Source organism: Deltaproteobacteria bacterium HGW-Deltaproteobacteria-2 (assembly GCA_002840505.1).
Taxonomy (GTDB): Bacteria; Desulfobacterota; Syntrophia; order Syntrophales; family Smithellaceae; genus Smithella.
In genome coordinates this window covers 153,083-199,739 of record PHBC01000003.1, presented here as the reverse complement: position 1 = coordinate 199,739, position 46,657 = coordinate 153,083, and the positions used below count along the sequence as shown (strand labels likewise).

The 46,657-nt window shown below is 41.7% G+C and carries 58 protein-coding genes and 1 tRNA gene (1 of these 59 only partly in view); 57 read left to right on the top strand and 2 right to left on the bottom strand.

Features of this window, described 5'->3' with window-relative positions; translation table 11 throughout:
- Nucleotides 1–2: 2 nt before the first annotated feature.
- The 52 genes from CVU62_07885 to CVU62_07630 all read left to right on the top strand — a co-directional run bounded on the left by CVU62_07885 (nt 3) and on the right by CVU62_07630 (nt 39,615).
- Nucleotides 3–79, top strand: a tRNA-Trp gene (locus tag CVU62_07885).
- Nucleotides 80–106: 27 nt separating this feature from the next.
- Entirely contained in the window at nt 107–322 is a 216-nt protein-coding gene (locus CVU62_07880) for a preprotein translocase subunit SecE (protein ID PKN37641.1), read from the top strand.
- Nucleotides 323–325: 3 nt separating this feature from the next.
- Entirely contained in the window at nt 326–856 is a 531-nt protein-coding gene (locus CVU62_07875; GenBank protein PKN37640.1) for a transcription termination/antitermination protein NusG, read from the top strand.
- A gap of 57 nt (nt 857–913) precedes the next feature.
- The gene (rplK, locus tag CVU62_07870; GenBank protein PKN37639.1) at nt 914–1,339 is read left to right on the top strand and encodes a 50S ribosomal protein L11; all 426 of its coding nucleotides are present in this window, start codon (nt 914–916) and stop codon (nt 1,337–1,339) included.
- Between the two features lie 19 nt (nt 1,340–1,358).
- Nucleotides 1,359–2,060, top strand: a complete 702-nt coding sequence (locus CVU62_07865; GenBank protein PKN37638.1) for a 50S ribosomal protein L1 — start codon at nt 1,359–1,361, stop codon at nt 2,058–2,060.
- Between the two features lie 238 nt (nt 2,061–2,298).
- Nucleotides 2,299–2,823 (top strand): 50S ribosomal protein L10, encoded by a 525-nt coding sequence (rplJ, locus tag CVU62_07860; GenBank protein ID PKN37637.1) that lies wholly within the window; start codon nt 2,299–2,301, stop codon nt 2,821–2,823.
- Between the two features lie 28 nt (nt 2,824–2,851).
- Nucleotides 2,852–3,235: a 50S ribosomal protein L7/L12 gene (locus CVU62_07855; GenBank protein ID PKN37636.1), complete on the top strand. Its 384-nt coding sequence runs from the start codon at nt 2,852–2,854 to the stop codon at nt 3,233–3,235.
- Between the two features lie 36 nt (nt 3,236–3,271).
- On the top strand, nt 3,272–7,399 hold the full coding sequence (gene rpoB, locus CVU62_07850) for a DNA-directed RNA polymerase subunit beta (GenBank protein PKN37635.1): 4,128 nt from the start codon (nt 3,272–3,274) through the stop codon (nt 7,397–7,399).
- 77 nt (nt 7,400–7,476) lie between these two features.
- The gene (rpoC, locus tag CVU62_07845; GenBank protein PKN37634.1) at nt 7,477–11,571 is read left to right on the top strand and encodes a DNA-directed RNA polymerase subunit beta'; all 4,095 of its coding nucleotides are present in this window, start codon (nt 7,477–7,479) and stop codon (nt 11,569–11,571) included.
- A gap of 107 nt (nt 11,572–11,678) precedes the next feature.
- Nucleotides 11,679–12,050, top strand: coding sequence for a 30S ribosomal protein S12 (locus CVU62_07840; protein ID PKN37633.1), 372 nt, complete (start codon nt 11,679–11,681; stop codon nt 12,048–12,050).
- 14 nt (nt 12,051–12,064) lie between these two features.
- Nucleotides 12,065–12,535: a 30S ribosomal protein S7 gene (locus CVU62_07835; protein PKN37632.1), complete on the top strand. Its 471-nt coding sequence runs from the start codon at nt 12,065–12,067 to the stop codon at nt 12,533–12,535.
- A 63-nt stretch (nt 12,536–12,598) separates the two neighbouring features.
- A complete protein-coding gene (gene tuf / locus CVU62_07830; GenBank protein PKN37631.1) occupies nt 12,599–13,792 on the top strand; it encodes an elongation factor Tu in 1,194 nt (397 codons plus the stop codon).
- A gap of 25 nt (nt 13,793–13,817) precedes the next feature.
- Nucleotides 13,818–14,126 carry a 30S ribosomal protein S10 gene (locus tag CVU62_07825; protein ID PKN37630.1) on the top strand — a complete coding sequence of 103 codons (309 nt, stop codon included), beginning with the start codon at nt 13,818–13,820 and terminating at the stop codon, nt 14,124–14,126.
- A 96-nt stretch (nt 14,127–14,222) separates the two neighbouring features.
- A complete protein-coding gene (locus CVU62_07820; GenBank protein ID PKN37629.1) occupies nt 14,223–14,855 on the top strand; it encodes a 50S ribosomal protein L3 in 633 nt (210 codons plus the stop codon).
- Nucleotides 14,856–14,876: 21 nt separating this feature from the next.
- Entirely contained in the window at nt 14,877–15,500 is a 624-nt protein-coding gene (locus CVU62_07815; protein ID PKN37628.1) for a 50S ribosomal protein L4, read from the top strand.
- A complete protein-coding gene (locus tag CVU62_07810) occupies nt 15,500–15,787 on the top strand; it encodes a 50S ribosomal protein L23 (GenBank protein ID PKN37627.1) in 288 nt (95 codons plus the stop codon). The genes CVU62_07815 and CVU62_07810 overlap by 1 nt, the downstream gene beginning before the upstream one ends.
- 23 nt (nt 15,788–15,810) lie before the next feature.
- Nucleotides 15,811–16,632, top strand: a complete 822-nt coding sequence (locus tag CVU62_07805) for a 50S ribosomal protein L2 (protein ID PKN37626.1) — start codon at nt 15,811–15,813, stop codon at nt 16,630–16,632.
- A 5-nt stretch (nt 16,633–16,637) separates the two neighbouring features.
- Nucleotides 16,638–16,919, top strand: a complete 282-nt coding sequence (locus tag CVU62_07800; GenBank protein PKN37625.1) for a 30S ribosomal protein S19 — start codon at nt 16,638–16,640, stop codon at nt 16,917–16,919.
- Between the two features lie 35 nt (nt 16,920–16,954).
- Nucleotides 16,955–17,287, top strand: a complete 333-nt coding sequence (locus tag CVU62_07795; protein ID PKN37624.1) for a 50S ribosomal protein L22 — start codon at nt 16,955–16,957, stop codon at nt 17,285–17,287.
- 11 nt (nt 17,288–17,298) lie between these two features.
- On the top strand, nt 17,299–17,940 hold the full coding sequence (locus CVU62_07790) for a 30S ribosomal protein S3 (protein ID PKN37623.1): 642 nt from the start codon (nt 17,299–17,301) through the stop codon (nt 17,938–17,940).
- Nucleotides 17,941–18,000: 60 nt separating this feature from the next.
- On the top strand, nt 18,001–18,423 hold the full coding sequence (locus CVU62_07785; protein PKN37622.1) for a 50S ribosomal protein L16: 423 nt from the start codon (nt 18,001–18,003) through the stop codon (nt 18,421–18,423).
- Nucleotides 18,413–18,607, top strand: a complete 195-nt coding sequence (locus CVU62_07780; protein ID PKN37621.1) for a 50S ribosomal protein L29 — start codon at nt 18,413–18,415, stop codon at nt 18,605–18,607. Before CVU62_07785 ends, CVU62_07780 begins: the two co-directional genes overlap by 11 nt.
- Before the next feature lie 2 nt (nt 18,608–18,609).
- Nucleotides 18,610–18,867: a 30S ribosomal protein S17 gene (rpsQ, locus tag CVU62_07775; GenBank protein ID PKN37620.1), complete on the top strand. Its 258-nt coding sequence runs from the start codon at nt 18,610–18,612 to the stop codon at nt 18,865–18,867.
- Between the two features lie 44 nt (nt 18,868–18,911).
- Entirely contained in the window at nt 18,912–19,280 is a 369-nt protein-coding gene (locus CVU62_07770) for a 50S ribosomal protein L14 (protein ID PKN37619.1), read from the top strand.
- A gap of 22 nt (nt 19,281–19,302) precedes the next feature.
- A complete protein-coding gene (locus CVU62_07765; GenBank protein PKN37618.1) occupies nt 19,303–19,626 on the top strand; it encodes a 50S ribosomal protein L24 in 324 nt (107 codons plus the stop codon).
- 6 nt (nt 19,627–19,632) lie between these two features.
- The gene (locus tag CVU62_07760) at nt 19,633–20,172 is read left to right on the top strand and encodes a 50S ribosomal protein L5 (GenBank protein PKN37617.1); all 540 of its coding nucleotides are present in this window, start codon (nt 19,633–19,635) and stop codon (nt 20,170–20,172) included.
- A 26-nt stretch (nt 20,173–20,198) separates the two neighbouring features.
- A complete protein-coding gene (locus tag CVU62_07755; protein ID PKN37616.1) occupies nt 20,199–20,384 on the top strand; it encodes a type Z 30S ribosomal protein S14 in 186 nt (61 codons plus the stop codon).
- A 22-nt stretch (nt 20,385–20,406) separates the two neighbouring features.
- The gene (locus CVU62_07750; GenBank protein PKN37615.1) at nt 20,407–20,808 is read left to right on the top strand and encodes a 30S ribosomal protein S8; all 402 of its coding nucleotides are present in this window, start codon (nt 20,407–20,409) and stop codon (nt 20,806–20,808) included.
- Between the two features lie 28 nt (nt 20,809–20,836).
- Nucleotides 20,837–21,379 (top strand): 50S ribosomal protein L6, encoded by a 543-nt coding sequence (locus CVU62_07745; GenBank protein PKN37614.1) that lies wholly within the window; start codon nt 20,837–20,839, stop codon nt 21,377–21,379.
- Between the two features lie 38 nt (nt 21,380–21,417).
- Nucleotides 21,418–21,783 carry a 50S ribosomal protein L18 gene (locus CVU62_07740; GenBank protein ID PKN37613.1) on the top strand — a complete coding sequence of 122 codons (366 nt, stop codon included), beginning with the start codon at nt 21,418–21,420 and terminating at the stop codon, nt 21,781–21,783.
- A gap of 52 nt (nt 21,784–21,835) precedes the next feature.
- Nucleotides 21,836–22,300: a 30S ribosomal protein S5 gene (locus tag CVU62_07735; protein ID PKN38051.1), complete on the top strand. Its 465-nt coding sequence runs from the start codon at nt 21,836–21,838 to the stop codon at nt 22,298–22,300.
- A 32-nt stretch (nt 22,301–22,332) separates the two neighbouring features.
- Nucleotides 22,333–22,521 (top strand): 50S ribosomal protein L30, encoded by a 189-nt coding sequence (locus CVU62_07730; protein PKN37612.1) that lies wholly within the window; start codon nt 22,333–22,335, stop codon nt 22,519–22,521.
- A gap of 3 nt (nt 22,522–22,524) precedes the next feature.
- Nucleotides 22,525–22,971: a 50S ribosomal protein L15 gene (locus CVU62_07725; GenBank protein ID PKN37611.1), complete on the top strand. Its 447-nt coding sequence runs from the start codon at nt 22,525–22,527 to the stop codon at nt 22,969–22,971.
- A 1-nt stretch (nt 22,972) separates the two neighbouring features.
- Nucleotides 22,973–24,280, top strand: a complete 1,308-nt coding sequence (locus tag CVU62_07720; GenBank protein ID PKN37610.1) for a preprotein translocase subunit SecY — start codon at nt 22,973–22,975, stop codon at nt 24,278–24,280.
- A 12-nt stretch (nt 24,281–24,292) separates the two neighbouring features.
- Nucleotides 24,293–25,036 carry a type I methionyl aminopeptidase gene (gene map / locus CVU62_07715; protein ID PKN37609.1) on the top strand — a complete coding sequence of 248 codons (744 nt, stop codon included), beginning with the start codon at nt 24,293–24,295 and terminating at the stop codon, nt 25,034–25,036.
- Nucleotides 25,037–25,100: 64 nt separating this feature from the next.
- The gene (locus CVU62_07710; protein PKN37608.1) at nt 25,101–25,319 is read left to right on the top strand and encodes a translation initiation factor IF-1; all 219 of its coding nucleotides are present in this window, start codon (nt 25,101–25,103) and stop codon (nt 25,317–25,319) included.
- Nucleotides 25,320–25,352: 33 nt separating this feature from the next.
- Nucleotides 25,353–25,466: a 50S ribosomal protein L36 gene (rpmJ, locus tag CVU62_07705; protein ID PKN37607.1), complete on the top strand. Its 114-nt coding sequence runs from the start codon at nt 25,353–25,355 to the stop codon at nt 25,464–25,466.
- Nucleotides 25,467–25,490: 24 nt separating this feature from the next.
- Nucleotides 25,491–25,859, top strand: coding sequence for a 30S ribosomal protein S13 (locus CVU62_07700; protein ID PKN37606.1), 369 nt, complete (start codon nt 25,491–25,493; stop codon nt 25,857–25,859).
- Between the two features lie 26 nt (nt 25,860–25,885).
- Nucleotides 25,886–26,278: a 30S ribosomal protein S11 gene (locus CVU62_07695; GenBank protein ID PKN37605.1), complete on the top strand. Its 393-nt coding sequence runs from the start codon at nt 25,886–25,888 to the stop codon at nt 26,276–26,278.
- A 53-nt stretch (nt 26,279–26,331) separates the two neighbouring features.
- Nucleotides 26,332–26,961 carry a 30S ribosomal protein S4 gene (locus CVU62_07690; GenBank protein PKN37604.1) on the top strand — a complete coding sequence of 210 codons (630 nt, stop codon included), beginning with the start codon at nt 26,332–26,334 and terminating at the stop codon, nt 26,959–26,961.
- Between the two features lie 44 nt (nt 26,962–27,005).
- On the top strand, nt 27,006–27,974 hold the full coding sequence (locus CVU62_07685) for a DNA-directed RNA polymerase subunit alpha (protein ID PKN37603.1): 969 nt from the start codon (nt 27,006–27,008) through the stop codon (nt 27,972–27,974).
- Between the two features lie 75 nt (nt 27,975–28,049).
- A complete protein-coding gene (locus tag CVU62_07680) occupies nt 28,050–28,466 on the top strand; it encodes a 50S ribosomal protein L17 (GenBank protein PKN37602.1) in 417 nt (138 codons plus the stop codon).
- 56 nt (nt 28,467–28,522) lie between these two features.
- A complete protein-coding gene (locus tag CVU62_07675; GenBank protein PKN37601.1) occupies nt 28,523–28,735 on the top strand; it encodes a hypothetical protein in 213 nt (70 codons plus the stop codon).
- Between the two features lie 143 nt (nt 28,736–28,878).
- Nucleotides 28,879–29,139: a translation elongation factor-like protein gene (locus tag CVU62_07670; GenBank protein ID PKN37600.1), complete on the top strand. Its 261-nt coding sequence runs from the start codon at nt 28,879–28,881 to the stop codon at nt 29,137–29,139.
- Between the two features lie 141 nt (nt 29,140–29,280).
- A complete protein-coding gene (locus tag CVU62_07665) occupies nt 29,281–30,105 on the top strand; it encodes a hypothetical protein (protein PKN37599.1) in 825 nt (274 codons plus the stop codon).
- Nucleotides 30,106–30,240: 135 nt separating this feature from the next.
- Nucleotides 30,241–31,008, top strand: a complete 768-nt coding sequence (locus CVU62_07660) for an MBL fold metallo-hydrolase (GenBank protein ID PKN37598.1) — start codon at nt 30,241–30,243, stop codon at nt 31,006–31,008.
- Between the two features lie 15 nt (nt 31,009–31,023).
- Nucleotides 31,024–32,307, top strand: coding sequence for a bifunctional folylpolyglutamate synthase/dihydrofolate synthase (locus CVU62_07655; GenBank protein ID PKN37597.1), 1,284 nt, complete (start codon nt 31,024–31,026; stop codon nt 32,305–32,307).
- A complete protein-coding gene (locus tag CVU62_07650) occupies nt 32,288–34,822 on the top strand; it encodes a hypothetical protein (GenBank protein PKN37596.1) in 2,535 nt (844 codons plus the stop codon). Before CVU62_07655 ends, CVU62_07650 begins: the two co-directional genes overlap by 20 nt.
- A gap of 235 nt (nt 34,823–35,057) precedes the next feature.
- Entirely contained in the window at nt 35,058–36,584 is a 1,527-nt protein-coding gene (locus tag CVU62_07645) for a hypothetical protein (protein ID PKN37595.1), read from the top strand.
- A 46-nt stretch (nt 36,585–36,630) separates the two neighbouring features.
- Entirely contained in the window at nt 36,631–37,995 is a 1,365-nt protein-coding gene (locus CVU62_07640) for a DNA-binding response regulator (protein ID PKN37594.1), read from the top strand.
- 191 nt (nt 37,996–38,186) lie between these two features.
- Nucleotides 38,187–38,414, top strand: coding sequence for a DUF1049 domain-containing protein (locus tag CVU62_07635; protein ID PKN37593.1), 228 nt, complete (start codon nt 38,187–38,189; stop codon nt 38,412–38,414).
- 139 nt (nt 38,415–38,553) lie between these two features.
- Complete coding sequence (locus CVU62_07630) at nt 38,554–39,615, top strand: hydrolase (GenBank protein ID PKN37592.1); 1,062 nt, start codon at nt 38,554–38,556, stop codon at nt 39,613–39,615.
- A gap of 11 nt (nt 39,616–39,626) precedes the next feature.
- On the opposite strand, the gene CVU62_07625 is transcribed toward CVU62_07630, so the two are convergent.
- Complete coding sequence (locus CVU62_07625) at nt 39,627–40,514, bottom strand: hypothetical protein (protein ID PKN37591.1); 888 nt, start codon at nt 40,512–40,514, stop codon at nt 39,627–39,629.
- A gap of 152 nt (nt 40,515–40,666) precedes the next feature.
- On the opposite strand from CVU62_07625, the gene CVU62_07620 reads away from it, so the two are divergent.
- A complete protein-coding gene (locus CVU62_07620) occupies nt 40,667–41,800 on the top strand; it encodes an epoxyqueuosine reductase (protein PKN38050.1) in 1,134 nt (377 codons plus the stop codon).
- A 2-nt stretch (nt 41,801–41,802) separates the two neighbouring features.
- Here the strand turns inward: CVU62_07620 and CVU62_07615 are convergent, their stop codons facing one another.
- Nucleotides 41,803–42,276, bottom strand: coding sequence for a transcription elongation factor GreA (locus CVU62_07615; GenBank protein PKN37590.1), 474 nt, complete (start codon nt 42,274–42,276; stop codon nt 41,803–41,805).
- A 315-nt stretch (nt 42,277–42,591) separates the two neighbouring features.
- Between CVU62_07615 and moaA the strand changes: the two genes are divergently transcribed.
- The 4 genes from moaA to CVU62_07595 form a co-directional block, all read left to right on the top strand.
- Entirely contained in the window at nt 42,592–43,581 is a 990-nt protein-coding gene (gene moaA, locus CVU62_07610; GenBank protein PKN37589.1) for a GTP 3',8-cyclase MoaA, read from the top strand.
- A gap of 84 nt (nt 43,582–43,665) precedes the next feature.
- The gene (locus tag CVU62_07605) at nt 43,666–44,451 is read left to right on the top strand and encodes a hypothetical protein (protein PKN37588.1); all 786 of its coding nucleotides are present in this window, start codon (nt 43,666–43,668) and stop codon (nt 44,449–44,451) included.
- A gap of 3 nt (nt 44,452–44,454) precedes the next feature.
- Complete coding sequence (amrS, locus tag CVU62_07600; protein PKN38049.1) at nt 44,455–45,489, top strand: AmmeMemoRadiSam system radical SAM enzyme; 1,035 nt, start codon at nt 44,455–44,457, stop codon at nt 45,487–45,489.
- A gap of 482 nt (nt 45,490–45,971) precedes the next feature.
- On the top strand, nt 45,972–46,657 hold the beginning of the coding sequence (locus CVU62_07595; GenBank protein ID PKN37587.1) for a histidine kinase. 691 nt of this gene lie beyond the right edge of the window; the window shows 686 of its 1,377 coding nt (coding positions 1–686); the start codon lies at nt 45,972–45,974; its stop codon lies beyond the right edge, outside the window.

Below are 46,657 nucleotides of genomic sequence, written 5' to 3'. Positions count from 1 at the left end.
ATAGGCCAGTAGCTCTAATGGATAGAGCGCCGGACTCCAAATCCGGATGCTGGGGGTTCAAGTCCCTCCTGGCCTGCCACTTTTCTTGATACTAAGGATTTTCAGTATGGAAGAAATAAAAGAAAAAGTAAAAGTAACAATAGAAAAAGTAACACAATTTCTAAAAGAAGCTAAGGTGGAACTTAAAAAGGTTACTTGGCCTACCCCTAAGCAGGCTATGGCGTCTACAGCAGTCGTAATAATTTTAGTTTTTATAGTTGCGATTATTTTGGGCATAATTGATTTTGCGCTCGCTAAAACAGTTAAATTTATATTAGGTTAAAAAATGGCTTTTAAATGGTATGTTGTTCATACCTATTCCGGGTATGAGAACAAGGTAAAGATGAGTCTTCAAGAAAGAATTGAACTGTCTGGAACCCAGGCTTTCTTTTCCGATATTCTTATTCCTGAAGAAGATGTTGTAGAATTGATTTCAGGGGAAAAGAAAAATTCCAAACGTAAGTTTTTTCCGGGATATATTCTTGTCCGCATGGAAATGACGGATGATACCTGGCATATTGTTAAAGATACTCCTAAAGTTACCGGTTTTATTGGCACTAAAGATAAGCCTTCACCTATACCGGACAAAGATGTGGAAAACCTGAAGTTCAGGATTGATGAAGGAACGCTAAAGCCAAAGCCCAAATTCAAATTCGATGTTGGTGATCATGTGAAAATTATTGATGGTCCGTTTACCAATTTTGATGGGGTTATTGATGAATTGAAACCTGAAAAAAGCAAGCTAAGAGTTATCGTGAGTATTTTTGGTCGACCTACACCGGTGGAATTGGATTTCATTCAGGTAACTCAGGGATAATATTTTAATAAAAAAGCAAAATAAGTATAAAAAATATTCAGATCAGGGTGATTTAAAATGGCAAAAAAAATTATTGCAAATATAAAATTGCAAATCAAGGCGGGCAAAGCGACTCCTTCACCTCCTATCGGTCCGGCATTGGGACAGCACGGCGTTAATATTATGGAATTTTGCAAAGCCTATAATGCTATGACGCAGAGTCAGGAAGGTATGATTATTCCTGTCGTGATTACCGTTTATGCGGACAGGTCTTTTACATTTATAACAAAGACACCTCCGGTATCCGTGCTGCTTAAACAGGCGGCAAAAATTGCCAAAGGAGCCAGCGATCCGAAGAGGGAAAAAGTTGGCACGGTTACGGCAGGACAAGTGAAAGAAATTGCCGAATTAAAGTTTAAAGATTTAAATGCCGTGAATATTGAAGGTGCTATAAAGACAATTTCAGGCACTGCAAGGTCAATGGGAATTGAAATTACAGGTTAATAAATTACGAGGTTTTATTATGTTAAAAAGAGGCAAACGTATATTGGCAGCAAAAGCGAAAGTTGAACCGGGCAAACGATACTCGCTTCAAGAAGCTACAGAAATAGTTGTATCAGCGGCTGGCACCAAATTTGATGAAACTGTGGATGCTGCCGTTCGTTTAGGTGTTAATCCTGCTCATGCCGATCAGATGGTGCGGGGAAGTGTGGTTCTGCCTAATGGCTTGGGAAAAACAGTAAGAGTTTTGGTCTTTGCCAAAGGAGAAAAGGAGAAAGAAGCTCTGGACGCTGGCGCGGATTTAGTCGGTAATGATGATATTCTTGAAAAGATTAAAGGCGGCTGGATGGAATTTGATCGTGTTATCGCGACTCCGGATATGATGGGTTCCGTGGGAAAGATCGGTAAAATTTTAGGTCCGCGCGGATTAATGCCCAATCCAAAGGTGGGAACCGTGACTTTTGAAGTGGCTAATGCGGTGAAGGAATTGAAGGCCGGGAAGGTGGAATTCCGCGTGGAAAAAGCGGGGATAGTTCACTCTCCAGTTGGGAAAGTATCTTTTGGTGCCGAAAAATTAAGAGAAAATGTCAGCGCTTTGCTGGAAACCATTATTAAATTGAAACCGGCGTCAAGCAAAGGAACCTATATTAAAAGCATTTCTATTTCCAGTACAATGGGTGTGGGCGTGAAAATTGATCCTCTCGATATAAAAGCTGCGGTTTAATGGAGAAAAATTAAGTTTGTTATAATAATTAAGGTCGAAGACAGCAGGTACAGAAGTTTAAACGAAAAAAGGCCTGCCGAGACTCGTATGATGAAAATAGTTGCTTTATTTTTCAAGGTAAACAATTTTTGGAAAACGGGAATCGGAATTTGGGCAAGGTTACCGTTTTTTCGTTCTGTATGTGGCTAGATTCTCCGGCCTCAAGAAAATAAAATAATTTTGAAAGGAGGCGGATAGATTGGATCGGGGAACGAAAGAGCAAATTGTATCTGAATTACATAAGAAACTCAAAGAAGCCAAATTAGGCGTTCTGACCAGCTTTAGCGGAATGAATGTCGAGAAAATGGAAGCTCTAAGAAATGCGTTGCGCAAGTCCGATGCTGAATGGAAGGTTGTGAAAAACACTCTTTTGAGGATTGCTTCAAAAGAAACCGATTTCAGTATACTTGACGATCATTTCAAATGGCCTGTTGCAGTTGTTTTGGGCTATAAAGACCCGGTGGGACCGACTAAAATTCTGATTGATTTTGCGAAGAAAAATCCGGAATTGGAAATCAAAGTTGGACTGCTGGATAGAAAGTCTTTAACTAAGAGCGATCTTACTGTTTTGGCTGAATTACCCAGTAAAGAGGTTCTCTTGGGTAAATTAGTTTCGGTAATGGCAGCGGTACCGACATCGTTCGTGACCGTTTTAAGTGGCGTTCCGAGAAGCTTTGTGCAAGTGCTCAATGCCTATTGTGATAAGAAAAAAACTTTAAATTAATTAAAACATACAGAGAGGAATAGAAAAAATGTCAGAAATTACTAAAGACGATGTAGTCAAATTTATTGAAGGAATGACAGTATTGGAGCTTTCTGCTCTGGTAAAAGAATTGGAAGAAAAATTCGGCGTTTCCGCAGCCGCTCCGATGATGGCTGTTGCTGCTGCTGGTGGCGCCGCTCCTGCCGCTGCTGCTGAAGAGCAGACTGAATTCAACGCCATTCTGACCGGATTTGGCGCGGAAAAGATTCAAGTAATCAAAGTTGTTCGTGCTATCACCAACTTGGGATTGAAAGAAGCAAAAGATTTGGTGGAAGGTGTGCCAAAAGCCATTAAAGAAGGCGTTTCCAAAGACGAAGCCGCAGACATTAAGAAGAAAATTGAAGAAGTCGGCGGGACCGTGGAGATTAAGTAACATAATCTCTAATATATTATTTTATTTAAGGATGCTATGGGTGACTTTAGAAAATATTTTGGTCAGGCAAAGAAAATACTGGATATACCGAATCTAATTGAAATCCAGACACAATCTTATGAAAAATTCCTCCAAAAGGAAATAGCGCCGGTAAAAAGGGGCAACTTTGGTTTGCAGGGTGCTTTTAAGAGCGTTTTTCCCTTTTCGGACTTTAGTGGGAAGTGTTCTCTGGAGTTTGTCAGTTATAGACTCGGTGATGTCCGGTATGATGTGAAGGAGTGTATCCAGAAAGGCATGACCTATGCCGCTCCTTTGAAAATTGTGGTTAGGCTGGTTGTTTTTGATGTAGATCGCCCTGCTGAAGGAAAAAGCGGCAAGGAAACATCTGAAACAAAGCAGATCCGTGACATTAAAGAGCAGGAAATTTACTTTGGTGAAATTCCGCTGATGACTGAAAATGGCACTTTTATCATTAACGGAACGGAACGGGTTATTGTTAGCCAACTTCACCGTTCGCCCGGCATCTTTTTTGATCATGACAAGGGTAAAACTGTTGCCAGCGGCAAGCTGATTTATTCGGCAAGGGTAATTCCAATTCGTGGTTCCTGGCTGGATTTGGAATTTGATTCTAAAGACATCCTCTATGTCAGAATAGACCGCCGCAGAAAAATGCCTGTCACAATATTATTGAAAGCGCTGGGTAATTCGTCGGAATTTATTTTAAATTATTTCTACAGCATTGATAAAATTATCGTTGAAGATAAAAAGATTTATTTTGCTGTTGACGATTCTCTTTTTGGTCAGAAAGCTCCTGAAGATATCAAAGATCCCAAGAGCGCTGAAATAATCGTCAAAAAGGGGCGTAAGCTAAATAAGCCTCTTTTAAAAAGAATAATGGATGCAGGCATTAAACGTGTTGCAGTTAGTGAAACGGAGCTTGCCGGGAAGATCCCTTCGTCGGACATCCGTGATCCTAAAACAGGAGACATCGTTTTCCGCTGCAACGAGGAATTGCCCTTAAACTGGTTGGAATTAGCCCGGGAGAAGGGTGTTAAAGAGTTAAATCTTATCCATCTTGATGAAGATATGGATAACGCGTCCATCAGGGATACTTTATTGATGGATCGCATTGATAGTAATGAAGACGCGATAATGGAAATATATCGCCGGTTGCGTCCCAGCAATCCTCCAACTCCGGAAACGGCGGAAAAATTTTTCCAAAGCCTTTTCTTTGAAACGGAAACTTATGACTTGTCCAATGTCGGTCGCGCCAAGATGAATTACAAATTACGTATGAATGTGCCGACGGATGTTACCACGTTGCGTAATGAGGACATTCTGTCAGCGGTAAAATATTTGATTGATTTGAAAAATTCTGTTGGGGATTGTAGTGTCGATGATATTGACCATTTAGGAAACCGTCGGGTACGATCTGTTGGTGAGCTTATTGAAAACCAGTACCGTATTGGTTTGGTGCGCATGGAACGGGCAATAAAAGAAAAAATGAGTTTGCAGGATATCGAAACAATGATGCCGCACGACCTGATTAACGCTAAACCCGTTTCGGCCGTTGTTAACGAATTTTTTAATTCCAGCCAGCTTTCACAGTTCATGGATCAGACCAATCCTCTTTCTGAAATTACGCACAAAAGACGATTGTCTGCACTCGGTCCAGGCGGCTTGACCAGGGAGCGGGCCGGATTTGAAGTTCGAGACGTCCATCCCACTCATTACGGGCGTATTTGCCCGATAGAAACACCGGAAGGACCTAATATCGGGTTGATTGTATCTCTTAGCACTTATGCGAGAGTTAATGAATTTGGTTTTATTGAAACACCCTATAGGATGGTGGAAAATGGCCGTGTATCAGATGACGTTCGTTTTATAACAGCAATTGAAGAAGAAAATCAAATTGTTGCTTCGGCGGACCGTCCTGTGGATAAACATGACAAATTTGTAGAAGAGCTGATATCCGTTAGAAAAGGTGGCGATTTTATTTCGGTTATGCCGGAACAAATTAAGATGATGGACGTTTCGCCTACCCAGCTGGTCAGTGTCGCGGCGGCGTTAATTCCGTTTCTGGAACACGATGACGCCAATCGCGCACTCATGGGGTCAAATATGCAGAGACAATCTGTCCCTTTGATGAGCCCCGAAGTTCCGGTGGTAGGTACAGGCATAGAATCGGTTGTTGCCCGTGATTCCGGAGCTGTTGTTGTTGCCAGACGGCCTGGTGTTGTGGAAAATGTTGATGCATCGAGGATTATTGTCCGGGCTGACCGTCCTGAAGAAGACGGCATTGACAGCGGTGTTGATATCTATAATTTAGCTAAATACCAGCGCTCCAATCAAGACACTTGTTTTAACCAGAAACCTATAGTCAATGTGGGTGATCGCCTGCATAAAAAAGATATATTGGCTGACGGACCTGCAATTGATAACGGAGAATTGGCGCTGGGACGGAATGTTATGGTTGCTTTCATGTCCTGGGGCGGTTACAACTATGAAGATTCTATTCTGGTCAGTGAACGAATAGTTAAAGAAGATATTTTTACATCCATTCACATTGAAGAATTTGAAACCATGTCCCGTGATACCAAGCTGGGCAAGGAAGAAATTACGCGTGACATTCCCAATGTCGGCGAAGAAGTTCTGAAAAATCTGGATGAAAGCGGTATAGTCTGTATTGGCGTTTCCGTGAAGCCGGGCGATATTCTTGTCGGCAAAATCACTCCCAAGGGAGAGACTCAATTATCTGCTGAAGAAAAACTTCTGCGGGCTATTTTTGGCGAAAAAGCCAGTGATGTGAGAGACACGTCTTTACGTGTGCCCCCAGGTGTTGAAGGGACAGTCATTGACGCCAAGATATTTACAAGAAAAGGCGCAGAAAGTGACTCGCGTTCGCAAGCGATCGAAGCAGATGCTATTGAGCAAATAACCAAAGACAGGGATGATGAAATCCGTATTCTGACAGAAGCAGTTAAGAAGGATATTACAAAACTTGTTATCGGAAAAACAGCGGCAACGAAAATAACCGATACTAAAAAGAAAGTAATTTTAAAGAAAGGCGACAAAATCACGAAAGAGATTTGGGCGGATTTACCTTTCTCCAGCTGGAAAGAAATCACCATTGCTGAAAACGATGGTTCGGAAGAAAAGATAACTAATATGATTGCTTCTCTGGAGAGAAAAATCGATTTTGTCCATGCTCATTTTGCGGAAAAAATGGAGAAGATTAAAGCCAGTGATGAACTTCCTACCGGTGTTATTAAAATGGTCAAAGTTTATGTTGCCATTAAGCGAAAACTTTCCGTAGGTGACAAGATGGCAGGAAGGCACGGCAACAAAGGTGTTCTGTCGAGAATTTTGCCGGAAGAAGATATGCCTTATTTTGCTGACGGAACTCCTGTGGACATTGTTTTGAATCCCCTGGGTGTTCCCTCGCGAATGAATGTTGGACAGATTCTGGAAACTCATCTTGGATGGGCGGCAAAATCGATAGGCGAGAGTTTGAATGAACTGTGGAAGAAGAATTCCAATTTAAACAATATTAAAAACGAATTGAAAAAAGTTTATTCTTCTCCTGATTTTGACAAATTTATTGATCAGGCTTCTGTCGAAGAAATCAAAAGATTTGCGGGACGTTTGAAAAAAGGAATGCTTGTGGCCACTCCTGTTTTCGACGGATGTTCCGAAGAACAAATAAGGGAAATGTTAAGAAAAGCCGATCTGCCGGAAACCGGCCAATCCATTCTTTTTGACGGAAGAACCGGTGAACCGTTTGATCAGGAAGTAACAGTGGGAATTATTTACATGATGAAGCTGCACCATCTGGTTGATAATAAAATTCATGCGCGTTCCATCGGTCCCTATTCACTGGTAACCCAGCAGCCGTTGGGCGGTAAAGCTCAATTCGGTGGTCAGAGATTGGGCGAAATGGAAGTGTGGGCAATGGAGGCATACGGTGCTGCTTACGCGTTGCAGGAATTTCTAACGGTAAAATCCGATGATGTGGCAGGACGAACAAGAATTTACGAATCTATTGTAAAAGGTGAGCATACATTTGAGTCTGGTCTGCCGGAATCCTTTAATGTGCTTGTTAAAGAACTCCAGGGCCTTGGATTAGACGTGGAATTAGTTGAAGAAGCCGACGAACTGAGCTGATAAAGCCAGCTAATTGAAGTTGACCGAATAAAAAAAATTAATTTCAAATGACTATTTAATAGTACAGGAGAAAATCAGTGGAAGACGTTTTCAGTTATTTTGAAAAACCAAAAAATCAAATCAAATTCAATGCGATGAAAATTTCCATCGCTTCGCCGGACAAAATACTTTCCTGGTCACGTGGCGAAGTAAAAAAACCGGAAACAATTAACTACCGGACATTTAAACCGGAAAAAGACGGGCTTTTTTGCGCAAAGATTTTTGGGCCGGTGAAAGATTACGAATGCCTTTGCGGGCGTTATAAGCGAATGAAACATCGTGGAGTAGTGTGTGAAAAGTGCGGCGTAGAAGTCATTCAATCCAAGGTTCGCCGCGAACGTATGGGTCACATTACCCTGGCAACTCCGGTGGCTCATATTTGGTTTTTAAAGAGTCTTCCGAGTCGCATCGGCAATGCGGTTGATTTGCTTTTGAGGGATCTGGAAAAGGTTCTTTATTTTGAATCCTGGATCGTTCTTGATCCCAAAGACACACCTTTGAAGAAAAAAGAGTTACTGACGGATGAAGAATACGATGAAGCCAGAGAACAATATGGTCAAAATGGTTTTGTTGCCGGAATTGGCGCCGAAGCGATAAGACAATTGCTGGAAGAGATTGATTTAGAGAAGCTCTACGAAGAACTGCGCACGGAAATTGTTACTTCCTTTTCCGATACAAAGAAGAAAAAACTGATTAAAAGATTGAAGGTTGTGGAAGCCTTGCGTAAGTCCGGAAATAAGCCGGAATGGATGATATTAACAATTCTGCCGGTTATCCCGCCTGATTTACGGCCCCTGGTTCCTCTGGATGGCGGCCGCTTTGCCACATCTGACCTTAATGATTTATATCGGCGGGTTATTAACAGGAATAACCGCTTGAAACGTCTACAGGAATTAAACGCACCGGAAATAATTATCCGTAATGAAAAACGGATGCTTCAGGAAGCGGTAGATGTTTTGTTTGATAACGGCCGACGGGGAAGAGCTATCACAGGTACCAACAAAAGACCCCTGCGCTCTTTATCGGATATGTTGAAGGGTAAGCAGGGTCGTTTCCGCCAGAACCTGCTGGGCAAACGTGTTGATTATTCGGGGCGTTCCGTTGTCACGGTTGGGCCTGATTTACGGCTTCATCAGTGCGGTTTGCCCAAGAAAATGGCCATCGAACTGTTTAAACCTTTTATCTATAATCGTCTGCTGGAAAAGGGATATGTCACCACGGTCAAGAGCGCCAAGAAGATGGTGGAAAAGGAAACGTCTGAAGTCTGGGATGCACTCGATGAAGTGGTACGCGAATACCCGGTCATTCTGAACCGCGCTCCGACGCTGCATCGTTTGGGTATGCAAGCTTTTGAGCCGGTGTTGATTGAAGGCAAGGCCATTCAACTTCATCCGCTGGTTTGCACAGCGTTCAATGCGGACTTTGACGGTGATCAAATGGCGGTCCATGTTCCACTTTCTATTGAAGCTCAAACAGAAGCCCGTGTGCTCATGATGTCTACTAATAATATTCTTTCTCCGGCCAACGGTAGTCCGATTATCATCCCCAGCCAGGATATCGTTTTGGGTATTTATTATCTTACGAGAGCCAAAACCGGAGTAAAAGGTGAGGGGATGGTTTTTGCCGGTCCAGATGAAGTTCGCTCAGCCATTGATTCCATTGCGATTGATTTGCATGCGCGCATTAAGGTGCGCATTAATTCAGAGCTGAAGGAAACCACAGCGGGAAGAATAATACTTTCGGAAATAGTTCCTCCGGAAATTGATTTCGATATGGTCAACAAGTTAATGAATAAAAAGGAACTGACCAACCTGATTGATTATTGTTATCGTTTATGCGGCGATAAGACAACGATTCTTTTGTGCGATAGGCTCAAGGATTTGGGCTTTAAATATGCCACTATTTCCGGACTTTCATTTGCCGTAGGCAACATGATTATTCCGGAACAAAAGAAAAAAATTGTTCTGCAGGCCGACAAAGATGTTTTTAAGATACAAAGACAATATATGGACGGCTTGATTACTGACGGTGAACGTTACAATAAGGTTGTGGATATCTGGGCGCAGGCTACAGAAAAAATAGCATCTGAAATGCTCAAAGGTATCAGCACCGAAGAAGTCGCTGCCGCTGATGGAAAGAAACGTAAAATTGAAAGTTTTAATCCTATTTACATGATGGCCGATTCCGGCGCTCGCGGTTCAGGACAACAGCTCCGGCAGTTGGCCGGTATGCGCGGACTGATGGCTAAACCGTCCGGTGAAATTATTGAAACGCCTATTACAGCTAATTTCCGCGAAGGCTTAACAGTTCTTCAGTACTTTATTTCTACACATGGCGCCCGTAAAGGTTTGGCTGATACCGCATTAAAGACTGCCAATTCCGGTTATCTGACCAGAAGGCTGGTTGATGTTGCTCAAGACTGCATTATTACAGAGCATGATTGCGAAACAGTTGATGGCGTCTATGTTTCCGCGCTGATGGAGGGCGGTGAAATTATTGAAACTGCCGGCGAGCGCGTTTTGGGAAGAGTAGCCCTGCAGGAAATCAAAGATCCTTTTACCGGTGAAGTGATAGTGAAGGCCAATGAGGAAATTGACGAGACTCTCGCTGAAAAGGTAGACAATGCGGGTATTGAAAAGATAAATATAAGATCGGTTTTGACCTGTCGTTCCAAACACGGAGTTTGCGCGATGTGTTACGGACGTGATCTGGCTCACGGCCACTTGGTCAACATTGGTGAAGCGGTTGGTATTGTTGCCGCTCAATCCATTGGTGAACCGGGAACACAGCTGACCATGAGAACCTTCCACATCGGTGGTACTGCTAAATTTGATGAGCATTCCACACTGGAAGCGCGTCATGATGGTGTAATTAAGTTTGTTAATTTAAATACAGTGAAGACCAGAGAAAATGATTTCGTTGTAATGAGACGTCATGGTGAAGTCCATGTTTTGGATGAGCAAAATCGTAGTCGTGGGAAATACATCTTGCCGTATGGAGCGCATTTGAAGGTGAGTGAAAATAGCCCTGTTAAAAAAGGGCAATTAATTGCCGAATGGGATCCTTTCTCTATACCTATTTTGGCTGAAGTGGATGGAACAATTAAATATGGGGACATTACCGAAGGAAAAACGATGCAGGAACAGGTTGATGAAGTTACCGGTTTGTCTCGTAAAATTATTATCGAATTTAAAGGCGGAGATTTAAGGCCGCGAGTTTCCATCAAGGATAATAAAGGGAAGACAGTCAAGCTTGCCGATACGAATTCTGAAGCCCGTTATCTCCTGGCGGTAGGAGTTAACCTGGTTGTTTCTGACGGTGATCAAGTTCGTGCCGGGGATATCATCGCGAAAATCCCGCGTGAAACAACCAAAACCAAGGATATCACAGGTGGTTTGCCTCGTGTCGCCGAACTCTTTGAAGCCCGGAAGCCTAAGGATTTTGCTGTTATCAGCGAGATTAAAGGTGTTGTCTCTTATGGTAAAGATGCCAAGGGTAAGCGCAAAATAATTGTAACTCCGGAAATTGGAGAGGAAAAGGAATACCTTATTCCCAAGGGTAAGCATATAAGTGTTCAGGAAGGCGAACACGTTATACCGGGTGATGCTTTGATGTCCGGCGTAAACAATCCCCATGACCTTTTAGCGATCAAGGGAGAAAAGGAACTGGCCAGATATCTGGTTGATGAAGTGCAGGAAGTTTACCGTCTGCAAGGTGTTAAAATTAACGATAAACACATGGAAGTAATTGTTCGTCAAATGCTTCGCAGGGTTAAAGTGAGTGAGCCTGGCGACACTACCTTTATCGCCGATGAAAAAGTTGAACGTTACCGCTTCCAGAAAGAAAACGAGAGGGTTGTTGCTCAGGGTGGACGTCCTGCCATAGGAGAACCGATGCTTCTCGGTATTACTAAAGCATCGCTCAGTACTCAGAGTTTTATTTCTGCTGCTTCATTCCAGGAAACTACCAAAGTACTTACGGAAGCCTCGCTGTCAGGTAAAATCGATTATTTAAGAGGGCTTAAAGAAAATGTTATTATGGGCAGATTAATAACGGCAGGTACCGGTTTAGTGATGTACAGAAAGCTGGGTATTAAGGTTGTGAATGATAATCCTGAAGTGGCGGTAGAATAAATTCAATAAAATTCAGAAAAGGCTTGACATATATAATCTTAGTTGATAGACAGCGCTGATTTGCTGCTATTAGCAAAATGACTGCGGAGATTTAGTTTAGGAGGAAAATGCCGACGATAAGTCAGTTGATTCGAAAAGGCCGAATCAAAGTACAAAAGAAAACAAATACACCGGCTCTGGCGGGTTCGCCTCAGAGGCGCGGTGTTTGCGTCAGAGTATATACTACGACACCCAAAAAGCCGAATTCAGCTTTGCGGAAAGTGGCCAGGATTCGTCTTACAAGCGGTTATGAAGTTACTTCTTACATTCCGGGTATCGGTCACAATCTTCAGGAGCATTCTGTTGTCCTGGTGCGCGGAGGCAGAGTTAAAGATTTGCCAGGTGTCAGATATCATGTAATCAGAGGCACGCTTGATACAGTGGGAGTGCAGGATCGCAAACAGGGTAGATCAAAGTACGGTGCGAAAAAGCCAAGTTAAACGGAGATAATTAAATGCCGAGAAGACGGGAAATAGAAAAAAGAGACATTTTGCCCGATCCCAAGTTTAATAACAAACTTGTAGCAAGATTTGTTAATTCTTTATTGAAAAGAGGCAAAAAGAGCGTTGCGGAAAGTATTCTTTACGGATCTTTCGATATTATCGAAAAGAGATTAAAGGAACAACCTGTTGAGCTTTTCGAAAAGGCTCTCAATAACGTGAAGCCGGTAATTGAAGTGAAATCAAGACGTGTCGGCGGTTCCACTTATCAGGTGCCGACGGAAGTTGTACCGGCCAGACGTACCGCGTTGGCGATTCGCTGGTTGATATCCAACGCTCAGGAACGCACGGAAAAAACCATGCGTGAGAAACTGGCCGCTGAATTGATAGATGCCGCTAATAATCGTGGCGGAGCGATCAAGAAAAAAGAAGCTGTGCATAAGATGGCTGAAGCGAATAAAGCTTTTGCCCATTATAAATTTTAATCAAGGAATAATACTTACTCGATAATGAGGATTAACCATTCAAAGTTAAGGAGGTAAATTGACATGGCAAAGAAAAAATTTGAAAGGACTAAGCCGCATTTAAATATTGGAACAATCGGTCACGTGGATCATGGAAAAACCACATTAACGGCCGCCATTACCAAATATCTGGCGAAAAAAGGTTTTGCGGAATTCCGAGCCTTTGATTCTATTGATAACGCACCGGAAGAAAAAGAACGCGGCGTTACCATCAATATCTCCCATGTGGAATATGAAACAGAGAAAAGACATTACGCTCACGTTGACTGTCCGGGCCACGCCGACTATATTAAAAACATGATTTCCGGCGCCGCTCATATGGACGGAACGATTCTGGTTGTGGCCGCCTCTGATGGTCCAATGCCTCAGACACGAGAGCATATCCTCCTTGCCCGTCAGGTGCAGGTTCCTTACGTTGTCGTTTTTCTCAATAAAGTAGATCTGGTTGATGATCCCGAACTTTTGGATTTGGTCGAACTGGAATTAAGAGAACTTTTGACTGCATATGAATTCCCCGGTGATGATATTCCCATCATTCGTGGTTCAGCCCTCAAAGCGCTGGAAGCCGAAGATATCAATTCTCCCGATGTGAAATGCATCTCCGAACTGATGGACGCCGTGGATAATTATATTCCCGAACCGAAACGCGATACCGATAAACCTTTCCTGATGCCGGTTGGTGACGTTTTCACGATTTCCGGTCGTGGTACCGTTGTTACGGGTAGAGTGGACAGAGGTATTGTCAAGGTTGGTGAAGAAGTTGAAATAATCGGAATCAGACCAACCATCAAGACAGTTGTTACGGGTGTGGAAATGTTCCGTAAAACCCTTGATGAAGGCCGTGCCGGCGATGATGTCGGTTTATTGATTCGCGGTATCAAACGTGAAGAAGTGGAAAGAGGCCAGGTTGTGGCAAAACCCGGTTCCATTACTCCTCATACAAAATTTGAAGCTGCCGTTTACGTTTTAACCAAGGAAGAAGGTGGCAGACACACACCATTCTTTACAGGCTATCGCCCACAGTTTTACTTCCGTACGACGGACGTAACCGGTGTGGCAAATCTTCCTGAAGGTATAGAAATGGTCATGCCCGGTGATAATGTCAAAATGAGCATTGAATTAATTATGCCCATTGCAATGGAAGAGCAACTGAGATTCGCTATTCGCGAGGGTGGGAGAACTGTAGGCGCTGGAGTCGTAAGCAAGGTTATTGAATAGAAACAAGGAATAGGTTATTTGATCAATGAAAGAACAAAAGATTAGAATTCGTCTCAAAGCTTACGATTATAAACTTTTAGATCGTTCTGTAGAAGAAATAGTGGAAACGGCAAAAAGAACCGGTGCGCGTGTTGCAGGTCCTATCCCTATTCCTACCGAAATCAATAAGTATTGCGTAAATCGTTCCCCGCATGTGGACAAGAAATCTCGCGAACAGTTTGAAATCAGAACACATAAAAGATTAATAGATATAGTCGGACCTACTCAAGCCACAGTTGACGCTTTGATGAAACTGGATCTATCGGCCGGAGTTGACGTAGAAATAAAAGCGTAGGCGAATTTTCCAGTGTGGGAAGATGGTATCGAATCATTGCCATTCTTCAAAATGAAGATAATGGGATTAATATTTATTCAAAAGTTGGAAAGTTAGATGAGCAAGGGAATAATTGGAAAAAAATTAGGAATGACCCAAGTGTTTGCAGAAGACGGATCAACAGTCGGTGTAACTGCGATTGAGGTGGAGCCATCTGTTGTTGTGCAGATAAAAACAAAAGATAAAGATGGATATGATGCCATTCAACTTGGTTACGGCAGGATCAAACAGAAAAACGTGACTAAACCATTGCAGGGTCATTTTAATAAAGCTAATAAAGGGTTTTTCCGTAATTTGAAGGAATTTCAAGCGACATCGGAAAAATATGAAGCGGGACAGGAGATTACGGCGGACATTTTTCAAACCGGTGATTTTGTCGATGTTGTCGGAACATCAAAAGGAAAAGGATTTCAGGGCGTTGTTAAAAGACACGGCTTTGGCGGTGGTAGGGCCACGCATGGTTCCATGCATCATCGGGCGCCGGGTTCCATTGGCGCCAGTGCCGATCCATCGCGCGTATTTAAGGGTACAAAAATGGGTGGCCAAATGGGTAATGTCCGTAAGACCATCCAGAATATACAAGTATGGCAGGTTCGTCCCGATAGAAATTTGCTTTTACTAAAAGGATCAATTCCCGGCAGTAAAAACGGACTAATATTAATTAAAAAAGCAAAGAAAAAAAGTGCTTAAGTGACAACTGGAGTTATGAACATGGCAGTTGCGGATGTTTTTGATATTGAGAATAAAAAAGTTGCTCAGGTTGATTTGAATGACGCTGTGTTTGGCGCCGAAGTCAATGAGGCTATTATATACGATGTGGTTAAAATGCAGTTGGCATCACGCCGTTCCGGTACTGCTTCCACTAAAACCAGGAGTGATGTAAGCGGCGGCGGGAAAAAACCTTGGCGACAGAAAGGAACGGGTAGGGCAAGAGCTGGAAGTTCCAGATCGCCTATTTGGAGAAGCGGTGGAACGGTTTTCGGTCCGCATCCCCGGGATTATTCTTATAGTGTGCCCAAGAAAGTGCGTAAGAAGGCCTTGATATCTGCTTTGAGTCTGAAATTTAAAGAGAACAAGATGTTAATACTGAAAGACTTTCCCATGGAAAAAATCAGTACACGCGTATTTAAAAACGTAGTTGATCTCTTTAGTCTCAAAAAAGCTCTTTTTGTTCTGGCTGATAATAATGAGGTTTTGCTGAAATCATCGCGAAATATAAAAAACATTAAGATGATCAGATCGGAGGGTATTAATGTTTATGATATTCTTAATCATGAGCATTTGATCCTTCTTGAACCCTCTGTAAAAAAAATTGAGGGAGCATTGTTAGCATAATGGAAGTACATCAAGTTATAAAAAAAATAGTAATTACAGAAAAAAGCACTACGGCGCGGGAAGAATCGAATAAATATTTTTTCGAAGTCGATCGCAAAGCAAATAAAGTTGAAATCAGCAAAGCAGTGGAGAAACTATTTAAAGTCAAAGTTGCTGATGTCCGTGTTATAAACGTTTTAGGAAAAAAGAAGAGAATGGGCCGGATTGTGGGGCAAAAGAGTTCCTGGAAAAAAGCGATTGTAACCCTCGCCGCCGGCAATCGTATTGAAATTGCCGAAGGCGTATAAGAAATAGTTTAAGGATTAAGCTAATGGGAATTATCAAGTATAAACCAACATCACCGGGCAGAAGATTTCAGAGTGTTTCTGATTTTGCAGAGATTACTTCTTCTGAACCGGTAAAAAGCCTGTTGAAACCGTTGAAGAGGACAGGTGGTCGCAATTGCCATGGTAGAATTACATCCCGGTTTATTGGCGGTGGTCATAAACGTAAATATCGAGTGATAGATTTTTGCCGTAACAAAGCCGATATACCGGCCAAGGTTGCTGCAATCGAATATGACCCCAACAGATCTGCAAGAATCGCTTTGCTCAATTACCGTGATGGTGAAAAAAGATACATTGTCGCTCCAGCGCAGATCAATGTGGGAGATGTTCTGGTCAGCGGTGATAAAGCTGATATTAAACCGGGTAATGCCGTTCCGTTGAAATATATTCCTTTGGGATCGTTGATTCATAATGTTGAATTAAAGGTTGGTCGCGGCGGACAATTGATCAGATCAGCCGGAGCGTATGGTCAGCTAATGGCCAAAGAAGGAAGTTATGCTCAAGTACGGCTTCCGTCGGGAGAAGTGCGCAAAGTATTTATTGAGTGCATGGCAACAATTGGACAAGTGGGAAACAACGAACATGAAAACATTAGTCTCGGTAAAGCCGGACGAAAGCGGTGGTTAGGGAAAAAGCCGCATAATCGCGGTGTCGTAATGAACCCGGTTGATCATCCGATGGGCGGTGGAGAAGGTAAGTCGTCAGGTGGCCGACATCCATGCACACCATGGGGTGTTCCGACAAAGGGTCATAAAACACGAAAAAATAAGAATACTGATAAATACATTGTTAAGAGAAGGGGTTAAAAAGCGTGGCACGTTCGATCAAAAAAGGTCCATATATTGAAGAAAGGTTGTTGACCAGGATCAGGAAAATGGAAGCAGAGGGCAACAAAAATGTAATTAAGACCTGGTCACGTCGTTCAACTATAACTCCGGAACTAATTGGCTATACCTTTGCAGTGCATAACGGGAAAAAATTCATTCCGGTCTATGTGACAGAGAATATGGTGGGACATAAATTAGGTGAGTTTGCGCCGACAAGAATCTTTTATTCGCATTCGGGTGATCGGAAGACTAAAGTCCGCGCTTAAGTGCTTAAATGCGGATAAGTTTGGGGTTGAGAGAAATGGAAGTCAAAGCAGTTGTAAAATATGTAAGAATGTCGCCGCAGAAAGTAAGGCTTGTGGCTGATGTGATAAGAGGGAAAAAGGTGCAGGAAGCACGTAATATTCTTCTTTATACAAGAAAATACGCGGCGGGCATAATTGCCAACGTTTTAAAATCAGCTGTTGCCAATGCGGCCCAGAATCCTAACATTGACGAAAATATTCTTTACATAAAGGAAATTTTCGTGGATCAAGGACCGGCATTAAAGCGTTGGCGGGCTGCTGCGCAAGGAAAGGCGTCGCCAATTAAAAAGAAAAGTTCACATATTACAGTTATTTTGGACGAAATGTAAGGAGGATTACATTGGGTCAGAAAGTTAACCCTGTAGGATTACGATTAGGCTACATTAAAAAGTGGCAATCAGTATGGTTCGCCAATAAAAAATATAGCGAAATGTTGCATGAAGATTTGCAGATTAGAAAGTATCTTAAGAAAAAGCTTTATCATGCAGGGATTTCTAAAATTGAGATTGAACGGGCAGCTAATAAAGCCAAGGTAAATATTTATTCCGCCAGGCCTGGTGTAATCATCGGGAAAAAAGGTTCAGAAATCGAAAAGCTGAAAGCTGAAATCGAGAAGTTTTCGCAGGCAGAAATTATCATTAATATTCTAGAAGTACGTAAGCCGGAAGTGGATGCCCAACTTGTTGCGGAAAATGTTGCCATGCAGTTAGAAAAAAGAGTCGCGTTTCGTCGCGCGATGAAAAAATGTGTCGGTTATGCTTTAAAATTTGGTGCCAAGGGAATAAAAATAGCCTGCTCCGGAAGATTAGGCGGTGCGGAAATGTCACGGTCGGAATGGTATCGTGAAGGCCGTGTGCCATTGCATACTTTGCGCGCGGATATTGATTATGGATTTACCGAAGCACATACTGCTTACGGATTGATAGGTGTTAAGGTTTTTATTTTCCATGGAGAAATTTTACCGACGAAGAATGAAAAATAATATTCTTCTTGCCTGCGGAAGACAGAATCACGTAGTGGGGAACAACGGGAGTTTTAGCTTATGTTAATGCCGAAAAGGGTAAAATATAGAAAGTTGCAAAAGGGCCGAATGGGCGGAAAAGCAACAAGAGGAAGCTCTATAGCTTTTGGTGAATATGGATTGCAGGCGGCAGAATGCGGTTGGATTACTGCCAGACAGATTGAAGCCGCACGTATTGCAATGACTCGTCATGTTAAACGTGGCGGTAAAATCTGGATCAGAGTATTTCCTCATAAATCAGTGACGAAAAAACCAGCTGAAACCCGTATGGGTAAGGGGAAAGGTGCTCCTGAAGGATGGGTAGCAGTGGTTAAACCCGGTTCAGTTCTTTATGAAATGGAAGGTGTAACCAGAGAAGTGGCCAAAGAAGCATTCCGCCTAGCGGCGCATAAATTATCTATTGCTACCAAGTTTTTATCAAGGGAGATATCTGATGAAAATTAAAGAAATCAGAGCTCTTGATATCAACGAGCTCAAACAAAAGACTGCTGAATTAAAGGAAGAGCTTTTTCGCTTGAATATTAGACATGCATCCGGACAGTTGGAATCAACTGCGGTGTTGGGGCGCTTCCGTAAAGACATTGCCCGCATTAAGACGGTACTGAAGGAAAAGGAGGGGGGCAATTAAACATGGCTGAGAGAGGGAATAAACGTACTATTAAGGGCGTGGTTGTAAGTGGTAAAATGGATAAAACAATTGTGGTTAAAACGGAACATTTAGTGAAACATCCTGTTTTCCATAAATACGTGCGTAAACATGTTAAATACAAGGCCCATGATGAGCAAAACCAGTGTAAAGTGGGAGATATCGTTATGATTATTGAAACGCGACCACTGAGCAAAGAAAAACGCTGGCGGATGCTGGAAATTTTGGAAAAAGCGAAATAGATAAATTAACTTGTCTTAAACAAGTAGTTTGATGGGGTTTTTTTATGATTCAGATGCAGACAGTACTAAATGTTGCGGATAATTCCGGTGCCAAGAAAGTTGCTTGCATTAAAGTGCTTGGTGGATCGAAACGGCGTTATGCAAGCTTGGGTGATGTTATCGTGGTTTCGGTAAAAGAAGCAATTCCGAATTCCAAGGTTAAAAAAGGCGATGTGATGAAGGCGGTTATTGTACGTACTGTCAAAGAAGTAAAAAGGCCAGATGGTTCTTATTTGAAGTTTGATGACAATTCGGCGGTTTTAATTTCCAACCAGTTGGAACCCATTGGAACAAGAATTTTTGGACCTGTTGCTCGTGAATTGAGAGCCAAACAGTTTATGAAAATTATATCTCTGGCTCCGGAAGTTTTGTAAAAATGTTTTGCAGAGGAATAAAATGAGCTTAAGCAAATTTAGAAAAGGGGATACTGTTAAAATTCTTGCCGGTAAAGATAAAGGCAAGACAGGTAAAGTATTGACGATTATTCCCGAGAAGAACAGAATAGTAATAGAGAAAGTTAATTTGATTAAAAAGCATAAGAGACCTGATCAAAAAGGTAAGGGTGGTATTGTAGAAAAAGAGGGATCGGTTCATTTATCCAAAGTTGGTTTGTTGTGCAACAAATGCAATACAACTGTCAGGATAAAAAGTAAGGTCCTTGAAGATGGTAAAAAGGTACGTTTGTGCAGCAAATGCAATGATGTAATAAATGTGGGTTAAAGGAAAATGGCAAGATTAAAGGATTATTATTCAAAAACAGTAGTTCCTGCTCTGATTAAAAAGTTTAATTACAAAAATCCGATGCAAGTGCCTAAGATGGAAAAAATAGTCATCAATATGGGGCTTGGCGAAGCCATTCAAAACATAAAGATTATTGATGGTGCTGTGCAGGAGTTGGCAGCTATTACCGGGCAAAAACCGGTAGTAAATAAGGCAAAGAAATCCATAGCGACGTTTAAGTTAAGGCAGGGCATGCCCATAGGTTGTTCAGTTACCTTGAGAAAAAACAATATGTATGAGTTTTTTGATCGCCTGGTTAATGCCGCTCTGCCCAAGGTAAGAGATTTTCGCGGTATATCACCCAATGCTTTTGACGGCCGGGGTAATTTTTCCATTGGTTTGCAGGAGCAAACTATTTTCCCTGAGATTGAATATGATAAAGTGGAAAAAGTTAAAGGAATGAACATCACCATCGTGACTACGGCAAGAACAGATGCCGAAGCCAGGATTTTACTAGAGCTGATGGGTGTACCTTTTAAGCGTTAAATAAGGAAGTTCCGGAGGAATTTAGTGTGGCAAAAAATTCATTAATTGCAAAGTCAAAAAGAAAAATGAAATTTTCGGTTAGAGAATACAACCGCTGCCCGCTTTGCGGACGGCCGCGAGCATATTACAGAAAATTTGACATGTGCCGAATCTGTTTGCGTAAACTTTCCCTGCAGGGAGAACTTCCCGGGGTAATAAAATCGAGCTGGTAACTTTAGTTTAAGGAGAAACAACATGGGGATGACCGATCCTATTGCCGATATGTTAACTAGAATTAGAAACGCAAATAAAGCTCGTTTTAAAACAGTTAATGTTAATATGTCCCAGATGAACATTAATATTGCCAAAGTATTAAAGAAGTCGGGATACATCAATAATTACGACAAGGTAAAAAATGAAAAGGGACAGCAGATGCTGGAAATAGTTCTTAAATATCCTGATGCCAAGCGTACTGTGATTACAAATATCAAAAGAGTTAGTAAGCCGGGGCGGAGGGTTTATGTTGCTTCTGACAGCATCCCTAAAGTTTTAAATGGTTTTGGAATTTCTATTCTCTCAACTTCAAACGGTGTTATTACTGACGCGGAAGCCAGAGAATTGAGGGTTGGTGGAGAAGTTCTTTGTAACGTTTGGTAATAATGGCATTAATCAGGAGCATTTTTTCATGTCGAGAATAGGTAAGAAACCGATAACATTTCCCAAAAATGTTAAAATCAGCCAAAGTGCTGATATAGTTAAAGTGGAAGGACCCAAAGGAACTCTTTCTTCTAAATTGCCGGAAGGAATTACTGTGGCAATAGGCGAAGGAAATATTGTGGTGGAAAGAAAATCGGAAGAAATAAGTGCACGGGCATATCATGGTTTAGCCAGAACCTTAATCGGAAACATGGTTCAGGGCGTCAGCGCCGGTTTTGAAAAAAAACTGGAAATATCAGGAGTCGGGTATCGTGCTGAACTTAGTGGAAACAGCTTGAAATTTATTTTAGGTTTTTCTTCTCCGGTAGAATACGATATTCCCAAGGGAATAGAAATTAAGTTGGACAAACAGGTTAATATAGTCGTCTCCGGGATTGATAAACAATTGGTGGGTCGGGTTGCAGCGGAAATAAGGTCATTGAAAAAACCGGAGCCTTACAAGGGTAAAGGCATTAAGTATGCTGACGAGTATATTAAACGTAAAGCTGGTAAATCGGCTGAGCGTGCTTAATTAAGTAAAAAATTATATTGCCATAAAGAGGTGGAACATTGGCTTCCAAAAAGACATTAAAAGTTAGGAAAAAGAGAGAAAAAAGAATAAGAGGCAAAATTACCGGAACACAGGAAAAGCCTCGTCTTTCCGTATTTCGGAGTGAAAAGCATATTTATGCCCAAGCCATTAACGACACACAGGCAAGTACCCTGGCAACGGCATCTACTTTGTGCAAAGAATTAGCCTCAAAGATTAAAGGCAAGAAAAAAGTAGATGTAGCAAAAGAAGTGGGCAAGTTGATCGCGGAGAGATTAAAAGCTCTGGGTGTTGAAAAAGTGATTTTTGATAGGGGAAGATTTCTTTATCATGGCCGTGTGAAGGCGTTAGCCGACGCTGCCCGGGAAAATGGTCTTAAATTTTAAATTTTATTAAATAAAAAAGATAATAAAGGAAAAATCTTTGGATAAGAAAGAAATGAAAGAAGTGGAACTCCTGGACAGAGTTGTTGCCATTAACAGGACGGCAAAAGTAGTCAAAGGTGGCAGAAGGTTCCGTTTTAGTGCCATCGTGGTTGTCGGCGATGGCAATGGAATGATCGGAACAGGATTAGGTAAAGCTCATGAGGTGCCGGAAGCTATTCGCAAGGGAATGGATATGGCTAAAAAAAATATGGTGAAAGTTGCCGTTTTAGCAAAGACGATTCCTTATGAAGTGATAGGTCGCTCCGGTGCTGGAAAAGTTTTATTAAAACCGGCATCCGCGGGTACTGGTTTGATTGCTGGAGGTGCTGTAAGAGCGGTATTGGAAGTTGCCGGTGTCCATAATATTTTGACGAAATGTCTTGGATCTCATAATCCTCATAATTTGGTCAAAGCAACTCTTGATGGCCTTTGCCAGTTAAGAGATCCAGCGGAAATTGCTACGCAAAGAGGCAAATAGTCGTATCAATATATTCGATGAGGTAACTTAAAGTGGCTAAAATGTTAAAAATTAAAAAAATAAGAAGTGTGATCGGCCGTCCTGAAAAACAAAGAAAGATTTTAAAGGGAATGGGTCTGAACAAATTAAATAGCACTGTAACTTTAGTTGATACCCCGCAGGTTCGCGGCATGGTAAATAAGGTTATACATTTAGTTTCTATGGAAGAGTCAGAGGAATAGTATATGGATTTGAGTACGCTTAGGGCTCCGGCCGGTGCAACGAAAAAGAGAAAACGGGTGGGGCGTGGTGATGCATCCGGGCAGGGTGGAACATCCGGAAAAGGCGATAAGGGACAAAAAGCCCGTTCCGGTGGAAAGGTAAGAGCCGGATTTGAAGGCGGGCAAATGCCGATGGCTCGTAGATTACCGAAGCGTGGTTTCCGTAATCCTTTCCGTGAAAGATTCGTCGCAGTAAATCTTACTGATTTGTGTCGAAAGTTTAGCAAAGGCGCAGTTATTGATGAAACAGCTCTTTTGAACAGCGGTATTGTAAAGAAAAAAGGCGATAAAATAAAAATCCTGGCTAAAGGCGAAATTGATTTTCCTGTAACTATAAAAATAGCCAAAATTAGTAAAGCCGCGAAAGATAAAATTACCGTCGCCGGCGGTTCAATAGAAGAGGTAATATAATTTGTTAGAAGGGCTGGGCAGCGTATCCAAGGTTCCTGAACTGCAGAGAAGAGTTTTGTTTACAATTCTTCTTCTTGCTGTTTATCGTATTGGTGTATATATTCCGACACCGGGAATTGATAATGTCGCTTTATTAGCTTATTTTGAACATGCCAAGGGTTCATTATTTGGCTTGATGGACATGTTTGCCGGTGGTGCTTTTAGTAATTTTTCTATTTTTGCTTTGGGCATTATGCCCTATATTAGCGCTTCAATTATTTTGCAGTTGCTAACTATTGCTGTCCCTCATTTGGAAAGGCTTTCTAAAGAAGGAGAAAGCGGACGGCGCAAAATTACACAATATACCCGTTACGGAACAGTTCTTTTAAGTATGATCCAGGGGCTTGGGATTGCTTACGGTTTACAACAAATGGCTGGTCCCTCAGGAGCTCCAATTGTTTTGCAGTCGGGTTGGTCTTTTATAATTATGACAGTTATCACCTTAACTTCAGGTACAGCTTTCATCATGTGGCTTGGTGAAACGATTACGGAAAAAGGAATTGGTAACGGTATATCTTTGATAATTTTTGCCGGTATTGTTTGTCGCATGCCTGCGGCAATCGGCAACACCTTCAGGTTGGCAACTGCCGGTGAGCTGGGTGTGCTGGTTATATTATTGATTACAGTGCTGATGATAGCCGTTGTCGGCGGTATTGTTTTTGTTGAGGCTGGACAACGCCGTATTCCGGTGCAATATGCAAAAAGAATAGTTGGCCGTAAAATGTACGGTGGTCAGACCACTCATTTACCTTTGAAGGTCAATACGTCGGGAGTTATTCCTCCGATTTTTGCTTCTTCGGTGATAATGTTTCCGGCAACCATTGCTAATTTTGCTCAGGAAGGCTGGATAAAAAATATTGCTGGGTATCTGGTCCCGGGCAGACTTGGTTATGAAGTTCTTTATGTAGCGTTTATATTTTTCTTCTGCTTTTTTTATACGGCCGTAACTTTTAAACCGGATGATGTTGCTGAGAATATGAAAAAATTTGGCGGTTATGTCCCTGGAATAAGACCAGGTAAAAAAACTGCTGAATACATCGAAAATGTATTGGAGAAACTTACTTTTAGCGGGGCTATTTACGTTTCCATCGTTTGCGTTTTGCCCAGCGTTTTAATTACTCAGTTAAATGTTCCTTTTTATTTTGGCGGTACGGCGCTTTTGATTGTTGTCGGTGTCGCTATGGATACGGCGAGTCAGATTGAGTCGCATCTGCTTACAAGGCAATATGAAGGATTCATGAAAAAAGGACATATTGCTCGCAGGAGATAGCGGAAGATTATCATGGTAATTCTGAAGCTTCCGGATGAAATTGAAAAAGCGAGAACAAGTAATCGTATTGTTGCCGAGGTTTTAAACAGGCTTAGAGAAAAAGTAAAACCGGGTGTAAGGACAAGGGAGCTGGATAAACTTGCCGCGGAAATTGCGGATAAAAGAGGCGCAAAACCAGCTTTTAAAGGTTACAATGGTTATCCTTACGCTCTTTGTGTGTCGGTAAATGAAGTTGTCGTGCATGGCATGCCGTCAGAGAGGATCCTTGAAGAAGGCGACATTGTAGGACTTGATTTCGGGGTTTGCTATCAGGGTTTCTTCGGTGATGCCGCCATAACGTTGCCTTTAGGCAGGGTGACACAGAAAGCTTCAAGGCTTATGCAGGTCACCGAACAGAGTTTATACGCGGGTATAGAGCAAGCTAAGGCTGGCAACAGATTGGGAGACATATCCGCCGCGGTGCAGGATTTAGTGGAGGCGGCAGGTTATTCAGTAGTGCGGGATTTTGTCGGCCATGGAATAGGTAAAAGTCTGCATGAAGAACCGCAAATTCCCAATTTTGGCAAAAAAGGGCGCGGGATTGAACTGAAAAGCGGAATGATTTTGGCTATTGAGCCGATGGTCAACGAAGGAAACTATAAGGTAGAAATATTACCTGACGGTTGGACGGTAGTTACAAAAGATGGAAGTTTATCGGCTCATTTTGAACACTCGATAGCAATTACTGATAACGGACCGGAGATTTTAAGTAAATAGAATTAAATTTAAGCTTAATTGAAACTGGTTGTAAGTTTTTATATAGGAATGTAGATAATAAAATATGGCCAAAGAGGAAGCAATTGAAGTTGAAGGTCGGGTTCTTGAACCGCTACCCAATGCCATGTTCCGTGTGGAGCTTGAAAATGGGCATAAGGTTTTAGCTCATATTTCGGGTAAAATGCGTATGCATTTTATCAAAATACTTCCGGGGGACAAAGTTACGGTAGAACTTTCACCTTATGATTTAACCCGGGGCCGGATTACTTACAGGACGAAATAAAATTTTTTTTACTGAGAATAAGGAGTTGAAATCGTGAAAGTAAGGTCGTCTGTAAAAAAAATATGCGATAAGTGTAAGATTGTCAAACGAAAAGGCGTTTTGCGGGTAATTTGTGAAAATCCCAAGCATAAACAACGTCAAGGCTAGATTTTAATATTCAGGAGGTTATAGGTGGCACGAATTTCAGGTGTTGATTTACCGAAAAACAAAAGAATGGAAGTTGCTTTAACTTATATTTACGGCATTGGGCCGACTAAATCAAGGCAAATCCTGAGCAATGCGGGAGTCAGTCCGGATACTAAAACGGACGATCTGGCCGATTCGGAAATATCTGCCATTAGAAATATAATTGATAAGGATCATAGAGTTGAAGGTGACCTGCGCAGGGAGGTGTCCATGTCTGTCAAGCGATTGATGGATATTGGCGCTTACCGTGGTTTGCGACATCGTAAGGGGCTTCCGGTAAGGGGACAGAGAACTCATACGAATGGCCGCACGAGAAAAGGTCCGCGACGGTCTATCGCAGGCAAGAAAAAGTAATTGGTTATCCTTAAACTGGAGGGAAAATGGTTAAGGCAGTCAGAAAAACTGGCAAGAAAAAAGAAAAGAAAAACATTACTGAAGGGATTGCACATATTCAATCCACTTTTAACAATACAATTGTAACAATAACTGATTTAAGCGGCAATGTAATTGCCTGGTCATCATCCGGCCTGCAGGGTTTTAAGGGCTCGCGCAAAAGTACCCCTTTTGCCGCGCAAATGGCTGCGGAAGATGTTGTGCGTAAAGCCAAGGAGCAGGGGATGCGCAAGGTGCAGGTATACATCAAAGGTCCTGGCGCCGGCAGAGAGTCGGCATTGCGATCGTTGCAGCTTGCCGGGCTTGTTATCACCATGATTCGTGATGTAACGCCTGTTCCGCATAATGGTTGCAGACCACCAAAGCGTCGCAGAGTTTAGTAATACCAGAATAATCGATTATGAATAACAAATAGAGAACAAGGGAGGCTTTTTTGGCAAGATATACGGATTCCTCATGTAGGTTGTGTCGCCGTGAAGGGTTAAAACTCTTTTTAAAAGGTGACAGGTGCTATTCGGAAAAATGCTCCTTCGAAAGAAGGGATTACGTTCCGGGAGATCATGGTCAGTTGCATAAAAAGCAACGTTCTGACTATGGCGTCCAATTGCGGGAGAAACAAAAGCTGAAAAGAATGTACGGGCTTTTAGAAAAGCAGTTCAGAGGCTATTTTGAAAAGGCCGATCAGCAAAAGGGCATTACAGGAGAAAATCTGCTTATACTTCTGGAAAGAAGAATGGACAATATGGTATTCCGCATGGGATTTGCTAATTCCAGAGTGGAGGCAAGGCAATTAATTAGTCATAGTCATTTTTTAGTTAATGGCAAACCGGTTAATATACCGTCATATTTGCTTAAAGCAGGGGATGGAGTTTGTGTTAAGGAAGGCAGCCGCAAAGTTACTAAGATACTGGGAGCAATTGAAACTGTAGCAAGACGTGGTGTGCCTCATTGGCTGGAATTGGATAAAGATAACTTCAAGGCCTCCATTAAAATACTGCCGGTGCGGGAAGATTTGACAATGCCGGTACAGGAACAGCTTGTCGTTGAGCTTTATTCGAAATAAATAAATTATTTTCATAAACCGGCTAATAAAGGATGGTTTTAATTATGCAGAGGAACTGGTCACGTTTGATTCGTCCCAAGCGTATTGAAGTTGATGACGCTACGCATACGCGTAACTATGGAGAGTTTGTAATCCAGCCATTGGAACGTGGTTTTGGTATAACATTGGGCAACGCTTTGAGAAGAATATTGCTTTCTTCTATTCAAGGCGCGGCTATTGTTTCAACGAAGATTGAAGGCGTATTGCATGAATTTTCAACTCTACCTGGAATTAAAGAAGACATAACAGATATTATTTTAAACTTAAAAGGTGTACGCTTTAAATTAGCAGGACCCACGGACACAAAAGAAGTAAACATCAATGTCGCTCGTATCGGGGCCGTTACAGCCGCAGATATTATTACCGACGGAACAATCGAGGTTTTAAACCCCGATCATCACATTGCCACAATAGCCAGTGGCTCTTTTAAGGCAAAATTGATAGTGAAAGTAGGCAAGGGATACCTGCCGGCGAAAAAGGAACTTGACCCGGAACAACCTAAAGGGACAATTAATATTGACGCTATTTTTTCACCGATTAAAAAAGTGAACTATATTGTTTCTCATGCGCGAGTCGGTCAAGTTGCCGATTACGACAAGCTTACGCTGGAAGTCTGGACTGACGGCAGTGTAAAACCTGAAGACGCTATTGCCTATTCGGCGAAAATATTGAAACAGCAATTAGACGTGTTTATTAATTTTGAGGAAATCGAGGAAGAAATTCTACCGGAGAAGGAAGACGAGCAAGAGGGTGTAAATAAAGTATTGTTACGTTCAGTAGAAGACTTGGAACTTTCTGTTCGGTCGGCTAACTGTTTGAAGAATGCCGGAATTAACACTATTGGAGAATTGGTGAAGAAGACGGAAGCAGAAATGCTCAAGACAAAGAATTTCGGACGTAAATCATTGAGCGAAATCAAAGATATTCTGAATGAATATGGTCTTAGTTTCGGGATGGATATTGAATCCGCATAGTGAAAAAGTCGGGAAAAAATAGCGGTAAAAGTTTTGTTTCAGAAATTAATAAATTAGGAAAGGAAGATATTAGCGATGCATCATGGTAAGACGGGTAGTAAGCTAGGTAGGTCTTCTAGCCATAAGGAAGCCATGCTTCGTAATATGGTAACTTCCGTTATAAAATATGAACGGATCCGTACAACAGACACGAAAGCAAAAGAATTGAAAAAAGTGGCGGAAAAGATGATCACTTTAGGTAAAAAAGGCAGTCTCCACGCGCGGCGTCAGGCTCTGGCGGTTGTGCGCGATAAAGATATGGTCGGCAAGCTTTTCGGTGAACTTACCGAACGCTATCGTAATCGTCCTGGTGGATACACGAGAATTGTTAAAGCCGGGTATCGGTTTGGTGACAACGCGCCTGTTTCCATCTTGGAATTTATTCCTGATGAAAAAAAGAAGGAAAAAGTAAAACCAAAAACCAAAGGAAAAGCAAAAGAAAAAGCAGCCTGATCATTCGGGCAATAGATAAAATAAAAGGCAGGGTTTTTACCCTGCCTTTTTTATTATTGTCTTTTTACACCAAAAAAATTACAATAACAATGTTAGTCCCGAGTTTCAGAAGCGAAGCGATCGGGATTTTGCCGGTTATATTTTACGCTATTGGAGATATTATTACTTCGGCAATTAAACATGTTAATAGTCCCATTTTACGTTTGCGTGTCGCCCGCTGGCGGGGGATTAAGGGGGTGGATATTTTTAAAGCAGTTATATATTCATAAGTTAAATCGACACTGCTTTCCACCTCCGTCCCGATTCCTCATCGGGCCACCTCCGCCAGCGGAGGATAGAGAAAGAAACGTTGTATATATTTAATTGCCGAAGTAATAACTTGCAGACATAGTATAATAAAGGAGGTTTGGTTATGGCAGAGAAGAAAATTGGCGAAGTAATGAAGTATTTCCCAAAACCTTCCGTAGCCGCTGTAAAGATTACGGTTGGAGAAATAGCCGTGGGCGACAGCATCAAGTTTTCCGGTCATACCACCGATTTTACCGATGTGATTCAATCAATGGAAGTGGACAACAAATCGGTGCCCAAAGCGGTTGCCGGAGATTTTATCGGCATCAAGGTTTCCGATCGCGTACGGCCGGGCGATGAGGTATTTAAAGTAATACCTGACTAAGCGTATCAAATTTTCACGTTCTCATGTAAAAATATTTAATTGAAATGAGCGCGCAGTGATAATGTTGCGTTTAAAATCAGTAATATTTTTTATGCTTTACATAAAATAATATCAGAGCTTAAATATAAAGGAAAATTGGTAATGGAAAGCAAAATTGCAGAGGCACTTAGGCTGAAATACCAGCCGGTGGCGCTGATGTGGTCCAATGAAAAACCTGCGGAGGCCATGCAGTTTTCCGAAGGCAAATGGGGTTGTGTGATGTGGCTGGCTGTTCATGCGGCCAAGGGTAAAACCGCTGTTGCCGGTAAGAAAACATTTGGTTGTTTCGGCGGCGGTGTGGGGTTGGGATTCGGCAACCAGTATAAAAATTTCCCCGGCGGTGAAGAAGGATTTTGTCATTTTCTTTCCACCGGAAATGCTAAACGTCAGGGTGGAATGGAGATTGCCGAAAAGATCAAGCCTTTCATGACCCAAGAAAGTTACGATAATTTTCTGCATGGAGAGCGATACATCAAAAGTCCGGAACTTGTTGAAAGATTTGTCAAGGCTCTCCCTATGACTGAGATACCTGCAACCTATGTTGTTTTTCAGCCGCTGTCCGCTGTTGATCTGTTGAAAGAGAAACCGCAGACGATAATTTTCTTTGTTAATCCCGATCAACTTTCGGCACTGACAGTTCTGGCCAATTACGGACGCGACGATAATGAAAATGTGATCATTCCCTTTGCTGCCGGCTGTCAGACAATCGGCATTTATCCTTATCGCGAAGCTGAATCAAAAAATCCCCGGGCAGTTGTCGGCCTGACCGATCTTTCCGCCCGTGTTTACGTTCGCAAGCAGTTGGGCGATCCTAATTTGATGACCTTTGCTGCGCCTTTCGCGCTCTTCGAAGAAATGGAAAAAAACGTTCCCGGCTCTTTTCTGGAACGTCATACCTGGCAGAGTTTGTTATCTGACAATAAATAATACTCCTTTCATTACAGAGTTTTACAAATTAATTGCCTGCCTAGAAAAGGTGTGCTAGTTTATTGTACCGATTCCATATTAAATTACTGTTTAATTGGCAGCGTGGTGTAAAGCATCAATTATGAGGAGGACGAAATGAGGATAAGAGTCCTTGGTTGTCACGGTTCACAGCTCCCTGATTATAATACGACAAGTTTCCTCATCGGGCAAAACGTCTTAGTCGATGCCGGAACAGTTACCACGGTTTTAAGCCTTAAAGAACAGATGAAAATTGATTACATTTTAATTACCCATGCTCATTTGGATCACGTTCGCGATCTTATGTTTCTTGCCGACAATATTTTCCATCAGGGCAAGAAAAATCAGTTAGTTATTGTCAGTACGAAAGGCATTATCGAGGCAATTCGCCGTCATCTGTTTAACAATGTTATCTGGCCTGATTTTTCCAGAATACCCGGCATAAAAGCGCCGCTGATAAAATTTCAAATTATCAAGCCCGGAAGGAAGCAAACAATAGGTGATTTCCAGATCAGTGCGATTAATGTTCATCACGTTGTGGAAACCGTCGGATACGTAATTGAAAGTAAAAACAAAACAGTAATTTTCCTCGGCGATACCGGGCCTACCGAGAAGACCTGGCAGGTGGCAAAGAAGATTAAAGACCTCAATGCGGTATTTATTGAAACTTCTTTACCGGATTCCATGAAAGCTGTCGCGAGTATAACAGGTCACCTCACGCCATCTTATTTGCAGGTGGAACTTAAAAAATTGAAAGGCAAAAAACCGGATATTTACCTCTATCACATGAAACCAAGCTATCATGAAGTTATACGTAAAGAAGTGTCGTTAATAAAAGATAGAAAAATTAACATTATTAAAGATGGTCAAATAATCCGTATTTAAACACTCTCAAAACAAATGAGTAAATTTAATTCTTCTGAATATCTTGCCGGCTTGAATGTTGATAAGATGCATTTTGGGCTTGCGGCAATTACCGGGCTGTTGTCAAGGCTGGGAAATCCACAAAAATCATATAAAACAATATTGATTGCCGGCACCAATGGCAAAGGGTCAACTGCGGCAATGACTGCTTCTATCCTGTGCCGTGCCGGTTATAAGGTTGGTCTATATACCTCTCCGCATTTGGTTGATGTTCGGGAAAGGATTGTCGTCAACGGAAAGAAAATTTCTCGAAAGGAATTTGACCGGATTGTCGGGTATGTTAAAGATAAAAAGAAACGACATGTAACATATTTTGAATTTTTAACTGCTGCAGCCCTGGTATATTTTCAGCACCGGAAAATAGATATTGCTGTTCTGGAGGTTGGTCTGGGTGGAAGGCTTGATGCTACAAATGTTTGTAATCCGTTGGTTTCAGTGATCACCAATATTGCTTTCGATCATATGGATTATCTTGGTAATACTCTGGAATCAATAACCAGTGAAAAAGCAGGGATCATAAAGCGAAAAGGCATCTGTGTTACAGCGGTAAAACAAGAAAAAGTTTTAGAAGTTTTGAAAAACGTATGCCGGCAGCGACAAGCAAAACTATACTGTCTGGGCAACGATATAAAAATCAAAAAGCAAAAAAATGGTTCTTTAAACTATAGGGGTCTGCATCGTAATCTGAAAAATTTAATAATTCCTCTGCAAGGCGATCATCAGTTATCTAATGCCGCGTTGGCGTTAGCGACGATCGAATTTATCGAGAAAAAAGGTTTTAGTGTTGATGATACGGCAATTTACGCGGGATTGAAAAATACACATTGGGAAGGAAGGCTCGAAGTTTTAAAAAAGGATCCTTTCTTTCTTCTTGATGGAGCTCATAATCCGGCAGGCATCAGCGCTTTATGCCGGTCTTTAAAAAACGATTTTTCTTATCGCCGTTTAATTCTTATCTTTGGCGCTCTTGCTGATAAGAACTATCGTCAAATGTTACAAAGAATAATTCCTCTTGCCCCGCTAATAATATTAACTCAACCAAAAACCAAACGGGCTAAGCCGGTGGATGATATTATGGAAACAGTAAAAAAAATGGGCTATCCGGCAATTGTTACTAAAAGTGTGGGAGAAGCGATTGATCGGGCGCAGATCATGGCTAAAAAGCATGATCTTATATGTGCTACAGGATCTTTTTATCTGGCCGGCGAAGTAAAACAGACATTTCCTAAAATTGCCTTATATGATAGTAAAAATCGGTAAAGAAGATACAGGTTTAATCGACAAAGGTAGAATGATGATTGCAATCGGGCATAAAAAATTCAAATCTAAAAAAAACAATAATATATTCTTTGTTGTATTCAATATATTGAAGATTGATTTAGCCGTTGCCTTCCTGATTGCGATAATGATTTTAATTTTCTGCCCCTTAGCTTCTGCTGTTGAAAATCCCAATAATGAAAATTTAGCGAAAATTAAAGCGGACGACGTGAACAAAGACCGTTTTCCGGAAGTACATCGTACTCAAGGGAAAGTGGGCTTGATTTATGACGAAGATGCGCTCGATGAAGATGATATGGAGTTGAATAATAAAAACGATATCATTCCTGTTCAGGAAGACGCAGTTGTTGAAAACAAAAAAAATGGCAATTCCGCCAGTATTGAAGCGGACAGTATGGATTACGACAACGTTCGTGATGTTTACCATGCCAGGGGTAAAGTAAGTATGTTTTATAGTGGTGCGGCTCTTTCTGCCGATGATGTAGAATTTGATAATAAAAATAATGTTGCCACCGCTCAAGGCAGCGCCTTTTTGAAAATGGGAAAGGATACCTTACAGGGCGATAAGATTGTTATTAATATAGAAAACAAAACGGGGGTTGCTTATAAGGCTAAGGCTTTTTACGCAAGAAATAATTTTCATGTGAAAGGCGATAAAATCGAGAAGACCGGCGAAAATACGTATTTTATTAAACAACCTTCGGCAACAACATGTGATGGCGAAAATCCTGATTGGCAAATTACCGGCAGCGAAATGAAGGTAACCATCGAGGGTTACGGTGTAATGAAGGACGCTCGGTTTCTCGCGAAATGTTTGCCGATATTCTATTCTCCGATTCTTCCTTTTCCCGCGAAAACCAAACGTCAGTCGGGATTCCTGCTTCCGTATCTTGCCTATTCCAGAGATAAAGACGGTATCGATATCGAGGTTCCTTATTTTTGGGCGATTTCTCCTCAGATGGATGCTACTTTTTATCAGCGCTATATCGAAAAGAGAGGATTCAAAGAAGGCGCGGAATTCAGATATTATCTGGGGGAAAAATCATTTGGAACATTTTACGGTGACTACATAGAAGATACACGCTACGTTACTGAAACAACAGATATGGCAACAAGCCGTGACTGGCAGGAAATGCACAAGCGCTGGTCTTATTATTTTAATCATCAGACAAATTTCGATTCGCAGTTTTATTTAAGAACCGATCTGAAAAAGGCATCAGATAAGTGGTATTTTAAAGATTTTTCCTCTCAAAATTACTACCTTGATAATTATGCCCAGACAGGTGAAGACAATTTTAAAAATGTTTCCTTTAAAGGCGATAAATCACTTCGTTATCTGGAATCGACTATCCGTATCTATAAAGGATGGTCTAACTTTAATTTAACAGGACTGATCAATTCCACCGACGACTTTGCAGCCGTCAATAATGATAAAACTTTACAGAAATATCCGGAGATAGTTTTGACTGGCATCAAACAGCCCTTTTTAAATACTCCCGTATATTACGAATTCGCCGGCACTTACGATTATTTCTACCGGGGTGAAGGCCAAAAGGGTCACTACGTTGGTTTATCACCAACGCTATCTGCTCCATTTAATATATCCCGCTACGTTAAAATAATTCCGCAATTTGCCCTCAAAGAAACATTTTGGAGCAGGGATGACAATCAAACCGATTCAAAAAACAAGACGGCCGATAGCACTGTTTTTAATGCGTCGGTATCTTTAAGCAGCCAGCTTTCCCGCATATTCAATGTTAATATAAATGGCTGGGAAAAAGTAAGGCATGAAATAAAACCGGAAATAATCTATTCCTATATTCCCGGCGTGAATATGGACAATGTCCCCGATTATTATGTGCCTGCTTCATCACCGTTTCCGATGCCCGGTACAAATCCCTTCACAACTGTATTCGGTAATGCTTTAACAGAGCAAAACGCTGTTGCCTGGTCGTTCACAAATACACTTACTGCAAAAATAAAGGATAATCATGGCGCATACAGTTATCTGGAATTTCTCCGGCTGAGATTATTTCAGATATACGACATACATGAAGCCAATAAAAATATGGAAGGCGTTACTCAGGAAAGAAGGCCTTTCTCCGATCTGGGGATAGAATTTGATCTTACTCCTCACAAATATTTTTCGTTCATGGCGCGCAACGTATACAATGTTTACGATGGATGGAAACAAACAAATTATGATTTAAATATCAAGGATTGGCGCGGAGATATGATGACGATCGGTTACCGTTATACTTTAGACTCTATTGAAGAAATCAATCTTTATTTAAAAGCAGTGATCACTAAGAATATTGATGGCACGTTTATTTCGAGACGTGATCTATTTAATTCCAAGACAATAGAGAATACAGTCGGGATTTTTTATCATAAACAATGCTGGGGTATGGGATTTGATTTAACCGAAACCGATGACGACGTCAGGTTTATGTTTAAAATATCGCTGGCCGGTTTGAATAATATGGGAAGTAAATAAAATTCCCGGTAGCCGGTTTTTTGCATTTTATTAATATGGCATAATAGTATGCTTTCAAATTAACATTTCTATAAAGAGATTATTAAAATCTGATTTACTATACCATTTCTAAATCAAAGATGATATTGAGGCGGCTAGGCGGAGGCGACGAGGCGTATTGTGTACATACGTTGAGGAAGCCGACGACGACGCCAACAAAAATAGCGCTTTGATTTAGAATTGGTATAAGGTATTTATGGATACTTTTATTCTAGCTGCGACCAGTTTTACCATCTCTGTTTCTCTTATGATAACCGGCAAGAAGGATAGGCTGCAGTCTTCTTTCTCCCGCTTATGCGCCGCTGCGTTTATTTCTCAGGGGGCACTTTCCGTATGGAATGTTTTTCATTTCAGTTTTTTGCAGAAAATCAGCTATCTCGGAACCTTGGCCATAGCGCCTTTAGCGCTTGGATTTTTCCGTTATCTGACCAGAACCAAGTCTTTGATTTCTTTGAGAATGTTTGTCTTATTTGCTTTGGCGAGTTTGTGCGGAGCTGTTTGCGTTTTCACTTCCTTGTCCAACGGAGTTTATTTTAATTCTGCCATAACATCATACACGCTTTTTGCTCTGGTTTTGTGTTATGCGGCCCTGTTGTGGCACACAAATAAATTGCCTTCCGGAAACGAAAGAAAACGTTTTGGATATTTACTTTTTGTATGTCCTATTGCTCTGGTTCTTGGTAATATGCATTTATTGAATTACTGGGGACTTCACTTGCCGATAGTCAAAGGCGTTGCTTCATCGGTTTTGCTTTATTTTATTTTGTTGGTTATCGCTTATCCGCAGCTTCGTGAACTGCATGATTTCTTTGCGCGGTGGCTGATAATTTTTGTCAATACTGTTACCGGAGCAGTCATTTTTTATTTCGCGGCTTTATTTTTCAACGGCACTCCGCCCACCATCATGGGTTTGTTACTGGCGGCTTTTCTAATATCTCTGTCTTTTTCGCCGATGAAAATGATTGTAAGAAAAATATTCAGTTACTTTTATCCGGATAGTAAAGATGTTTTTACCTCTCTTTATGAATTTGATGAAAAACTGGAAAGAGAAAAGGCGCTGATGCTGGCGGAAATGGCTCCTGTTGTGGCTCATGAAATTCGTAATCCGCTGGGTTCCATCAAAGGGGCGGCTCAATATCTGAAATCGGAAGCATCCACTCAAGAGCAACACGAACTCTTGAATATTATTGTCGAGGGAACTGACAGATTGAACAACGTTGTCAGTCAGATCCTTGATTATGCGCGTCCGTACAAACTCAACCTTAAATCTCAAAGTATCAACCTGGTTATTAAAAAAGTCATTTCTATTATCGCCGCGAATAAACTGGTAGAAAAAATTGCCATTGTCCAGGATTTGGATGAAAAACTTCCCGAAGTGGAAGTGGATGAACAGCAATTTATACAGGTAATTTTGAATATAGCGCTAAATGCAATTGAATCAATGCCGCAGGGCGGCACTTTGACTTTTCGTACGTCCAGTAAGGAATTGGAATCTGAAGGGATGCTAATTGTGACTATTCGAGATACAGGAATCGGAATCAATAATAAAGACATCAAAGATATTTTTAAGCCGTTTTTTACGACGAAGGAAAGGGGTACTGGATTGGGGCTGGCCATCTGCCAGAAAATTATTAAAGAACACGGCGGAAGTATCAGTGTTGAATCAATTCCTTTTCAGGGCACTGTGTTTTCCATCAGGCTTAAGGCGGTTGAACAGGATTGAAACAATCTGACTTGATTAAAATTCCAAAGCGTAATAATTAAAAATCATGGGAAAGATTTTAATAGTTGATGATGAACTGAATATGCGGCTGGTGTTATCGGCCATGCTGAAGAAGGAAGGTTTTGAGATTTCTTCCGCTTCCAACGGACGCGAAGCTCTGCAGATTCTGCAATCAAATAATATAAATGTTGTTATTACTGATTTAAAAATGCCGGATATCGACGGTATGGAATTACTGACCAGTATTTCCGAACGTAATCCGGAAATTCCCGTGATTATGATTACAGCTCACGGCACAATAGCAACCGCCGTAGAAGCTCTGAAGAAGGGCGCGTTTGATTATATTACCAAACCATTCGATATTGATGATTTAAAAAACATCATTTCCAAAGCCATTAAAACACGCGCTTTAAAAGAAAGCGAATTATCTTTGCCGCCGACTGAAATCGAACGAATAGGCATTATCGGCGTAAGCCCCAAAACCATGGAAGTTTTTGATGCGATTAAAAGGGTTGCCCAGACAACAACAACGGTTATGATTACGGGTGAAACGGGCACTGGTAAAGAATTGGTTGCCGAAGCTATTCATTGCAATTCTCCGCGCAAAAATAATCCGCTTATCAAACTCAATTGTGCTGCTATTGCCGAAACATTGATGGAAAGCGAACTTTTCGGTTATGAAAAAGGCGCCTACACCGGAGCGGCCATTACAAAGCCGGGGAAGTTTGAACTGGCCCATAAAGGGACATTGTTCCTTGATGAAGTAGCGGAGATCCCGCGCGAGATGCAGGTCAAACTACTGCGCGTTATTCAGGAACAGGAATTTGAGAGAGTCGGAGGATTGCGGACAATTAAAGTCGATGTGCGCATTATAGCCGCCACTAATCAGAATCTTTCGCGTCAGGTGCAGGCGGGAAATTTTCGGGAAGATTTGTATTATCGCCTCAATGTATTTCCTATCGATATTCCGCCGCTTAGAGCAAGAAAAGAAGACATTCTTCCACTCGTTGATTATTTTCTGGAAAAGTTCAACAAAAAACTGGAACGTTCAGTCGGAATGGAACTTGGAGTGAAGGAAATGCTCTTACGCTATGAATGGCCGGGCAATATTCGCGAACTGGAGAATCTCATCGAAAGGATGATGCTTCTGGCAAAGGATAACCGGATTACTCCCGGGGAAGTTCCCGATGAATTCAAAATATCTCTTGATAAGATTGCTGCGAAACCGACAGATGACGGCAAAAAACCGTTTAAAGAATACATACGCGGGCATGTGGAGAACGTCGAGCGGCAGATGATTATCAAATGCCTTGAGGAAGCTGGTGGTAATGTCACCAACGCGGCTAAGAAAATGGGTCTAAGCCGCAAGGGATTGCAGTTGAAGATGATTAAGTACAATCTGCGCAAATAAACAAAGTAAAGGGGCTGTTGAAAAACGCTCATCTGCTGCGTTGCGCCGCAAACCGCACCGCTCAACGTATGTTCATATACGCCTCGCGGTTCGGTTATTTGCGCGCCTTGCATCTGAACATTTTTGAACAGCCCCGAAACATGGTGGTTTTTAACAACCCCATATTCCTAAGGCCATAGGAGGATTAAACGATGAGTTATAAAATGGTGATAGTTGCTATTCTTGCTTTACTTGCCCTTATCTTTCTGGCTCAGAATATAGAAGTAGTCACTGTAAGTTTTTTATTCTGGGAAATGTCCATGTCGCGTTCGGTGTTGTTGTTCTTTTCCCTGTTAAGTGGTTTTATTATCGGATGGTTCCTGCACAGTTTTCTTTCATATAGAAAAAATAAAAATGATCTGAAGAGTATTAACCATTAGCCGTTTGTGCAAATTACTTTTCTATTCCAGATGAACGAGATAACGCAACATCCTTCGATTTCAAGATACCATGCCGTGCTTCTTATTTTCATTAACAAGCAAGGATGGACTTAATGGGGGTGGTTATATTCTCAATATAATGAATAAACTTTTCTGGCTGTTCCTGATAATCATTTCTCTTATGCCGGTTTTTGAAAGCAGGGCTGCTTTTGCGGCGTCTGTTGAAGACGATGAGGTATACAGAAGCCGTTACGAGGATACAATATTCGGGCGACGTTTTTATAATGTGGAGTTCATCAAACACCATAACGCGTGGGATATGGTAAAGTGGGGTTTAACTGGCAAACGTGAGAAATGGCCCGAGTGGGTTAATATCGAGCCGGGAGAAACTCCGCCCGAGCGGGTTGAAAAGGGTATACGATACACAGTTGTGAATCACGCCACTGTTCTTATTCAGGTCAATGGCATCAATATTCTTACCGATCCGATCTGGTCCATGCGGGCCAGTATGTTATCGTGTATTGGGCCAAAGCGGGCTGTGCCGCCGGGTATTACTTTTGACCAGCTACCACCCATTGATGTCGTGCTGATTTCCCACAACCATTATGATCACATGGATGTTCCCACATTGGAGCGCCTTGTGAAACGAGACAATCCCCTCGTGGTAACAGGTCCTGGCAATCAGCAAATTCTTCAGCGTTATGGCATAAAAAATGTTCAGGAACTGGACTGGTGGAAGGGATTTACCAGGGGCGGTATCGAATTCTGCTTCACGCCGGCCCGTCATTTTTCGCGCCGTGGTGCGACCGACTATAACCTGAGTTTGTGGGGCAGTTTTATCATAAGGACACCAAGTGGAGTTATCTGCTTTATCGGTGATTCCGGGTATGGCTCTTTTATAAAGGAGATACGCAGACGGTTCGGTCCAGTTGACCTTGCTTTTATTCCCATTGGTGCCTACGAGCCCGCGTGGATGATGGAAACAGTTCACCTTACGCCGGAACAGGCCTGGCAGGTTCATGATGAATTGGGATCCCGTCTATCCGTGGCGATTCATTTCGGCACTTTTCAACTTACCGATGAAGGCATCAACGAACCCGTAGAAAGACTTGGTAAAGTGATTATGCAAAACGGCAAAGCTTCAGGCAAATTTGTCGTGCCAACGTTCGGCAAAAGCATGGATACTATGCAGATGGACTGAAGATCTCCCCCTCATTCACTTTTCTCTGTCCGAACGTCCGGTTGGGCCGGAGAAAAATAATCACGCAACCCGTCATATATATAAAGAACCGCTTTAACGTAAACGTCGCTGTGATTGTAGGCAAAAACAGCTCTGTACTTGCTATTGTAATCGCCGATGTTCTCTCCTGAAAGATTATTCTTATAAAGGTAATTTTCCACGCTGAAGATAGTATCTTCTATGTCGAAAGGATCTACATCATCATTGATTCCATTTGAATCAATGAAAAATGTCAACAAAGAAGAAGGAATAAACTGACCCCATCCGATTGCGCCGGCATATGAACTGGTGAAGTATTGCGGTGTATGGCCGGTCTTTAGTGAAAATTTATAAAGCGCCGTTATTTCCCGAACGGCAAATCTTGTCCGGTTAGTGAAAATGTATTGCGATACTAAAGAATTGAACGCGTAGAATTTTCCGCGCTGCTGACGATCGGCGAAATTGGTTTCGATACCGATGATGGCGGCGATCAATTCCTTGTGAATTCCGTGTTTCGTCTCGGCACGGTTGAAAATCTCGATATGGTCTTCAATGAATGGCTTTCCTTTTTCTATTTTGGCATCCACGCCTATTCGCGCGAAGTACCAGGCAGCATTGCGTTTCTTGTCATGATCGGTCTGCTTTTCCGCAGATCGCTTAAAGTATTGATCTATATTCGAATGGATTTGAAAAGTTTCATTCTTAATCTGTTCATCGAACCATTCTCCAGGCACTTCGTTCACGATCAGATGATGTTTCAGTTCTTCAATTTTAACCGGTATAGCTGAATCCGGGATTTTCTTAACCTGCACGGTTTTGGACGCACAGCCCACCAAAATAAAGATCATAAAGACTATGATTAGTGAATATCTTAATTTCATTTTACCCCGTTAGAAGAGTTAATCTCTTCTAATGGGGTTTACTAGACAATGAACGATATTGTCAAATCTTTTCAATCCGGATTTCTCCCGTTTTTCCAGAATAAGGATGGTCTTGTAATCAAGCTCGGGTTAATGTATAAATTATGCAGAATATGATAACGAAAAAAGACATCATCGCGGAAGCCAAACGATTGAAATTTGCCGATATCGGTTTTACTGACGCTAAGCCTTTTGACTCTCAAAGGGAATATTTGCTGGCGCATCAGGAGGAATATGGCTGGGCGGAAGCAATCGGGTTGAGTTTGATTGCGGGAACGGATCCTAAGAATATTCTCCCACAGGCAAAATCAATAATCGTATTGCTGGAATCTTATTTCGAAGAATCTTACCCGCTGCAATTGGAGCGTCATTTCGGACGCTGTTATCTTGACGATGACCGTGTTACCAAAGATGGCTTGGCGCTTAGAATTAAAGTATTCCGGAAATTTCTTCAGGCAAATGGTATTGATTCCAAGGTGCCGTTTAACTTGCCGCATCGGTTGTCAGCCGCGCGTGCCGGATTGGGCAGTTTTGGCAAGAATTGTCTTTTCTACGCGCGGCGTGTCGCTCGAACCAGTTCGTTTGTTTTTCCCATTGCCCTTGTAATTGATCATGAATTTGTCGCGGACCAACCGGAGGTTTCTATTGGCTGTCCCGACTGGTGCCGCAATGCCTGCGTGGCGGCGTGTCCTACACACGCTCTCCAAGGAGGTGGAAAGATTGATCCCCGTCGCTGCATTTCCTTCTTAACATATTACGGTGATGGTCTTACTCCACTTGAACTCCGCGAACCTATGGGTATGAATATTTATGGATGTGATCGTTGTCAGAATGTTTGTCCTCGCAATACCCCTTGGACGGTCCAGGAAAAACCGCAAAATCCCCGTGTTTTAGCAAAAGCAGCGAATTTCGATCTTTCCTGCCTGTTGCATATGGATAAACCATACTTCGAAAAGAAAATCTGGCCTCATATGTTTTACATGTCAACCGATGATATCTGGCGCTGGAAGATGAATGTGGCTCGCGCTATGGGTAATAGCCTTAATCCGGTTTATGTCGCCGAGCTCATTTTGGCCTTTAAAGAAAATTCTGATGAGCGCGTCAGATGTATGATAGCCTGGGCTTTGGGGCGTATCGGCGACAAAGAAGCGATGGTCGGACTGGAACAATTTTCTAAGGAAAGCAAGGATAACGTAAAGGAAGAGATCAAACAAGCTATGACGTCGATTAAGAAGAAAAAAGTTTAATCTTATTCAATCGAAATATCTATTATTTCGAAATTTCTTATGCCACCGGGTGTTTGCACCGTAATTTCACTGCCAATTTTTTTACCAATGAGAGCTTTGCCGATGGGAGATGTTACAGAAATTTTGTTTTGATTGATGTCGGATTCATAGGGGCCGAGAAGTTGATATTTTATTTCTTCGCCGCTGTCGATATCTTCCATGCTTACGTAACAGCCGAAAACCACTTTTTCAGTGGTTAATCCTTTTAAATTAACAATATTGGACATTGCCAGCTGATGTTCCAACTCCTGCACCTTTCCATAAAGAAAAGACTGTCTTTCTTTAGCGGCAGTATATTCAGCGTTTTCTGAAATGTCACCATGTGCACGTGCAGTCTCAATATCGCGAACATTTTCAGGAATAGATATGTTTTTTATTGTTTCCAAATCCTTTTTCAATCTTTCAAAGCCTGCTTTTGTAATCGGTATTCTTTCCATAATAACTCCGGATTTTTTTACTATGTCCTGGCGTGATCTGTTTAAAACAACGGGCAGGATAATAACTTGGCCTTTGCTTAATAAAGAATAAGTGCTCTGTCAAGAAACATTTATTTGGCTTGAATCGTCAGATTGTGCTATTTAGGGCATAATCACGGGTATGAACCCCAAAGCATACGTTGGGATATTCATCCACATTGATGTAGTATAATTCGACTTACACTTTAAACTTCATCCCGACTTGTCGGGATTTATTTTTAGCGAGTCTCATTAAATTGGAATTTCGCAATAAAAAAGCAAAGGTTTTTAAAGATAATGCTTGATAAATTCAACAGAGAAATAAATTACCTGCGAGTTTCCATAACTGACAGGTGTAATTTACATTGCAGTTATTGCCGCCCCAAAGAGGGAATATCTTTGCAGGGGCATGACGACATTCTGCGTTATGAGGAAATAATCCGCATTGTTTCCGTTGCTGTAAAAATGGGATTGGTCAAGGTGCGGGTAACAGGAGGCGAACCATTAGTCCGCAAGGGCTTTGTTGATTTTATTGCCGAACTGAAAAAAATCGACGGTTTGCGAGACATAAGCCTGACAACAAACGGCATTCTTCTGGAAGAATTCGCCCAAAAAATTTTTGATGCCGGAATTTGCCGCATAAATATCAGCCTTGATTCTCTAAATAAAGATAAGTATTTTCATATTACTAACGGCGGAGATTTGGATGCCGTTTTGCGTGGAATTGCCCGGGCTGAAGAAGTCGGTTTTGCCCCGATAAAAATCAACACAGTCGCCATTAAAGGTTTTAATGATGATGAAGCTCTGAACTTTGCCCGACTAGCCGCAGACAAACCCTTTCAGGTTCGATTTATTGAATTAATGCCGGTTGGAAAAACAAATCTGGATTATGGTGAAGATTATATACCGACATCGCAATTAATTGATAAAATCAGACAAAGCTACAAACTGGAACAGATAAAAAACAAGAAAAATAAATCCGATGGTCCTGCCAAAATATATAAGATAAAAGGCGGACGTGGTGAAATCGGTTTTATTAATCCGGTGAGCGACCATTTTTGTTCAACCTGTAATCGTTTGCGCCTGACTTCTGATGGTAAATTGAGGGTTTGCCTTCTTAACGAAAAAGAAGTTGACTTGAAAACGGCTCTACGGGAAAATTGCAGCGATGCGGAATTGGAAAAACTTTTCTGGGATGCCGTATTACTAAAACCTAAGCAACATGATCTGATCTGCACGGAAAACAGTTTAAAGAAATGCCGGAATATGTCGGCGATTGGCGGTTGAAAACAGAAATCAAAAGAATTTATTTTATAAAAAAACAGGGTATAAATTTTCATACATAATTTAATATAGAATTCGCCGGAGACAATGGAAATGTTTTCAGATCAAAAGTCAACCCAATTATCCGATGAACAACTGAAGACACTGCGAAGAAATTATATTATTTCGCGTCAGAAAGAACTGATTCTGGATTTAGTAGCTCCGCTGGCTGGCGAAAGAATTCTTGATGTGGGCTGTGGCGCTGGGGACAATTTACAATTTTTTCAGGATAAATGGTGTTCTTTAACAGGAATTGATTCTTCCAAAGAAAAACTGGATGTTGTCCGGCAAAAATACGGCGACCATGTCGAACTGATTCTGGCTCAACCTGAAGACATTCCCTTTTCCGACAATGAATTTGACATCGTAACTTTGATTAATGTTCTGGAAATCTCTGCTAATCCGCAAAAAATAATTGAAGAAGCAATAAGAGTTTGCCGCGGTCGGGTCTTTATCGGATTTATAAATGTTTATTCTTTCGCGGGTACAAAGCAGGGATTGAAAGAAATGTTTGGGTTCCCCCTTTCGCGGGAAATGCGTTTTTTTAGTTTTCCTGAAATTAAAACTATGGTAAAAAATTGCGCCGGCGATGCTGCTATTAAATGGGGCAGTGTCGTTTATTTCCCCAATATTGTTCATTATTTTTTCGAGGGGTTGGAGGAAATTTTCCCACTCCGAAAAAATCCCTTTGGCGCTTTTGTTGGCCTGATATTTCCTGTTAAATACACTTACAGGACGGCGCAGAGCCCGATTATGGAATCATTTAAACTGGAAGCTAAAGCCAGAAACACAGCCCCTGAAGCTATTCGGGAAAAACTTAAGGCAGGCGGATAAATGATTAAAGAAGCGATGCTTTATGAAAAACTTTCTGAAGGACAGGTGCGCTGCAATCTGTGCGCTCATAGATGCGCGATTAAGCCAGATAAGCGGGGTGTGTGCGGAGTAAGGGAAAATAGAGAAGGCGTTCTGTACTCACTGGTTTATGGAACACTGATAGCCGAAAATATTGATCCCATCGAAAAAAAACCTTTCTTTCATGTGTGTCCCGCTTCCAGATCCTATTCCATTGCCACGGTGGGATGCAATTTCAGCTGTGATTTTTGCCAGAATCACGACATTTCACAAATGCCGCGTACCACGCGCATGATAACCGGCGATGATTTTCTGCCGACGGAAATAGTGGCAAGAGCAAAAAAAAGCGGATCGAAAACAATCGCCTATACCTATACAGAACCAACAATTTATTTTGAGCTGGCTTACGATACCGCAAAAATCGCCGCAGAAAACGGCTTAATAAATGTTTTTGTCACCAACGGTTTTATGACAACCGAAGCAATTGAAACAATAGCTCCTTATTTATCCGCTGCCAATGTGGATTTGAAATCTTTCCGCGACGATTTTTACAAGAAAAAATGCGGAGCCCGGTTAAATCCGGTTCTGGAAAGTTTAAAAAAAATGAAAGAGAAGGGGATATGGGTGGAGATAACCACATTGCTTATTCCCACCTTAAATGACAGCGAAGAAGAACTAAAAGACATCGCGCAATTTATTGCTAATTTGGGAGTAGAAACTCCCTGGCATATAAGCCGTTTTCATCCTCAATTCAAAATGCAGAATCTGCCGGCAACTCCGGTTGCCTTGTTGCATCGCGCTGTAGAAATAGGAAAACAGGCCGGATTAAAATATGTATATAGCGGTAATGTACCGGGAGATGAAGGTGAAAACACTTATTGCTTTAATTGCGGGAATCTTTTGATCGAACGCTACGGTTTTAGGATTGTCCGCAATAACTTGCAGGGCAATAAATGCCCCAAATGTGGAACGGAGCTGGAAGGCGTACTTAGTGAGACTCAGGTCGCAGGAACGAAGTGAACTGCAACCTGTAAGTCGAACTATCCCAGGAGCGTAGCGACGCGGGATTAGTGACACCTTGTTCAGGAACGAAGTGAACTGCAACCTGTAAGTCGAAGTATCCTGTAGCCAGTGCTGTCAGGGTTATCCAGCCGTAAGCGGAGGATATTAAAGACATTCTTAGTATTCCAATAGCTTAGCTTGCCGGGATTGATGAATTTCTTCCTTTAATGGTATTTTGTTTATTTTCTCAGTTCATCAACTTTTCCATTGATTATTATATAACTGGCATTAATTTAAATTTATGGCATGATATTCATAAAGCAAGTCAATTCTAAGACCAAATTTATGGCAGCATTAGCTGTTCAAAAGCAGAGGCAGATATTCTGAAATTCTAATCTCCGTGCGAAGCTTGTATATGGTGCATGTTTTATTGAAGTCCTCAAAGCAATTAAAAGTTATTAGCTAATTATTGTTTAACTTTCGATGAAATAGATGAGGATATGGAGATGAACGAAAAGCATATCAGGGTTTTGTTAATTGAGGACAATCCGGGTGATGTCAGGCTGATTCAAGAGATGCTGTCAGAAGACAGCCGTAATTTTTTCGAGATTGTTCATGCTGACAGGCTTTCAAAAAGTATGGAATGTCTGAAAGGCGATTGTATCGATGTCGTCCTCTTGGATCTCGGTTTACCTGACTCTCATGGGATTGATACGCTCCACGCTATCTTATCCGAAAACAACAAAATTCCCATCATTATCCAGACAGGCCTGAGCGATGAAGAACTGGCGATTGCAGCAGTAAAGGCCGGCGCCCAGGATTATTTGATCAAAGGGCAGATGAATGGTTGTTTGCTCAGTCGCTCTATTCGTTACGCGATTGAACGCAAATTGGAAGAGGATAAATTACGAAGCGAGGAACAAATGTTTCGGACTCTTGCAGAGCAGTCTTCAGATATTATTGTTCTCGTGAATCGGGAAAGAGTCATAACTTATGAAAATCCGGCGGTCGAAAGAACTTTGGGATTCAAACCTGAAGAAAGGATCGGCTCAAGCATATTTGAGCGTATTCATCCGGATGACTTGAGCATCGTAATCGATGCGGTCACTACATTGGAAAATAATACAAACACCTCTGTTACGCGAGCTGAAGTACGTCTTCAACACAAGGATGGAAGCTGGCGCAC

Excerpts from the sequence above, each read along its gene's own strand:
- CVU62_07880 (PKN37641.1), top strand. The coding sequence starts at position 107 with ATGGAAGAAATAAAAGAAAAAGTAAAAGTAACAATAGAAAAAGTAACA.
- CVU62_07875 (PKN37640.1), top strand. The coding sequence starts at position 326 with ATGGCTTTTAAATGGTATGTTGTTCATACCTATTCCGGGTATGAGAAC.
- rplK (PKN37639.1), top strand. The coding sequence starts at position 914 with ATGGCAAAAAAAATTATTGCAAATATAAAATTGCAAATCAAGGCGGGC.
- CVU62_07865 (PKN37638.1), top strand. The coding sequence starts at position 1,359 with ATGTTAAAAAGAGGCAAACGTATATTGGCAGCAAAAGCGAAAGTTGAA.
- CVU62_07855 (PKN37636.1), top strand. The coding sequence starts at position 2,852 with ATGTCAGAAATTACTAAAGACGATGTAGTCAAATTTATTGAAGGAATG.
- rpoB (PKN37635.1), top strand. The coding sequence starts at position 3,272 with ATGGGTGACTTTAGAAAATATTTTGGTCAGGCAAAGAAAATACTGGAT.
- CVU62_07840 (PKN37633.1), top strand. The coding sequence starts at position 11,679 with ATGCCGACGATAAGTCAGTTGATTCGAAAAGGCCGAATCAAAGTACAA.
- CVU62_07835 (PKN37632.1), top strand. The coding sequence starts at position 12,065 with ATGCCGAGAAGACGGGAAATAGAAAAAAGAGACATTTTGCCCGATCCC.
- tuf (PKN37631.1), top strand. The coding sequence starts at position 12,599 with ATGGCAAAGAAAAAATTTGAAAGGACTAAGCCGCATTTAAATATTGGA.
- CVU62_07825 (PKN37630.1), top strand. The coding sequence starts at position 13,818 with ATGAAAGAACAAAAGATTAGAATTCGTCTCAAAGCTTACGATTATAAA.
- CVU62_07820 (PKN37629.1), top strand. The coding sequence starts at position 14,223 with ATGAGCAAGGGAATAATTGGAAAAAAATTAGGAATGACCCAAGTGTTT.
- CVU62_07815 (PKN37628.1), top strand. The coding sequence starts at position 14,877 with ATGGCAGTTGCGGATGTTTTTGATATTGAGAATAAAAAAGTTGCTCAG.
- CVU62_07810 (PKN37627.1), top strand. The coding sequence starts at position 15,500 with ATGGAAGTACATCAAGTTATAAAAAAAATAGTAATTACAGAAAAAAGC.
- CVU62_07805 (PKN37626.1), top strand. The coding sequence starts at position 15,811 with ATGGGAATTATCAAGTATAAACCAACATCACCGGGCAGAAGATTTCAG.
- CVU62_07795 (PKN37624.1), top strand. The coding sequence starts at position 16,955 with ATGGAAGTCAAAGCAGTTGTAAAATATGTAAGAATGTCGCCGCAGAAA.
- CVU62_07785 (PKN37622.1), top strand. The coding sequence starts at position 18,001 with ATGTTAATGCCGAAAAGGGTAAAATATAGAAAGTTGCAAAAGGGCCGA.
- CVU62_07780 (PKN37621.1), top strand. The coding sequence starts at position 18,413 with ATGAAAATTAAAGAAATCAGAGCTCTTGATATCAACGAGCTCAAACAA.
- rpsQ (PKN37620.1), top strand. The coding sequence starts at position 18,610 with ATGGCTGAGAGAGGGAATAAACGTACTATTAAGGGCGTGGTTGTAAGT.
- CVU62_07770 (PKN37619.1), top strand. The coding sequence starts at position 18,912 with ATGATTCAGATGCAGACAGTACTAAATGTTGCGGATAATTCCGGTGCC.
- CVU62_07765 (PKN37618.1), top strand. The coding sequence starts at position 19,303 with ATGAGCTTAAGCAAATTTAGAAAAGGGGATACTGTTAAAATTCTTGCC.
- CVU62_07760 (PKN37617.1), top strand. The coding sequence starts at position 19,633 with ATGGCAAGATTAAAGGATTATTATTCAAAAACAGTAGTTCCTGCTCTG.
- CVU62_07750 (PKN37615.1), top strand. The coding sequence starts at position 20,407 with ATGGGGATGACCGATCCTATTGCCGATATGTTAACTAGAATTAGAAAC.
- CVU62_07745 (PKN37614.1), top strand. The coding sequence starts at position 20,837 with ATGTCGAGAATAGGTAAGAAACCGATAACATTTCCCAAAAATGTTAAA.
- CVU62_07735 (PKN38051.1), top strand. The coding sequence starts at position 21,836 with ATGAAAGAAGTGGAACTCCTGGACAGAGTTGTTGCCATTAACAGGACG.
- CVU62_07725 (PKN37611.1), top strand. The coding sequence starts at position 22,525 with ATGGATTTGAGTACGCTTAGGGCTCCGGCCGGTGCAACGAAAAAGAGA.
- map (PKN37609.1), top strand. The coding sequence starts at position 24,293 with ATGGTAATTCTGAAGCTTCCGGATGAAATTGAAAAAGCGAGAACAAGT.
- CVU62_07710 (PKN37608.1), top strand. The coding sequence starts at position 25,101 with ATGGCCAAAGAGGAAGCAATTGAAGTTGAAGGTCGGGTTCTTGAACCG.
- CVU62_07695 (PKN37605.1), top strand. The coding sequence starts at position 25,886 with ATGGTTAAGGCAGTCAGAAAAACTGGCAAGAAAAAAGAAAAGAAAAAC.
- CVU62_07685 (PKN37603.1), top strand. The coding sequence starts at position 27,006 with ATGCAGAGGAACTGGTCACGTTTGATTCGTCCCAAGCGTATTGAAGTT.
- CVU62_07680 (PKN37602.1), top strand. The coding sequence starts at position 28,050 with ATGCATCATGGTAAGACGGGTAGTAAGCTAGGTAGGTCTTCTAGCCAT.
- CVU62_07670 (PKN37600.1), top strand. The coding sequence starts at position 28,879 with ATGGCAGAGAAGAAAATTGGCGAAGTAATGAAGTATTTCCCAAAACCT.
- CVU62_07665 (PKN37599.1), top strand. The coding sequence starts at position 29,281 with ATGGAAAGCAAAATTGCAGAGGCACTTAGGCTGAAATACCAGCCGGTG.
- CVU62_07660 (PKN37598.1), top strand. The coding sequence starts at position 30,241 with ATGAGGATAAGAGTCCTTGGTTGTCACGGTTCACAGCTCCCTGATTAT.
- CVU62_07655 (PKN37597.1), top strand. The coding sequence starts at position 31,024 with ATGAGTAAATTTAATTCTTCTGAATATCTTGCCGGCTTGAATGTTGAT.
- CVU62_07650 (PKN37596.1), top strand. The coding sequence starts at position 32,288 with ATGATAGTAAAAATCGGTAAAGAAGATACAGGTTTAATCGACAAAGGT.
- CVU62_07645 (PKN37595.1), top strand. The coding sequence starts at position 35,058 with ATGGATACTTTTATTCTAGCTGCGACCAGTTTTACCATCTCTGTTTCT.
- CVU62_07640 (PKN37594.1), top strand. The coding sequence starts at position 36,631 with ATGGGAAAGATTTTAATAGTTGATGATGAACTGAATATGCGGCTGGTG.
- CVU62_07635 (PKN37593.1), top strand. The coding sequence starts at position 38,187 with ATGAGTTATAAAATGGTGATAGTTGCTATTCTTGCTTTACTTGCCCTT.
- CVU62_07630 (PKN37592.1), top strand. The coding sequence starts at position 38,554 with ATGAATAAACTTTTCTGGCTGTTCCTGATAATCATTTCTCTTATGCCG.
- CVU62_07625 (PKN37591.1), bottom strand. The coding sequence starts at position 40,514 with ATGAAATTAAGATATTCACTAATCATAGTCTTTATGATCTTTATTTTG.
- CVU62_07620 (PKN38050.1), top strand. The coding sequence starts at position 40,667 with ATGATAACGAAAAAAGACATCATCGCGGAAGCCAAACGATTGAAATTT.
- CVU62_07615 (PKN37590.1), bottom strand. The coding sequence starts at position 42,276 with ATGGAAAGAATACCGATTACAAAAGCAGGCTTTGAAAGATTGAAAAAG.
- moaA (PKN37589.1), top strand. The coding sequence starts at position 42,592 with ATGCTTGATAAATTCAACAGAGAAATAAATTACCTGCGAGTTTCCATA.
- CVU62_07605 (PKN37588.1), top strand. The coding sequence starts at position 43,666 with ATGGAAATGTTTTCAGATCAAAAGTCAACCCAATTATCCGATGAACAA.